The organism is Streptomyces sp. NPDC007856 (genome assembly GCF_042868225.1).
Taxonomy (GTDB): Bacteria; Actinomycetota; Actinomycetes; order Streptomycetales; family Streptomycetaceae; genus Streptomyces.
This window is the reverse complement of the sequence record NZ_JBIAEC010000016.1, coordinates 112,541-169,407: the sequence shown is the minus strand read 5'-3', so window position 1 is coordinate 169,407 and position 56,867 is coordinate 112,541. Positions and strand designations below refer to the sequence as shown.

At 72.0% G+C, this 56,867-nt stretch carries 49 protein-coding genes (2 of these 49 running past the window's edge); 18 read left to right on the top strand and 31 right to left on the bottom strand.

The features are described 5' to 3' along the window. Positions 1-640: the 5' portion of a succinate dehydrogenase gene (locus ACFYOH_RS33160; RefSeq protein ID WP_388633562.1), read on the bottom strand. 32 nt of this gene lie to the left of the window's left edge; the window shows 640 of its 672 coding nt (coding positions 1-640); its start codon is at positions 638-640; the stop codon falls past the left edge of the window. Positions 641-759: 119 nt separating this feature from the next. Here ACFYOH_RS33160 and ACFYOH_RS33155 point away from each other — a divergent pair, with 119 nt between their 5' ends. Continuing rightward, the gene (locus ACFYOH_RS33155; RefSeq protein WP_388633559.1) at positions 760-1,644 is read left to right on the top strand and encodes a LysR family transcriptional regulator; all 885 of its coding nucleotides are present in this window, start codon (positions 760-762) and stop codon (positions 1,642-1,644) included. A gap of 39 nt (positions 1,645-1,683) precedes the next feature. On the opposite strand, the gene ACFYOH_RS33150 is transcribed toward ACFYOH_RS33155, so the two are convergent. The 3 genes from ACFYOH_RS33150 to ACFYOH_RS33140 all read right to left on the bottom strand — a co-directional run bounded on the left by ACFYOH_RS33150 (position 1,684) and on the right by ACFYOH_RS33140 (position 5,886). Then, on the bottom strand, positions 1,684-3,828 hold the full coding sequence (locus ACFYOH_RS33150; protein ID WP_388633347.1) for a putative bifunctional diguanylate cyclase/phosphodiesterase: 2,145 nt from the start codon (positions 3,826-3,828) through the stop codon (positions 1,684-1,686). Continuing rightward, a complete protein-coding gene (locus tag ACFYOH_RS33145) occupies positions 3,825-4,637 on the bottom strand; it encodes an SAM-dependent methyltransferase (RefSeq protein WP_388633344.1) in 813 nt (270 codons plus the stop codon). The genes ACFYOH_RS33150 and ACFYOH_RS33145 overlap by 4 nt, the downstream gene beginning before the upstream one ends. Positions 4,638-4,929: 292 nt before the next feature. Continuing rightward, positions 4,930-5,886 carry an SCO0930 family lipoprotein gene (locus ACFYOH_RS33140; protein WP_388633341.1) on the bottom strand — a complete coding sequence of 319 codons (957 nt, stop codon included), beginning with the start codon at positions 5,884-5,886 and terminating at the stop codon, positions 4,930-4,932. Between the two features lie 735 nt (positions 5,887-6,621). On the opposite strand from ACFYOH_RS33140, the gene ACFYOH_RS33135 reads away from it, so the two are divergent. Beyond that, a complete protein-coding gene (locus ACFYOH_RS33135) occupies positions 6,622-6,750 on the top strand; it encodes a hypothetical protein (protein ID WP_365324601.1) in 129 nt (42 codons plus the stop codon). 32 nt (positions 6,751-6,782) lie between these two features. Then, entirely contained in the window at positions 6,783-7,544 is a 762-nt protein-coding gene (locus ACFYOH_RS33130) for a hypothetical protein (RefSeq protein ID WP_388633338.1), read from the top strand. A 133-nt stretch (positions 7,545-7,677) separates the two neighbouring features. Here the strand turns inward: ACFYOH_RS33130 and ACFYOH_RS33125 are convergent, their stop codons facing one another. Next, the gene (locus ACFYOH_RS33125; protein WP_388633336.1) at positions 7,678-8,529 is read right to left on the bottom strand and encodes a hypothetical protein; all 852 of its coding nucleotides are present in this window, start codon (positions 8,527-8,529) and stop codon (positions 7,678-7,680) included. A gap of 330 nt (positions 8,530-8,859) precedes the next feature. Between ACFYOH_RS33125 and ACFYOH_RS33120 the strand changes: the two genes are divergently transcribed. After that, entirely contained in the window at positions 8,860-9,552 is a 693-nt protein-coding gene (locus ACFYOH_RS33120; protein WP_388633333.1) for a class F sortase, read from the top strand. Between the two features lie 38 nt (positions 9,553-9,590). Here the strand turns inward: ACFYOH_RS33120 and ACFYOH_RS33115 are convergent, their stop codons facing one another. After that, the gene (locus tag ACFYOH_RS33115; RefSeq protein ID WP_388633330.1) at positions 9,591-10,427 is read right to left on the bottom strand and encodes a polysaccharide deacetylase family protein; all 837 of its coding nucleotides are present in this window, start codon (positions 10,425-10,427) and stop codon (positions 9,591-9,593) included. A 216-nt stretch (positions 10,428-10,643) separates the two neighbouring features. Between ACFYOH_RS33115 and ACFYOH_RS33110 the strand changes: the two genes are divergently transcribed. Further along, a complete protein-coding gene (locus ACFYOH_RS33110; protein ID WP_388633327.1) occupies positions 10,644-12,077 on the top strand; it encodes an MFS transporter in 1,434 nt (477 codons plus the stop codon). Here ACFYOH_RS33110 and lysX read toward each other — a convergent pair. Then, complete coding sequence (lysX, locus tag ACFYOH_RS33105) at positions 12,022-15,300, bottom strand: bifunctional lysylphosphatidylglycerol synthetase/lysine--tRNA ligase LysX (protein WP_388633323.1); 3,279 nt, start codon at positions 15,298-15,300, stop codon at positions 12,022-12,024. The two genes, ACFYOH_RS33110 and lysX, sit on opposite strands and share 56 nt — an antisense overlap. Positions 15,301-15,422: 122 nt before the next feature. Between lysX and ACFYOH_RS33100 the strand changes: the two genes are divergently transcribed. Continuing rightward, a complete protein-coding gene (locus tag ACFYOH_RS33100; protein ID WP_388633320.1) occupies positions 15,423-15,902 on the top strand; it encodes a universal stress protein in 480 nt (159 codons plus the stop codon). Here ACFYOH_RS33100 and ACFYOH_RS33095 read toward each other — a convergent pair. Further along, positions 15,838-17,124, bottom strand: coding sequence for an MFS transporter (locus ACFYOH_RS33095; protein WP_388633317.1), 1,287 nt, complete (start codon positions 17,122-17,124; stop codon positions 15,838-15,840). The two genes, ACFYOH_RS33100 and ACFYOH_RS33095, sit on opposite strands and share 65 nt — an antisense overlap. A gap of 82 nt (positions 17,125-17,206) precedes the next feature. On the opposite strand from ACFYOH_RS33095, the gene ACFYOH_RS33090 reads away from it, so the two are divergent. The 5 genes from ACFYOH_RS33090 to ACFYOH_RS33070 all read left to right on the top strand — a co-directional run bounded on the left by ACFYOH_RS33090 (position 17,207) and on the right by ACFYOH_RS33070 (position 21,813). Next, positions 17,207-18,154, top strand: a complete 948-nt coding sequence (locus ACFYOH_RS33090) for a LysR family transcriptional regulator (RefSeq protein WP_388633314.1) — start codon at positions 17,207-17,209, stop codon at positions 18,152-18,154. Between the two features lie 50 nt (positions 18,155-18,204). Next, positions 18,205-19,629: an amino acid permease gene (locus ACFYOH_RS33085; RefSeq protein ID WP_388633311.1), complete on the top strand. Its 1,425-nt coding sequence runs from the start codon at positions 18,205-18,207 to the stop codon at positions 19,627-19,629. A gap of 117 nt (positions 19,630-19,746) precedes the next feature. Next, the gene (locus ACFYOH_RS33080; RefSeq protein WP_388633308.1) at positions 19,747-20,316 is read left to right on the top strand and encodes a sigma-70 family RNA polymerase sigma factor; all 570 of its coding nucleotides are present in this window, start codon (positions 19,747-19,749) and stop codon (positions 20,314-20,316) included. Between the two features lie 153 nt (positions 20,317-20,469). Beyond that, on the top strand, positions 20,470-20,985 hold the full coding sequence (locus ACFYOH_RS33075; protein WP_388633306.1) for a hypothetical protein: 516 nt from the start codon (positions 20,470-20,472) through the stop codon (positions 20,983-20,985). A 174-nt stretch (positions 20,986-21,159) separates the two neighbouring features. Further along, complete coding sequence (locus ACFYOH_RS33070; protein WP_388633304.1) at positions 21,160-21,813, top strand: zf-HC2 domain-containing protein; 654 nt, start codon at positions 21,160-21,162, stop codon at positions 21,811-21,813. Between the two features lie 3 nt (positions 21,814-21,816). Here ACFYOH_RS33070 and ACFYOH_RS33065 read toward each other — a convergent pair whose 3' ends face one another. The 3 genes from ACFYOH_RS33065 to ACFYOH_RS33055 all read right to left on the bottom strand — a co-directional run bounded on the left by ACFYOH_RS33065 (position 21,817) and on the right by ACFYOH_RS33055 (position 26,230). Continuing rightward, positions 21,817-22,680, bottom strand: coding sequence for an Fpg/Nei family DNA glycosylase (locus tag ACFYOH_RS33065; RefSeq protein WP_388633302.1), 864 nt, complete (start codon positions 22,678-22,680; stop codon positions 21,817-21,819). A 45-nt stretch (positions 22,681-22,725) separates the two neighbouring features. Then, a complete protein-coding gene (locus ACFYOH_RS33060; RefSeq protein WP_388633299.1) occupies positions 22,726-24,795 on the bottom strand; it encodes a SpoIIE family protein phosphatase in 2,070 nt (689 codons plus the stop codon). An 85-nt stretch (positions 24,796-24,880) separates the two neighbouring features. Next, positions 24,881-26,230, bottom strand: a complete 1,350-nt coding sequence (locus ACFYOH_RS33055; protein ID WP_388633296.1) for a DUF6777 domain-containing protein — start codon at positions 26,228-26,230, stop codon at positions 24,881-24,883. Positions 26,231-26,360: 130 nt separating this feature from the next. Between ACFYOH_RS33055 and ACFYOH_RS33050 the strand changes: the two genes are divergently transcribed. Then, complete coding sequence (locus ACFYOH_RS33050) at positions 26,361-27,782, top strand: lipase maturation factor family protein (protein ID WP_388633293.1); 1,422 nt, start codon at positions 26,361-26,363, stop codon at positions 27,780-27,782. Between the two features lie 81 nt (positions 27,783-27,863). On the opposite strand, the gene ACFYOH_RS33045 is transcribed toward ACFYOH_RS33050, so the two are convergent. The 9 genes from ACFYOH_RS33045 to ACFYOH_RS33005 are packed head-to-tail and all read right to left on the bottom strand — an operon-like array spanning position 27,864 to position 36,267. Beyond that, entirely contained in the window at positions 27,864-28,367 is a 504-nt protein-coding gene (locus ACFYOH_RS33045) for a cupin domain-containing protein (protein WP_388633290.1), read from the bottom strand. Positions 28,368-28,419: 52 nt separating this feature from the next. Beyond that, the gene (locus tag ACFYOH_RS33040) at positions 28,420-29,253 is read right to left on the bottom strand and encodes an amidohydrolase family protein (RefSeq protein WP_388633287.1); all 834 of its coding nucleotides are present in this window, start codon (positions 29,251-29,253) and stop codon (positions 28,420-28,422) included. Beyond that, complete coding sequence (locus ACFYOH_RS33035; protein ID WP_388633285.1) at positions 29,250-29,600, bottom strand: L-rhamnose mutarotase; 351 nt, start codon at positions 29,598-29,600, stop codon at positions 29,250-29,252. The genes ACFYOH_RS33040 and ACFYOH_RS33035 overlap by 4 nt, the downstream gene beginning before the upstream one ends. Continuing rightward, entirely contained in the window at positions 29,597-30,568 is a 972-nt protein-coding gene (locus ACFYOH_RS33030) for an aldo/keto reductase (protein WP_388633282.1), read from the bottom strand. Before ACFYOH_RS33030 ends, ACFYOH_RS33035 begins: the two co-directional genes overlap by 4 nt. After that, the gene (locus ACFYOH_RS33025; protein WP_388633280.1) at positions 30,565-31,320 is read right to left on the bottom strand and encodes an SDR family NAD(P)-dependent oxidoreductase; all 756 of its coding nucleotides are present in this window, start codon (positions 31,318-31,320) and stop codon (positions 30,565-30,567) included. The genes ACFYOH_RS33030 and ACFYOH_RS33025 overlap by 4 nt, the downstream gene beginning before the upstream one ends. Continuing rightward, complete coding sequence (locus ACFYOH_RS33020) at positions 31,317-32,657, bottom strand: L-fuconate dehydratase (RefSeq protein WP_388633277.1); 1,341 nt, start codon at positions 32,655-32,657, stop codon at positions 31,317-31,319. Before ACFYOH_RS33020 ends, ACFYOH_RS33025 begins: the two co-directional genes overlap by 4 nt. 37 nt (positions 32,658-32,694) lie before the next feature. Next, on the bottom strand, positions 32,695-33,723 hold the full coding sequence (locus tag ACFYOH_RS33015) for an ABC transporter permease (protein ID WP_388633274.1): 1,029 nt from the start codon (positions 33,721-33,723) through the stop codon (positions 32,695-32,697). Beyond that, the gene (locus ACFYOH_RS33010; protein WP_388633271.1) at positions 33,716-35,206 is read right to left on the bottom strand and encodes a sugar ABC transporter ATP-binding protein; all 1,491 of its coding nucleotides are present in this window, start codon (positions 35,204-35,206) and stop codon (positions 33,716-33,718) included. Before ACFYOH_RS33010 ends, ACFYOH_RS33015 begins: the two co-directional genes overlap by 8 nt. Then, positions 35,203-36,267 carry a sugar ABC transporter substrate-binding protein gene (locus tag ACFYOH_RS33005; RefSeq protein WP_388633268.1) on the bottom strand — a complete coding sequence of 355 codons (1,065 nt, stop codon included), beginning with the start codon at positions 36,265-36,267 and terminating at the stop codon, positions 35,203-35,205. The genes ACFYOH_RS33010 and ACFYOH_RS33005 overlap by 4 nt, the downstream gene beginning before the upstream one ends. Before the next feature lie 163 nt (positions 36,268-36,430). Between ACFYOH_RS33005 and ACFYOH_RS33000 the strand changes: the two genes are divergently transcribed. Together ACFYOH_RS33000 and ACFYOH_RS32995 are read left to right on the top strand one after the other, a co-directional pair. Then, on the top strand, positions 36,431-37,162 hold the full coding sequence (locus ACFYOH_RS33000; protein ID WP_388633267.1) for a FadR/GntR family transcriptional regulator: 732 nt from the start codon (positions 36,431-36,433) through the stop codon (positions 37,160-37,162). A gap of 339 nt (positions 37,163-37,501) precedes the next feature. After that, a complete protein-coding gene (locus tag ACFYOH_RS32995) occupies positions 37,502-37,840 on the top strand; it encodes a hypothetical protein (RefSeq protein WP_388633264.1) in 339 nt (112 codons plus the stop codon). On the opposite strand, the gene ACFYOH_RS32990 is transcribed toward ACFYOH_RS32995, so the two are convergent. The 6 genes from ACFYOH_RS32990 to ACFYOH_RS32965 are packed head-to-tail and all read right to left on the bottom strand — an operon-like array spanning position 37,788 to position 47,232. Next, complete coding sequence (locus tag ACFYOH_RS32990; RefSeq protein WP_388633262.1) at positions 37,788-40,805, bottom strand: alpha-mannosidase; 3,018 nt, start codon at positions 40,803-40,805, stop codon at positions 37,788-37,790. The two genes, ACFYOH_RS32995 and ACFYOH_RS32990, sit on opposite strands and share 53 nt — an antisense overlap. Positions 40,806-40,843: 38 nt before the next feature. Continuing rightward, positions 40,844-42,871 carry an endo-beta-N-acetylglucosaminidase gene (locus ACFYOH_RS32985; RefSeq protein WP_388633259.1) on the bottom strand — a complete coding sequence of 676 codons (2,028 nt, stop codon included), beginning with the start codon at positions 42,869-42,871 and terminating at the stop codon, positions 40,844-40,846. Continuing rightward, on the bottom strand, positions 42,868-44,124 hold the full coding sequence (locus ACFYOH_RS32980) for a glycosyl hydrolase (RefSeq protein WP_388633256.1): 1,257 nt from the start codon (positions 44,122-44,124) through the stop codon (positions 42,868-42,870). The genes ACFYOH_RS32985 and ACFYOH_RS32980 overlap by 4 nt, the downstream gene beginning before the upstream one ends. A gap of 26 nt (positions 44,125-44,150) precedes the next feature. Beyond that, on the bottom strand, positions 44,151-45,056 hold the full coding sequence (locus ACFYOH_RS32975) for a carbohydrate ABC transporter permease (protein WP_388633253.1): 906 nt from the start codon (positions 45,054-45,056) through the stop codon (positions 44,151-44,153). Beyond that, complete coding sequence (locus ACFYOH_RS32970) at positions 45,053-45,940, bottom strand: carbohydrate ABC transporter permease (RefSeq protein WP_388633250.1); 888 nt, start codon at positions 45,938-45,940, stop codon at positions 45,053-45,055. Before ACFYOH_RS32970 ends, ACFYOH_RS32975 begins: the two co-directional genes overlap by 4 nt. Positions 45,941-45,945: 5 nt before the next feature. Next, entirely contained in the window at positions 45,946-47,232 is a 1,287-nt protein-coding gene (locus tag ACFYOH_RS32965) for an ABC transporter substrate-binding protein (RefSeq protein WP_388633247.1), read from the bottom strand. Positions 47,233-47,452: 220 nt separating this feature from the next. Between ACFYOH_RS32965 and ACFYOH_RS32960 the strand changes: the two genes are divergently transcribed. From ACFYOH_RS32960 to ACFYOH_RS32950, 3 genes are read left to right on the top strand one after another with little or no spacing between them, the layout of a single operon-like run. After that, positions 47,453-48,511 carry a LacI family DNA-binding transcriptional regulator gene (locus tag ACFYOH_RS32960; protein ID WP_388633245.1) on the top strand — a complete coding sequence of 353 codons (1,059 nt, stop codon included), beginning with the start codon at positions 47,453-47,455 and terminating at the stop codon, positions 48,509-48,511. Then, positions 48,508-49,161, top strand: coding sequence for a hypothetical protein (locus ACFYOH_RS32955; RefSeq protein WP_388633243.1), 654 nt, complete (start codon positions 48,508-48,510; stop codon positions 49,159-49,161). Before ACFYOH_RS32960 ends, ACFYOH_RS32955 begins: the two co-directional genes overlap by 4 nt. Positions 49,162-49,185: 24 nt before the next feature. After that, a complete protein-coding gene (locus ACFYOH_RS32950) occupies positions 49,186-50,535 on the top strand; it encodes an amidase (protein WP_388633240.1) in 1,350 nt (449 codons plus the stop codon). On the opposite strand, the gene ACFYOH_RS32945 is transcribed toward ACFYOH_RS32950, so the two are convergent. Both ACFYOH_RS32945 and ACFYOH_RS32940 read right to left on the bottom strand, forming a co-directional pair. Further along, positions 50,515-51,027, bottom strand: a complete 513-nt coding sequence (locus tag ACFYOH_RS32945) for a GNAT family N-acetyltransferase (protein WP_388633237.1) — start codon at positions 51,025-51,027, stop codon at positions 50,515-50,517. The genes ACFYOH_RS32950 and ACFYOH_RS32945 overlap by 21 nt on opposite strands. Positions 51,028-51,089: 62 nt before the next feature. Next, positions 51,090-51,263 carry a hypothetical protein gene (locus ACFYOH_RS32940; RefSeq protein WP_388633235.1) on the bottom strand — a complete coding sequence of 58 codons (174 nt, stop codon included), beginning with the start codon at positions 51,261-51,263 and terminating at the stop codon, positions 51,090-51,092. A 409-nt stretch (positions 51,264-51,672) separates the two neighbouring features. Between ACFYOH_RS32940 and ACFYOH_RS32935 the strand changes: the two genes are divergently transcribed. Beyond that, positions 51,673-52,068 (top strand): hypothetical protein, encoded by a 396-nt coding sequence (locus ACFYOH_RS32935; protein WP_388633233.1) that lies wholly within the window; start codon positions 51,673-51,675, stop codon positions 52,066-52,068. 228 nt (positions 52,069-52,296) lie between these two features. Here the strand turns inward: ACFYOH_RS32935 and ACFYOH_RS32930 are convergent, their stop codons facing one another. The 3 genes from ACFYOH_RS32930 to ACFYOH_RS32920 form a co-directional block, all read right to left on the bottom strand. Then, the gene (locus ACFYOH_RS32930) at positions 52,297-53,799 is read right to left on the bottom strand and encodes an SDR family NAD(P)-dependent oxidoreductase (RefSeq protein ID WP_388633230.1); all 1,503 of its coding nucleotides are present in this window, start codon (positions 53,797-53,799) and stop codon (positions 52,297-52,299) included. 958 nt (positions 53,800-54,757) lie between these two features. Then, positions 54,758-56,089: a wax ester/triacylglycerol synthase family O-acyltransferase gene (locus ACFYOH_RS32925; RefSeq protein ID WP_388633228.1), complete on the bottom strand. Its 1,332-nt coding sequence runs from the start codon at positions 56,087-56,089 to the stop codon at positions 54,758-54,760. A 155-nt stretch (positions 56,090-56,244) separates the two neighbouring features. Beyond that, positions 56,245-56,867, bottom strand: partial view of a GH92 family glycosyl hydrolase gene (locus ACFYOH_RS32920; protein ID WP_388633225.1) — the end only. Its footprint extends 1,699 nt past the window's final position; 623 of the gene's 2,322 nt are visible here — the last part of the coding sequence; the start codon falls outside the window, past its right edge; its stop codon occupies positions 56,245-56,247.

The window sequence follows — 56,867 nt, the reverse complement described above, 5'->3', positions numbered from 1 at the left end:
GTACGGCGATGAAACCGGCCGTGAGCAGCAGCGCGAGGACGTTGGCTACGGTCTTCAGGGCGCGGTCGCGGGCGCGGCTGCCGACGCCGAGGGTCTGCGCGGCGCTCCAGAAGCCGTGCCGGATGTGCAGGCCGAGCGCGAGCATCGCGACGATGTAGATGACGTTTCCGTACCAGGTGGAGAAGGTGTCCACCACGTTCTGGTACGGGTGGCCCTCCTGGAAGCCGCCGGAGTGCACGGTGCCGGTGGTCAGGTCCAGGATGTGCCAGACGACGAACAGGCCGAGGATGATGCCGCCCCAGCGCATGGTGCGGGTGGCGTAGCTCGCCCGGGGCTTGCTGTGCACGTACTTGCTGGGCCGCGCCCTGATGTCGCGGCGGCTGAGCTGGTACGCGGACGTGGCGTGGGCGACCACGGCGACGACGAGGACGATCCGGATGAGCCAGAGCGTCCACTCGTAGTGCATGAAGGGTTCGCCGATGGTGCGCAGCCAGTGGGCGTAGTGGTTGAACTCGCCGGCCCCGAAGTAGATCTTCAGGTTCCCGATCATGTGCGCGACCAGGTACAGCAGCATGACCAGGCCGCTGACGGCCATCACTGTCTTCTTGCCGACGGAGGAGTCCCACATCGTGCGCGCCATGGACGGCCGTCGGTCCGTCCGCGTTGCCAGAGCCATGACCAGCACGCTAGGGGCGAATGACCCGATCGGTCCAAGACATGGTCCAGCTCGTTTCCATAGGGCGAAGCTATCCTTGCATGATGCAGTTCCAGCAGCTCCAGTACTTCGTCGCCGTCGCCGAGACCCGGCACTTCACCCGCGCCGCCGAGCTGGTGCACGTCGCCCAGCCCTCTCTCTCGCAGCAGATCAAGGCGCTGGAGCGGGAGCTGGGCGCGGATCTGTTCCTGCGTGCCCGGGGCAACATCACGCTCACCGACGCCGGTGAGGCGCTGCTGCCGCTGGCCCGGCGGATCCTGGCGGACGCGGACACCGCCCGGTACGAGGTGCAGGAGCTGGTGCAGCTGCGCCGGGGCCGGGTACGGCTGGGGGCGACGCCGAGTCTGTGCACGGGTCTGCTGCCGGATGTGCTGCGCGCCTTCCACGACCGCTATCCCGGCATCCAGCTCTTGATCGAGGAGGGCGGCTCGCACGATCTGGTGCGGGAGCTGGCGCGTGGCGCGCTCGATCTCGCGCTGGTCGTCCTGCCGCTTCCGACGCCCGCGCCCGCGCTGTCGACGGTGGAGCTGCTGCGGGAGGAGTTGGTGGTGGTGTCCTCACGCGAGGCGCCGGCCCCCGGGCGGGGCGGGCGCGTCGTGCACATCGCCGATCTGGAGGGCGAGCGGCTGGTGATGTTCCGGCACGGGTACGACCTGCGGGAGCTGACCGTGGCGGCGTGTCGCTCCGCCGGGTTCGAGCCGGAGTTCGCGGTCGAAGGCGGTGAGATGGACGCGGCGTTGGGGTTCGTCCGGGCGGGGCTGGGGATCGCCGTGGTGCCGTGGATGGTTGCCACGCGCTCCGGTCAGGGGCTCAGGGTGACCCCGCTGGCCCGGCCCGGGCTGCAGCGGGCCATTGCACTGGCTCACCGCAGTGACGTGGCACCGCCGCGGGCTGCGCGGGAGCTGCAGCGGATGTTGCTCGAGCGGTGACGGTGTCGGTGGGGGGCTGCGCCCCCCACACCCCCCACATCAGCCCGTTGCGTCCACCAAGGCCAGGTCGTGGAGTCTCTCCGGTGGGCCCGGGCGCGCGTAGTACCAGCCCTGGGCCGTGTCGCAGCCCAGTATCCGGAGCTGTTCCGCCTGGGCGCCGGTTTCCACTCCCTCGACGGTGACCGCCAGGTCGAGGCTGTGGGCCAGGGAGACGATGCCCTCGACGATCTTCAGGTCGACCGGGTCGGCGGGGAACCGCTGCATGCCCTGGGTGAAGGAGCGGTCCAGCTTGAGGATGCGTACCGGGAGGCGGCGGAGGTTGGCGAGGTTGGAGTAGCCGGTGCCGAAGTCGTCCAGGGCGATGTCGACGCCCATCTCGGCGAGCCGGTGCAAGGGTTTGAGCAGGTCGTCGTCGGCGCCGATGAGGGCGGACTCGGTGACCTCCAGGCACAGGGCGTCCGGCGCGACACCCGCGCGTTCGAGGATGTCGACCGTGTCCTGGACGAGGCCTGGATGGCTGAGCTGGCACGGCGACAGGTTGACGTTGATGCGCAGGGGACCCGCGGCCGTCTCCTCGCCGTGGCGTTCCCGCCAGGCGCGCGCCTGGCGGATGGACTCCTCCAGGACCCAGCGGCCCAGCGGGACGATCAGACCGGTGTGCTCGGCGAGCGGGATGAAGCGGTCGGGGCCGAGGACTCCGTGCTGGGGGTGCAGCCAGCGGACGAGGGCCTCGGCGCCGCGCACGCTGCCGTCGCCGAGGTGGACCAGCGGCTGGTACTCGATGAAGAACTCGCCGCGTTCCAGGGCCGTGGGCAGGGCCGTTGTCAGGCCGTGGCGGGTGATCGCACGGGCGTCGGCCTCCGGGTCGGCGAGTTCGGAGCGGTTGCCGCCCGCGGACTTGGCCCGGTACATGGTGATGTCCGCGCTGCGCAGGACCTCCGCCGCCGTGCGCTCGCCCGCCGGGCCCTCGACGATGCCGAGGCTGCCGCGCACCAGCAGGTCACGGCCGTCGATGCTGACGGGGGTGACGAGGGCGTTCATGATGCGTTCGGCGAGTTCGTCGACCTTGCGGTCGGTGCCCGGGCCGGTGGTCAGGGCCACGAACTCGTCGCCGCCGAGCCGGGCGACCATCTCCCCGGGCGCGGTCGCACAGGACTGCAGCCGGTCGGCGACCTCCACCAGCAGCCGGTCGCCGGCCGCGTGCCCGAGGCTGTCGTTGACGGTCTTGAAGCCGTCCAGATCGAGGTAGCACAGGCCGAAGCGCTGGCCTTCGGCCGCGTTGAGGGCCTTCTCCAGGCGCTCGAAGAACAGGCTGCGGTTGGGCAGGCCGGTGAGCGCGTCGTGGGTAGCCTCGTAGCGCAGCCGGAGGTTGAGCAGCCGGCGCTCGGTGGTGTCCTCCATGAGGGCCAGCTGGTACTGCGGATCGCCGTCTGCGTCGCGCAGCAGGGAGACCGTCAGGTTGGTCCACAGCACCGTGCCGTCGGGGCGGTTGAAGGCCTTTTCGAGGTGGTAGTGCTCGCGCTCGCCGCGGACGAGTTCGTCGTAGAGCTTCCAGGTCTGCGGCGCGTCCTCGGGGTGCACCCAGTCCTGGACGCGGCGGCCGCGCAGGGCCTGGTCGGACTGCCCGAACATGCGCAGCAGCGCCTCGTTGACCTGCAGGACGTTGCCGTCGAGGTCGGCGATCCCGATCCCTATGGCCGCGCCCTCGAAGACTGCGCGGAAGCGGGCCTCGCTGGCGTGCAGCGCCTGCGCGACCACGCCCTGGGCCCTGAGCGCGGCCTGCGCGATGGACTCCTGCTCGGCGAGGGTGCGTTCGCGCAGCGCGTCGGCGAATCCGGCGGCCATCGCGTGCTGCAACCGCGAGCAGCGCAGCCGTGGTTCGTCCTGGGGGCCGTCCTCGGCGCAGTACAGCACCAGATAGGCGTCCACGCAGTCCAGGGTCCGGGTGAGCGCCTCGGGGTCGGTGCAGTGCGCGCCGACCAGGGCGGCGCCGACCGCCTTCGCGCCGTCCGCGTCGAAGCCGCGCGCCCGGAGCAGCTCGCTCAACCGGCGGGCGAGCGGCAGCAGTTGTTTCTCGAACTCGGCCCGGGTCAGCGACGTGGAGGTCACCGCGTAGACCGCCCGGCTCCAGATCGTCGTGAACCGGCGCAGTCTGTCCTCCGGCCCGTCCGGCTCGGCGCTCACGCCGTACGCCCCACGCCGGCGAACCCGGAGAAGGCGAACGGATCCTCGTCCTCCGGCGGCGACTCCGGCCGCCAGTGCGGCATCGGCACCAGTCCCGGTTCCACCATGTCGTACCCCTCGAAGAACCGCGCGATCTCGTCGCGCGAGCGCATGATGAGCGGATTGCGAATGTCCTTGTATACGTCCACCGCGCCCTCGGCCCGCTCGGCGGGCAGCGGGATTCCCTCGTACGAGGCATGCGTGAGGATCAGCAGGCTGCCGGGCGCGAGCGCGTCGCGCAGCTCGGCAACCGCACCGTAAGGGTCGTCCGCGTCTTCCACGAAGTGCAGTATGGCAACGAGGAGGAGGGCGACTGGCCGGTTCCGCTCGATCAGCCGCTCCACCTGGGGGCTGGAGAGGATCTCCCGCGGCTTGCGCAGGTCCGCCGCGACCACGTCCGCGTCGTCGTTTCCGGCCAGCACCGCCTGGCTGTGCGCGACGGCGACCGGGTCGTGGTCGACGTAGACCACGCGGGCGCCCGGTGCGGCCGCCTGGGCCACCTCGTGGACGTTGCCGAAGGTCGGGATGCCGGAGCCGATGTCGAGGAACTGGGTGATGCCCTCCCCGGCCGCGAACCGCACGGCACGGCGCATGAACGCCCGGTTGGCCTGCATGATCTTCGGCAGGCCCGGCATGAACTCCATCGCCTTGCGGGCCGCTTCCCGGTCCACCTCGAAGTTGTGCGAGCCGCCCAGGTAGAAGTCGTAGATCCGCGAGACGCTCGGCACCGTGATGTCGATGCTCCGTGGGGCCCAGGCGGGGCGCTCCATGTATCTCTCCAAGGGTAGGGGACAGGGACAGGCGATCCGGTGTTCGAGCTGAGGCTACTGATCGCCCGGCAAAGGAGCGACCCGAACCGGAAATTGACCGTCCGTTCCCCGCCACTGCCTGCGGCAAGTGCCCGGATGGACCCGCTGTGTGACGGCTGTGCCCACTTGGCGGGCCCGTCCCCGCACACGCGGCCTCCACGCACAACGGTCCGCCCCCTCCGTGCGGTGCGGAGGGGGCGGACCTTCGGTGGCGCTCCGGGCCGGGCGGGGCGATCGACCCTGGGGAGGTGATCTAGTTGCCCGGTGCGCCGACCGGCTTGCCGTCGGGCGAGACGGCGTACCAGGTGCCGCCCACGCCCTCACCGTTGGTGTCGCCGGGGGCCTTGTCCCCGGAGAAGGTGTAGATCGGCCAGCAGTTGACCGTCATCTGCTGCACACCGTCGGGGCGGGTGAAGCCCATCAGACCCTTCTTCTTGACACCCTGGGTGTCCTCGGGCTTGACGATGCCGACGGCCGGCCACTTCTGCAGGCAGGCCCCGGTGCAGTTGGAGATGACCTTGGGCCAGGCCTTGTCCTTGAGGAAGCGGTAGACCGTCATGCCGTTCTTGTCGACGATGATGTCGCCGAGCCTGGGGTCCTTGCGGACGGACAGACCGGGCAGTGCGGCCAGGGAGGCCTTCTTGCCGTTCGGGGCCAGCGCGAACCACTTGCCGCCCACGCCCTGGCCGTTGGTGTCTCCGGCCTTGGCGTCCTTGGCGTAGCGGTAGGCGGGCCAGCCGCCGATGGTGAGCTGCTTGGTGCCGTCGGCCCGGGTGACCTCGCCGAGCAGCGACTTGTCGACGCCGGCGCCGGCCGTGGCGTCATTGGCGGGCACGGGCGGCCAGGTGGTGGCGCAGTCGCCGTCGCAGTTCGACTTGGGCGGGTTGGCGGTGTCGTTGTCGAACCGGTAGAGGGTGAGGCCGGAGCCGTCGGTCAGCACCTTGCCCAGGTTGGGGTCGGCGGCCACGGTGAGCTTGCCCGCGGGGGCGGCCGGGGCCGGGGAGCTGGAGCTCTGGTTGCCGTCGGCGCCGTAACCGTTTCCGGATCCGGTGCCGGCACCGCTGGTCGGGCTGCCCGCGGGCGCGGTGGCCCCGACGTTCTGGGCGGCCGATGCCGGGCTGGTGCCGTTGTCCTGACCGCACGCCGTCGTCAGCGCCAGCACCGCAGCGGCTGTGGCCACCAATGAGGCGGTCCGCCAGGAGGTCTTCATTTCCAACTCCCCATATTCGCCTGGTTGTTGCAGCGCCCTGCCGCGCCGCCGCACGGTCATGGGTACGCACCGAGGGGGCTGGAGCGTTCAACGGGGCGGGGAAGTTCTTCGGGAAAATCTTTCCGCCCCCTGTGACCTGCGCCGTCCTGCATGCCGGCGCGCGGGGTTCGTACGGGCGCGCATATCGCACCAACTACGCTCTTTCTTCGCGTCAAACCACTGATCACGCCATGTCCTCCCTTCGGATCAATACAGGCGCCCGACGGCGTACGACCGGTTTTCGCAGCCCATGATCTCCGCGTGCATGAACCCGAAGTGACCCGATGCGCGCCCGCCGCACGGGTGTTGGCCCTGGTGGCGCTGACCTGGACCCTGGTGGGCTGCCCGGCCGGCACGGCGTCGGCCGACGCCTGCGCCTACGCCTCCACGGGCCCGGACGGCACGGTGGCGGTGGCCTACGCCGGCGACCACTGGCCGACCCCGCCGCCCTGTCCGACGCCCACGCCGCCCCCGCCCCCGCCCCCGCCCACACCGACGCCCTCGCCACCGCCACCGCCACCGCCACCGCCGAAACCGAAGCCGAAGCCGACTCCGCGCCCGGCCCCGAAGCCCACCCCGAGACCGCGGCCGCCGGCCCCGCCTGCCCCGGCTCCGCCGGCACCACGGCCGACACCGCCGCCCACCCCTCCCCCCACGCCGAAGCCGAAGCCCGCTCCGCGGCCCTCGGTGACGCCGGTGAGCTACCCGGCGTACCACCCGCACCGCACCGCACATGTCGCGCCGGGCCACACCACGCCGGTCACCTACGTCCTGCTCATCACCGTTCCCGCGATCGTCGCCGTCGCGGCGCTGCGTCCGCGCTGACGCGCCGGCCGCTCACCTTCTGGAGGTATCCGTTGCCGGATTGGCTTGTTCTCGTCCTCGCGATGCTGGCGGCCTGTGCTGTGGTGGTGGTCGTCACCGTCGTACGGCACAAGCGTGCCCCCGCGGACGAGGATCCCAGCGAGACCCCGGACGTCATCGAGTACATGACGATGTGGATCGGTGTCGTGTACGCTATCGTCCTGGGCCTGGCCATCGCGGGTGTGTGGGAGGCCCGCAGCTCCGCCCAGGACCATGTGCAGTCCGAGGCCCAGGCGCTGCACGAGATCTCGGAACGGGTCCGGGTCTATCCGCCGGACGTCCGTGACCGGATCCGCATGGATGTCAACACCTATGTCGCCTATGTCGTCCACCACGAGTGGCGGACGATGTCCCACGACGAGCGCGTCACCGACCGCGGCGGACAGCTGCTGCGGAAGGTCCGCCAGGACGTCACCGACTACAAGCCGAAGAACGACTTCGAGGCGCAGGCCTACCAGCCGCTCCTGGACCAGATGACCGCGGCCGACCAGGCGCGCAACGCCCGCGCCGACTCCACCGGGGCCACGATGCCGTCGGTGGTGTGGTGGGGCCTGCTCACCGGGGCGCTGGTCACCATCGGCATGGTGTTCGCGCTGCAGATCCGGCGCACCAGACGCGAACTGGTCCTGGCGGGGCTGTTCTCCGCGACCATCGCCTTCATGCTGTTCCTCATCTGGGACTTCGACGCCCCGTTCAGCCGGGGCATCGCGGTGACCGCGGAACCGTTCATGAACCTGTTCCCGGGCGTCACCTGACAGTCCCCCGACCAGGGGGCGTCTCCCCCTGAACGACCGCACGCCCGTGCCCGGTTCGCGCTTCTGCGCCGGCGCGGGGTGCGGTCGTTCCTGGTGTTCCGGTGCGGCCGTGGCAGGCCGGGCGGCGGGGGCCTCAGCTCCGCTGCTCGCGCCGGCGGCGCACGCAGAACGCGCCGCCCCCGACGACCGCAAGGGTCACCAGTCCGGCGCCGACGGCCATGTCGGCCGGCGTGGCGCCGGTGGATCTGCTGCCGCCGAAACCGCCCTGGACGCCGCCGAGCACGGTGAAAGCGGCCGGGCGGACCAGGGTCCTGCCGTCGCAGTGGACCGTGACGTCGTACCGGCCGGGAGGCGCGTCGCGGTCGATGTGGATGGTGCCGCGCGAGCTGTCGTCGCTCCGCCGGTCGAGCTGGGTGGTGGTGAAGGCGGGGGAGGACATGGTGCCCTCGCGGCAGCTGTCCACAGTAACGGCGAGCCGGCCGCCGGCCGGGAGCACGCCCGGCCTGGTGACGATGTTCCGCGGGCCGTCGTCGCGACGTCCGCCGAAGTCGTCATTGTTGTCGGCGAGGTCGCCATCCCGACGGGATTCGTCGCCGCGGCCGGATTCGTCGCCACGGCCGGATTCGTCACCGCGGCCGAATTCGTCGCCGCGTCCGCCGAAGTCGTCACCCCGGCCACCGTAGTTGTGGTCGTCGCCGCCCCGGTCGCCCTCCCAGTTGTGGTCGTCGCCCCGGCCGCCGCCGTCCCCGCGGCCCGCGTCGCGGCTGTGCTCCCCGTTGTCGTTGAAGTGATCGTTGTCGTTGGAATGCCCGTTGTCGTCGAGCAGCCCGTTGTCGTCGAAGTGCCGGTGGTCGTCGAAGCTGCCACTGATGCCGCTGTCCGTGCCGCCGCCGTTTCCCGTGCCGTCCGCGACGGCCACAGGGGCGGCGAAGCCGAGCACCGCGACCGCGGCGCACGCGGCCGCCAGGGCGCGTTGGTTTCGCATCTGAATCCTCCGCGGGAGGCGCCCGGGAACCGTCCCCGGTTGATCGGCGAGAAAACACCTCCCGGAAAGACCCTCGGGCGCGCGGAACACGCCCGCATGTCGAGAATGGTCCGTCCTGGTGAGCCGGCATACCGCACGAAAAGCACACAATCGGATATTGCCGCAGGTCACGGCCCGTCAGAAGTCCTCCGGAAATGGCAACTCGGATGGCGCACCGCACAGGCCGTGGGTCACCCGTTCGCCACTCGCCCCGTCGTCCGCCGCCCGCGCCGGATTTAGCGTTTCCCCATGCGCGATGGACGTTGAGGCCGCGTCGAGAGGGGATGGCGAATGTCTGCGTCCGAGCTTTCCGAGCTTGCCGAAGAGGAGGAGCGGCGGAGGAAGCGGGCCCCGTGGGGTGTGATAGCGCTTGTCCTGCTGACCGGTCTGGCGCTCATTCGGAATGGCTCGGGGGAGTTGGACACCGGTCCGCCGCAGCCTGCCGCGGCGGCGGCCCCGGACAGCCGTGTCGGCGTGGCGGACAGCCGTGTCGGCGTGGGCACCCACTCCACGGCCCCGACCCCGCTCGGGTTCTCCGCCGCCGACCGGGTCCGCATCCCCGCGATCCGGGTGAACGCGCCGGTCATGCCGGTCGGTCTGGACGCGGCCGGCTGGGTCGCCGCGCCGCCGCCGGACGACCCGAATCTGGCGGGCTGGTTCACCGGTGCGGTCTCCCCGGGCGAGAAGGGCACCGCCGTCGTCGTGGGGCACGTCGACAACAAGCGGGGCCCCGCCGTGTTCTACGGACTCGGGGCACTGAGGAAGGGCAACCGGATCGAGGTCCTGCGCAAGGACGGAAAGACCGCGGTGTTCGAGACCTATGGCGTCGAGGTCTTCCCCAAGAGCGGTTTTCCGGGCGACCGCGTGTACAGCTCGAAGGGAACGCCGGAACTGCGGGTCATCACCTGCGGCGGCGGCTTTTCCAAGCAGAACGGTTACGACGGGAACGTCGTCGTCTTCGCCCGTCTGGTCGCGGTGAACTGAAGCCACCGCGGCCGGGCGGGCGAAGTCCCGGGAAACGGTTACACGCGCCGGAGCGGCACGGTCATGTGATATCCGGAATCAAGGAGATGGGGCAGCCATTCACGGATCGCATGGACGGTCTGGGACCGGTCGCCCCCGGCGTCGTGGGAGAGCACCACCACACCGGGGGCGGCACCGCTCTCCACCCGGTCGACGATGGCGGCGGTGCCCGGCTCCATCCAGTCGGTGGTGTCGACGGTCCAGCCCATCGGCTCCATGCCCATCTCGGCGCCCAGTTGGAACGCGGCCCGGTTCCAGGCGCCGTAGGGCGCGCGGAACCACTGCGGGCGCTCGCCGTAGGCGTCCTCGATGACGTCGCTCGTGCGCTTCATCTCGGAGCGGATCTGCTTGCGGTCGAGGGTCGTCAGCAGCGGATGGGTCCAGGTGTGGTTGCCGACGACATGGCCTTCGTCGGCCATCCGGGCCACCAGTTCCCTGTTGTCGACGACGCACTCGCCGCACAGGAAGAACATGGCCCGCACGCCGTACTTGGCGAGGGTGTCCAGGATGTGCGGCGTGAACTGGGGGTTGGGGCCGTCGTCGAAGGTCAGCATCATGCGCCGGCCGCGGCCGGAGATCTGAAGGATGGGCTCGTTGCGGACCTTCAGCCCGCGCGGCGCGGCACGCGGCGGTCCGTCACCGGTGAGCGGCTGGAGCCGGAAGGCGGAGGGTCTCGGTGCCTGACGGGCCTGCGGTCCGGGGGCGGGGGCGGCGGCCGTCCCGGCGCCGTCCTCGGCGCCGCCGGCCACGATGGCTCCGGCGGTACTGGCGGCTCCCAGCGCCGCGGCGCCCGCCAGGAGCATCCGGCGCCGTGTGGGCAAGTGATCCTTCTGCATGATCCATCAGTCGCCCCACCGGACTCCGACGCTCCACAGCGACACCGGTGCGCCAGCGGGAATACACCCGGACGGACCAGTGCCGGGGCCGGCGCGGAACCCGTCATGGGCTTTTGACGGTCATTCAGTCCGCAGACAGCGGTCCGACAACAGATAGGGGGGCGAGTCGAGTTGGCGCACGGGGGAGAGAGCGGGCCGCGGCGCAGGGGGCCGGCGGTGGTGCTGCTGGCGGCGGCCCAGGTGCTGGTCGTCTTCGACACCACCGTCTTCACGGTGGGGCTGCCGTGGATCGCGGTCCGGTCACAGCTGTCCTTCCAGGGGCTGACCTGGCTGCTGAGCGTGTACAGCGTGTGCTTCGCCGCGCTGCCGGTGCTCGCGGGAGCGCTGGGTGAAGCGCTCGGGCGGCGACGCGTACTGATGGGCGGCCTCGCCCTGTCGAGCCTCGCCGCCGTGGCTGCGGCCGTGACGGAGGACTCCGGGGTGCTGCTCGCCTCGCGGGCGGTGCAGGGCGTCGCGGCGGCGGTGATCACAGCCGGTGCGCTGGCGCTGATCGACTCCACGCATCAGCAGGGTCCCGGCCGGGACCGGGCGCTGAGCGTGCACTTCGCTGTCGTCGCCTGCGCCGGACCGGCGATGCTGCTGCCCACCGCCCTGCTGCTGGACGCCTCGGTGCGGGGCGAGACGGTGTTCTGGGTGCAGACCGTCGCCGGGGCGGTGCTGCTGGTGCTGACCCCGGTGGTGCTCACCGAGTCCGCGCCCCTGCCCGCGGCGGGGGCCCGGGTGGGCCGTGCGGCGCTGGGCGTCGTCCCGCTGGCTTTCCTGGCGTGGTTCGCCGACTGGCTCGGTGACCACAGCGTGTCCGCGACGACGGTGGTCGTCATCGCGGTGGCGGGCGCGCTGGTGCCGTCCGCGCTGGGCCTGCTCGGCCGGCGCGAGCGGATGCCGGAGCTGTTCGCCCGGCTGCACAGGGAGCGGGCCGCGTTCGGTGGGTACACGGTGGTGGCGCTGCTGGCAGCCGGCCTGGCCGGTGTCCTGTACGCCCTCACGCTCGCCCTGCAGGTGATCGGCGGGCTGTCCGTGATGCAGGTCGGCTGGGCCCTGCTGTCCGCCGTCGCCGGGGTGCTGCTGGGCTGCCCGGCCCTGCCCCGGCTGGCCGCGCGCATCGGGCTCGGTGCGGCGGTGGCCGGGGCCTGCGCGGTGGCGGCCGTCGGCTTCGTCCTGCTGAGCCGGGAGGACGCCTTCCGCTTCGCCGATGTGCTGCTGCCGCTGCTGCTGGTCGCCTTCGGCTGCGCGGTGCTGGCCCTGCCCGCCGGTTTCGCCCGCTCCGGGAGCGGTGCGCTGCCCCAGGGCCTGAACTCCTCCCGGCAACTGGGCGCCGGCCTGGGCGTGTCACTGTTCGCCGGGGTCGTCTCCGTTGCGATGCGCGCACCGGCGTCCGCCCCCTACGGGAGCCACTTCGACTACCGGGCCTTCGTGGCCGGCGCGGTCCGGGACTGCTTCGAGCTGGGCGTGGCGCTGTGTGCGACCGGCGCCGTGATCGCGCTGCTGACCCTGCCCCGGCACCGCTTCCCGGCCCCCGCCGGGGACCCGGCGCTCAGCGGCGGCGCACCAGCGGGAACGGCAGGCTCTCCCGGATCGTCAGGCCGGTGAGGAACATCACGAGCCGGTCGACGCCGAGGCCGAGGCCGCCGGTCGGGGGCATCGCGTACTCGAGGGCCTCCAGGAAGTCCTCGTCGAGTTCCATGGCCTCCGGATCGCCGCCGGCGGCCAGCAGCGACTGCTGGGTGAGCCGCCGGCGCTGCTCGACGGGGTCGGTCAACTCCGAGTAGGCGGTGCCGAGTTCGGTGCCGAAGGCGACGAGGTCCCAGCGCTCGGCGAGCCGCGGGTCGGCGCGGTGCTGCCGGGTCAGCGGGGAGACGTCGGTCGGGAAGTCCTTGTAGAAGGTGGGGAGTTCGGTGTACTGCTCGACCAGCCGCTCGTACATCTCCAGCACGATGTCCCCGGGCCCGTCGTCGGCGGTGTACGGCACTCCGGCCCGGTCGCACAGCCGGTGCAGCCGCAGCAGCTCGGTGCCGGGCCCGATCTCCTCGCCCAGCGCCTCGGAGATCGCGCCGTACACCGTCCTGACCGGCCATCGCCCGGAGATGTCGTACTCCTGCCCGTCCTTGCGGGCCACCGGGCAGCCGAAGGCGGCGGTCGCGGCGCCCTGGATCAGCTCGCGGGTGAGGTCCAGCATGACGCCGTAGTCGGCGTACGCCTGGTAGGCCTCCAACATCGTGAACTCGGGGTTGTGCTTGTAGGAGACGCCCTCGTTGCGGAAGGTGCGGCCCAGTTCGAAGACCTTCTCCAGGCCGCCCACGCACAGCCGTTTCAGATACAGCTCGGGGGCGATGCGCAGATACAGGTCGAGGTCGTAGGCGTTGATGTGGGTGGTGAAGGGGCGGGCGTTGGCGCCGCCGTGGATCTGCTGCAGCATCGGGGTCTCGACCTCGACGAAGCCGCGGTCCAGCAGGCCCTGGCGCAGAGCCTGTACGGCGCAGGAGCGGGCCCGGATCACGGCGCGGGCGGCGGGGCTGGTGGCGAGGTCGAGATAGCGGCGGCGGACTTTCGCCTCGGGGTCGGTGAGGCCGCGGCGTTTGTCGGGCAGCGGGCGCAGGCACTTGCCGGTGAGCTGCCAGGAGGTGACGAAGACGGTGGGTTCGCCCTTGTCGCTGAGGCCGGTGCGGCCGGTGACGGTGATGTGGTCGCCGATGTCGGTGGCGGCGGTGAAGCGGTCGAGGGCGGCGCCGGAGCCGCTGCGGGTGAGGGCGATCTGGTGGTCGCCGGACCAGTCGCGCAGCACGGCGAAGACGATGCCGCCGAAGTCGCGGACCAGCATGAGCCGTCCGGCCACCGTGACGTCCTCGCCGGGGGGCACGTCGGCGAGGGCGTGGGTGCGGACGGGGACGCCGACCGGGTAGGGGTCGGTGCCGTCGGCGCGCAGCCGGTCGAGTTTGCGGTGCCGTACGCGGACCTGATCGGGCAGGCCCGCCTCCGGAGCCGCGGGTCCGGCCCGCTCCCCTCCGCCGAGGCCGAGCGCCGTCAGGGGCGGCAGCCCGTGGGTGGTGGCGGGCCGCTGCCCGGCCTTCGGGTGCCCCTTCCCCCAGAGCTTGCGCAGAGACGGTACGGAGACGAAGCCCTCGGCGATGCCGGAGGCGAGGCCGATGCGGGCGAGGGAGGCGGTGTCGCCGTAGCAGATGAAGCGCGGGTACCACTCCGGGTGGTACTTGGCGTTGGAGCGGTACAGGGCCTCCAGTTGCCACCAGCGGGAGAAGAACAGCAGCAGTCGGCGCCAGAGCCTGAGGACGGGTCCGGCGCCGATGCGGGCCCCCTCCTCGAAGACCGACCGGAAGACCGCGAAGTTCAGCGAGATCCTGCGGATGCCCAGCTTGAGGGCGGTGGCGCACAGTTCGGCCACCATGAACTCCATGACCCCGTTGGGCGCGGTGCGGTCCCGGCGCATCAGGTCCAGGGAGACGCCGTCCCGGCCCCAGGGCACGAAGGACAGCAGGGCGAGGAGCCGGCCGTCCTCGCCGAGGGCCTCCACCAGCAGGCAGTCGCCGTCGGCAGGGTCGCCGAGCCGGTCCAGGGCCATGGAGAAGCCGCGCTCGGTCTCGGTGTCGCGCCAGGCGTCGGCCTTGTCGACGATCTCCTCCATCTCGTGTTCGGTGAGGGTGGCGTGCCGGCGGATGCGGCAGGTGGCGCCGGAGCGGCGGACGCGGTGCACGGCCTGCCGGGTCACCCGCATGTCCCGGCCGCCCAGGTCGAAGGAGGCCACGTGCACGATCGCCTCGTCGCCGAGCTGGAGGGCGCCCAGTCCGGCCCGGGCGTAGGCGCGGGCGCCGTCCTCGGAGGCGCCCATCACGGCGGGCGCCCAGGCGTAGCGGCGGGCCACGTCCAGCCAGGCGGCGATGGCGTGCGGCCAGGCCTCGGGGTCGCCGACGGGGTCGCCGCTGGCGAGGCAGACGCCGGCCTCGACGCGGTAGGTGACGGCGGCCTTGCCGCTGGGCGAGAAGACGACGGCCTTGTCGCGGCGGGTGGCGAAGTAGCCGAGGGAGTCCCGTTCGCCGTAGACGGCCAGGAGGGCGCGGATGCGGGCCTCCTCGTCGCCGTGCAGGGCGGCTTCCAGGCGCTGGGAACGGAACAGAGTGGCGGCGGCGTTGAGCAGGGCGAGGGCGCCGAGCAGGCCGAGCACGAAGGTGACCTTGCGGGGCGGGCGGCCGGAGAAGGAGCGGCCCGAGACCAGTCCGCCGCACACCCGGTCGGCCGCCCAGGCCAGGTGCTCGTTCGCCGGGAGCGTGCCCGGGAACAGCATGACGAGCGCCCAGCCCAGCAGAATGGCCACCACGAGACCGCCCAGCAGCACGGCGAGCGCCCGCCAGACGGCGCCGTGGCGGGAGGCGGCGTAGAACTCCCCGCGGGCCGCCACGAGCAGGAGCAGGAGCAGGCCGCACAGCACCAGGGACGGCAGCGACTCGGCGTACATGCCGAGGCCCACGCCGAGCGCGTCGGTGAGGACCACCAGGCCGAGATAGACGACGACCAGCCACCAGGCGACCTTCTTGCGCGCGGCGGTGGCGCCGGCCAGCAGGAACAGGAAGACGGCGTAGGCGAGGTTGGCGCTGATGGGCAGGAGCAGCAGGTCGAGGACGTGCACGACCGGCTGGAGCAGGTCGCGCAGCGGTTCGATGAGCGCGAGCAGGGCGCACAGCAGGCCGAGCGCGGCGAAGAGTGTCGCGAAGGCCTCGGGCACCCAGCCGAGGCGCCCGCCGGCGGGCGGGGGTATCGGGGCCGTGGGGTCCCTCCGTGCGGCGGGCTCCGCGCTGGCGGTCATGGTTCCGACTGTAGGAAGGGGTCGCGCGGCTCGCCCGTCGAGGCGCCGGCCCGCTGCGCTGCCCCGCAGGTCGCACGGCCCCGCACCGGCGCGGGAAACCGCGCTTCCGATAGCCTCGAGCCGTGGCGGAACAGCATGCGCACTCACCCTCGGACTCACACCGGTTCGAGCGCGGTACGGACGGGCCGAAGGTCATCATGGTCGGGGTCGACGGCTCCGACTCCTCGCTGCGTGCCGCGGCGTACGCGGGCGGGCTCGCCCGGCGGCAGCACGCGCTGCTGGCCGTGGTGTACGTGCAGCCGGTGCTGGCCGCCGGGGCGGCGCTCGGGGCGCCGGTGGCGGAGACGACCGACGAGATCGCCGAGGACCTGGTCAGCTACATCCGGGAGGCGACCGAGCGGGTCAAGGGGATATTCGAGGTGCGCTGGGAGTTCCACACCTTCCGCGGCGACCCCTACGGCGGGCTGGTGAAGGCGGCCGACGAGCTCAAGGCGGACGCGGTGGTCGTGGGCGCCTCGGAGCAGGCCGGCCACCGGATCATCGGTTCGGTGGCGATCCGGCTGGTGAAGGCGGGGCGCTGGCCGGTGACGGTCGTGCCGTAGCCTCCCGGGATTCTCGCAGCAGCAGCGTCGGGGTCGCGAGCAGCAGGACGCCGGCGAGGGCGATGGCGGTGCGCGGGCCGGTGAGGCTCGCCAGCAGGCCCCACAGGGCGGTCAGGGCGGCCGTGGTGGCCTTGCCGGTGATCGACCAGGCGGACAGGGTGCGGGCGACCCGGTCGTTCGGGGTGCACTCCAGGCGGCGGGTGGCGTACACGGGGTTGTAGACGCCCGAGCTGGTGATCACCCCGAACTCCACGGCCATCACCAGCAGCAGCCCGGGCAGCCCGGGCTGGACGAAGGCCAGTCCGAGCGGCCAGACGGCGCGCAGGGTGCCCGCGGTGCGCAGTACCCGCCGCTGACCGTAGCGGGCGACCAGGGGTCGGGCCAGCCGGGAGCCGAGGAGGCCGCCGAGGCAGGGCACGGCGAAGGCGAGGCCGTACTGCCAGGGGGCGAAGCCGAGCCGGCCGAGCATGAGGACGGCCAGTGGGGGCACGGCGACCATGATCAGGGCGTTGCCCGCGAGGTTGTTGAAGAAGAGGGGCCGCAGGGCCGGGCTGGTGAGGATGTGCCGCCAGCCGTCGAGCAGGTCGGCCGGTCGCAGGCGTTCGGCTCCGGTGCGCCCAGGGCGCGGCTCGCCGCCGCCGACGGCCCGGATGCCCAGGGCCGAGAGCAGAAAGCTGACCGCGTTCGCCAGGACGGTCGTCACGGGACCGAACAGGCCGATCGCGGCGCCGCCGAGGGGCGGTCCGAGGACCAGGGCGGTCCAGTTCGTGGACTCGAACCGGGCATTCGCGCTGAGCAGGCCGTCGGCCGGTACGAGCGTCTTGAGAAAGGCGCCGGATGCCGCGTTGAAGGTGATGTCGGCCGCCGCGACGAGCATGGACACGAGCAGCAGCTGGCCGAGGCCGAGGCCGCCGAGGGCGTAGGCGAGGGGGATGGTGAGCAGCGCGGCGCACCGGATCAGGTCCATCGTCATCATCACCGGCCGCTTGCGCCGGAACTCCACCCACGGCCCGAGCGGCACCGCCAGCACGGCACCCACCGCGGGCCCGGTCGCGGCGAGCAGCGCCACCTCGGCCGGCCCGGCGTGCAGGGCGATCACAGCGATCACCGAGAACGCGTCGAAGGCGAGATAGGTGCCGAGCGCGCTCACCGAGTACGCCGCCCACAGCCATCCGAACTGCCGACCCAGCTTCACGCACAACCTCCCGTTGACCCCGGACATGAAAACCAGCAGGCCGGGCCGGAAGCAAACAACCAGCAGGACAGCAGCCACAACCATCGGTTGTACGCGTACGCTGTGCCGCGTGGATCTCAAAGCGGTACGCACCTTCGTCACCGTGGTGGACACCGGGCAGTTCCAGGAGGCGTCGGCTCTCCTCGGCATCACCCAGCAGGCCGTCTCCAAGCGCATCGCGGCGCTGGAGAAGGAGCTCGGTGTACGGCTGTTCGCCCGGGCCGCGCGCGGGGCGCGGCCGACCATCGACGGGCAGGCGTTCCTGCCGCACGCCCAGGAGCTGCTGCTGGCCGAGGAGCGGGCCCTGGCCTCGGTGCGGCCGGGAGGGCGGGCGCTGCGCGTCGACGTGCTCGGGGCCCGGCTGGCCCCCGCGGCCCTGCTGCGGGAGTTCCATGAGGCGCAGCCCGGCACGGCCCTCGACATGGTGACGCTCTTCGACGCGAGCACGGCCGTCGCCGCCGTACGCGCGGGCAGCATCGACGCGACCATCCGCGCGGTCACCACGCGGCTTCCCGAGGGGCTGCGGTCCGTCCGGGTGCTGGACGAGCCGGTGCAGCTGCTCACCGGGGCGCGGCACCCGCTCGCCGGGGCCCGGTCGGTGACGCCGGCGCAGCTGGCCGGGTACCGGATCTGGATGCCGGGCCTCGTGGACGGCACCGAGTGGGCCGCGTACTACACGACCCTCGCCGCCGAGTTCGGGCTGACCATCAACTCGGTCGTCCCCGACTCCGGCGGGGAGCCGCTGCTCGATGCGGTCGCCGGCTCCGACTCGCTCGCCACCTTCGTCGGCGAGCTGGCCCGGTTCTCCCGGCCCGCCGGGCACGACCTGCGGCGCATCCCGCTCGTCGACCCGACGCCGGTGTACCCGCACTCCCTGGTCTGGGCCGCGGCCAACGCACACCCGGGGCTCGCCGCGCTGCGCGACCATCTCACCGCCCGCCTGCCGGCCCGGCTCGCGGCCCGCACCTGGACGCCCGCCTGGGCCGTGCGTGGCGTCTTCCCTGTGCGGGGCACCTGAGCCATCATGATCCGCCGTCAGCCGTTGCCGTCGGCGAAGAGGTGAGACGCATGGCCGGGCTCCGCGCGGGCGAGGGGATTCTCCGCCGCAAACCCATCGAACACATCGAGGAGACCGAGGTCGGCGAGGGCACCCGGCTGGACCGCTCCCTCGGCCTGTGGCAGCTCACCGCGATCGGGGTGGGCGGCATCATCGGCGCGGGCATCTTCACGCTCGCGGGCACGGTGGCCAACGGCACGGCGGGTCCGGCGGTGGTGGTGTCGTTCCTCGTCGCCGGTGTGGCGAGCGCCTGTGCGGCGCTGTCGTACGCCGAGTTCGCCGGACTGATCCCGAAGGCGGGATCGGCGTACACCTACGGCTATGCGGTGCTCGGCGAGTTCGCGGGCTGGTTCATCGGCTGGGACCTGCTGCTGGAGTACACCGCGATCGTGGCGGTGGTGGCGATCGGCATCTCGGGCTACTTCGGATTTCTCGTCGAGGCGATGGGCGCGAAGCTGCCGCACTGGATGCTGGGGGCGCCGGGCACCGGGGCCGGGCACCGGGTGGACCTGTTCGCGGCGCTCCTGTGCCTGCTGATCGCCTGGCTGCTCAACCTGGGCATGCGCAGCGCGGCCCGCTTCGAGACGTTCGTCGTCGCCCTGAAGGTGCTGGTGGTGCTGCTGGTGATCGGGGTGGGCGTGTTCCACATCGACTCGGCGAACTACCACCCGTTCTTCCCGTTCGGCATCGGCGGTGCCTTCACCGGCGCGGCAACCGTCTTCTTCGCGGTGTTCGGCTACGACGCCATGTCGACGGCCGCCGAGGAGTCCAGGGACGCCCAGCGGCACATGCCGAAGGCGATCATCTACTCACTGGTGATCTCGATGGTGCTGTACGTGGCGGCCTGCCTGGTGCTGACGGGGATGCAGGACTACAAGCACATCGACCCGGAGAGCGGGTTCTCCAGCGCGTTCAAGTCGGTGGGCCTGGACGCGCTGGCGGACGTGATCGCGGTGGGCGCGATCATCGGCATCCTCACCGTGATGTTCACGTTCATGCTGGGCGTGACCCGGGTCTGGTTCTCCATGTCCCGGGACGGTCTGCTGCCCCCATGGTTCGCCAAGACGCACCCGACGCGGCATGTGCCGACCCGGGTGACCTGGATCGTCGGGGTGACCTCGGCCGCCATCGCCGGATTCGTGCCGATCGGCTCGGCCGCCGAGCTGACCAACATCGGCATCCTGCTGGCCTTCGTGGTGGTGTGCGCGGCGGTGATCGTGCTGCGCTACCGGCGCCCGGAGCTGCCGCGCACCTTCCGTACGCCGTGGATGCCGGTCGTGCCCGCGCTGGGCTGCGTGTTCTCGATCTGGCTGATCACGTTCCTGCACTGGCAGACCTGGGTGCGGTTCGCGGCGTGGTTCGTGATCGGGTGCGTGATCTACTTCGGCTACTCCTACCGGCGCTCGGTGCTGGCCGAGGCGCGGCCCGCCGAATGAACCCCCGACTGAGTGGCCGGACCGTTCGTCCGACCGTTCGCCGACGCGATCGACCGTCCGTCGCAGAGCCATGCGCACGCCCTGTCCCCCGGCCGTGCCCTGCGCTGCCATACGGCCATGACGGCCGGAACCTCACTGATCCACCAGGCGGCGGCACGGACCCGCGGGACGACGACCGCCGAACACGAACTGGCCGCGCTCCAGCGCGAGCACGGCCGACCGCTCTTCGCCCTGCTGCTCAGGCTCTGCGACGGCGACCGGCAGCGCGCCGAGGACCTCGTCCAGGAGACCCTGCTGCGCGCCTGGCAGCATCCCGAGGCCCTGCACGCCGAGGACTTCGACTCCGTACGGCCCTGGCTGCTGACGGTCGCCCGGCGGCTCGCGATCGACGCCCGGCGGGCCCGGCAGGCCCGGCCCCCGGAGACCGGCGCCGACATCCCGGAGAGCGCACGGGTGACCGCCGATCACGCCGAACGGGCCGCCGCGATGCTCGATGTCCGGGAGGCTGTGAAGACACTCACGCCGGAGCACCGTGACGTGCTGGTACTCGTGTATTTCCTCGGGGCCAGTGTGGCGGATGCGGCGCAGACCCTGGGGGTGCCACCCGGTACCGTGAAGTCCCGCGCGTATTACGCGCTGCGTGCGCTGCGCCGGGTCCTTCCGGATTATGCGGCCGACCTGCACTGAAACCGGAGGCCGGGTCAAACCTCGGTAAAGCGCCTTGCTGTGGCCCCCGTTCGGGCAATGGGCTGTCCTCATCCGCGTTCCGGGCAGCGGTCGGGGCCGCGACCCCGACGAGGCTCGGGCGACGCGCACGTACCGGAGGAAGGGCAGGAAGGGATGCAGCACAGAGGGCACGAGAGCACGGACGGCACCGACGGCGGAGAACTGGCCGTCCCCATGGCCTGGTTGTACGCCGAGTACATCGCCGACGAGCTGCTGCGCACCGGCGATCTGATGCCGCCGACCTCCTTCGAGTTCCGGGCCGGCCGGGACGCGCTGGCGCTCACCGTCTTCCTGTCCGACACCGACGGGGAGCTGTCCGGCATCCGGGTGATCTCCCAGCTGGAGAACTGGCTCTCCCTGACCGCCTACGACCAGCCGTGGCGGGACTGGGTGGGCGAGCGCATGGCCGAGCTGGCCGAACGGGCCGAGCGGTCCGGCACCCGCTCGCCCGACCTGGCCCTCGCCGCCGACGCCTGGCGCTGGCTGGAGGAGACCGAGCTGCTCGCGCCGGACCTGGACGCGGTGCCGGGCGGTGGCGGGCCGGCCGGCGAGGACGACGGGCCGAAGGTGTGGACACCGGCGTGGCGGCTCGGGCTGCCCCTCGGGCACCTCGCGATCCATCTGTTCTGAGCCGTCGCTCCGGGGCGTTCTGAAGTTTTCCGGAATCGGACCAATCCGCGGGCCGCGCGGCTCCGAATCTCTCGTCCGGGATTCTGCGGGTGGCTTGAGTGATTCGGCTGTCGGCTGCGTACGGGTGGGTGCACGGAGTAACCCCACCCGCACCCATCGGCACGAGGATTCGGCATGAGGTCCCTGGAAAGGCATCGCGACGTCGGCGCGTACGCGCTCGGCGTGCTGGACGAGGCGGAGGCCTTCCGCTTCGAGGACCACCTCATGGAGTGCCCCCAATGCGCGGCACAGGTGACCGAATTCGGTCCCGCCACACGGCAGTTGATGCTGTACCGCCGGGCCACGCCGCGCTTTGTGCACCCCATGGCACAGCCCGGTCCCCGGCTGCTGGACCGGCTGCTCGGCGAGGTCGCGCTCCGGCATCGGGCGCGCCGCCGGCGCTTTCTGTACGGCCTGGCCGCCTCCGTGGTGCTGGCCGTGGCCGGTCCGGGGATCGTGGCCTTCGCCGGCCATGCGGAGCCGGTCGCGCAGGTCGCCGCCGCGACCGATCCGAAGACCGGGGTGTGGGCCGAGGTCACCGCCGACGACGGGGATACGGGCAGCCGGCTGCTGCTGAAGGTGAAGGACGGCACCGGCCCGCATGCCTGCCGGCTCGTCATCGTGGGCCGCGACGGCTCCGAGGAGGTCGCCGGCACCTGGATGGAACCGGGTCACACCACCAGAACCTTCACCGCGCTCGGATCCTCCACGATGCACGCCGACGACATCGCCCGCTACGACGTACGCACCATGGACGGACAGCACCTGGTGTCCGTCGACGCGCCGTAGCCCCTACTTCAGCAGCCGGGACAGTCTGCGGTCGGCCAGGGGCTTGCCGCCCGTCTGGCAGGTGGGGCAGTACTGCAGCGAGGAGTCGCTGAAGGAGACCTCCCGGATGGTGTCGCCGCACACCGGGCAGGGCTCGCCGGTCCGGCCGTGGACGCGCAGGCCGCTCTTCTTCTCCGCCTTCAGCCGCCCGGCGGCCAGGCCCCGGGAGCGGTCGACCGCCTCGGTGAGCGTCGAGCGCAGCGCCGCGTGGAGCCGATGGGTCTCCTGGGGGGTCAGGGAGGCGGCGAGCTTGAACGGGGACATCTTCGCGGCGTGCAGGATCTCGTCGCTGTAGGCGTTGCCGACCCCCGCGATCAGGGACTGGTCGCGCAGGGCGCCCTTCAGCTGACGTCTCTCGTCCTTGAGCAGGGCGGCGAGGCGGTCCTCGTCGAAGTCGGCGGCCAGCGGGTCCGGGCCGAGCCGGGCGATGCCCTCGATCTGCCGCGGATCGCGCACGACGTACACCGCGAGGCGTTTCTGGGTGCCGGCCTCGGTGAGGTCGAAGCCCTCGCCGGTCTCCAGGGCCACGCGCAATGCGAGCGGTCCCTTGCCCGGCTTGGGCGGGCCGGACGGCAGCCGGTCCTTCCACTGCAGCCAGCCGGCCCGGGCCAGGTGGGTCACCAGGTGCAGCCCGCTGTCCGCCGCCAGGTCCAGGAACTTGCCGTGCCGGTGCACGGCCGTCACCTCGCCGCCCTCGAAGGCGGTGACCGGAGGGTCGTACGTCTTCAGGACGCTGACGGCGACCGGCAGCACCCGCGCCACCCGGCGGCCGACCAGGTGCTCGGTGAGGAAGTCCTTCAGCGCTTCTACCTCGGGCAGTTCCGGCATGGCTCCAGAGTGCCATCCGGCACTGACAAAGCCGGGTCAGCCGCGTCAGCCGCCGCGGCGGAACTCGCACCACACCGCCTTGCCGCCGCCCCGCGCCTCCACGCCCCACGCGTCGGTGAGCATCTCCACGAGCAGCAGGCCGCGGCCGGAGACGCCGTCCTCGCCCGCCTCACGGCGGCGCGGCAGGGCGCTGGAGGAGTCCTCGACCTCGATCCGCAGTCTGCGGTGGCCGCCGTCGAGGGCCCGCAGGGTCACGATCGCGGCGCCCTCGGTGTGCATCAGCGCGTTGGTGATCAGCTCGTCGGCGACCAGCTCGATCTCGTCGGCGCGGTCACGGTGGCCCCAGGAGCGGACCGCGGCGCGGATCAGGTGCCGGGCCTGGCTGAGGGCGTCCGGGTCGCCGGGTGCCACGTGCTGCTGGAGCCGGCCGCCGGCGGGCGGGGCCTCAGGGGTGCGCCGGCGCAGCAGGAGCAGCGCCACGTCGTCTTCGCCGCCCCGCTCCTCGGCCATCTGGATCAGCCGGTCGGCGAGCGAGCCCACGTCCTCGGGGCCGGCCGCGACGAGCGCCGAGAGGCGGCGCATGCCGTCGTCGAGGTCGGCGCCGGGCTGTTCGACGAGCCCGTCGGTGCACAGCAGCAGGGTGTGGCCGGGGTCGAGTTCGAGGGTGGAGACGGGGTAATCCAGCCGGCCGAACTCGGCGGACAGACCCAGCGGCAGCCCGCCCTCGACCGGCGCCCGGCGGCAGCTGCCGTCGCCGTGCCGGATCAGCGGGTCGATGTGCCCGGCCCGGACCGCCTGCACGACTCCGGTGGACAGGTCGGCATCGGCGTACAGGCAGGTGGCGAAGCGGTCGGTGTCGAGTTCGTGCAGGAAGACGGAGGCACGGGCCATCACCGCGGCCGGGGTGTGTCCCTCGGCGGCATAGGCGCGCAGCACGATCCGCAGCTGGCCCATGACGGCCGCCGCGTGGGTGTCGTGGCCCTGGACGTCGCCGATGACCGCGCCGACCCGCCCGCCGGGCAGCGGGATCAGGTCGTACCAGTCGCCGCCGATGTTCCGGCCGAGGGCGGCCGACCGGTAGCGGACGGCGATGTCGGCGCCGCGGACGCTGGGGATGGTGCGGGGCAGCATGGCCTGCTGCAGGCCCTGGGCGAGGTCCTTGTCCTGCTCGTAGAGCATGGCCCGCTGCAGGCTCTGCGCGATGCTGCTGCCGAGCGCGACCAGGACGGCGCGCTCCTCGGCGGAGAAGCCGCGCCGGTCGCTGTAGAGCAGCCCCATCGCGCCGATCGGGCGGGCCTGGGCGATCAGCGGCAGATAGGCCGCGGAGGTGACGTGCAGGTCGGTGAGGTGCGGCCAGAGGATCGGATAGTGCTCGGCGAACTCCTCCGGGGACTCGATGAACCGGGGCGCGAGCGTGCGGACGACCTCGCTCATCGGGTACGGCTCGTCGATCCGGGTGATCTGGGTGCCGGGGACCGAGGCGTCGATGGGTCCCTCGGCCACCAGGCGGATGCGGCCGGCCTCCACCAGCCCCATCACCAGGCTGGCCGCGCCGAGATGGCGGATGCCACGGGTGTCCTTGAGGGCGTCGATGACGTCCTGGACGCTGCGGGCGTGGGCGAGGGAGGCGGAGACGGCCTGCACGACGTTGGTCTGCTGGCGGAACGCCTCGTCCTGGGCGGCCCGCAGGCTGCGCACCTCGCTCTCGGCGAGTTCCTCGGTGGCGTCGCGGACGATGCCGACGACCCGGCGCGGGCGGCCGGTGGCGTCCCGGCGGATGTAGCCCTGGGTGTGGGTCCAGCGCTGGGTGCCGTCGCGGCAGCGGATGCGGAAGTAGGCCCCGTAGTTCTCGCTGCCGTCCTTGATCGCCCGGGCCACCAGCTCGTCCAGCCGGGCCGTCTCCGATCGCGAGACCCTGAGGGCCAGCGACTCGAGCCGTCCGTCGTACTCCTCGGGCGGCAGGTCGAGCACCTCGTGTGCCTGGGCGTCCATATGGAACAGACCCGTGTCCAGGTCCCAGTCGAAGGTGCCCATGCGGTTGAGCGCCAGGATCGGATCCGGGTGGGCGGGCCAGTCCTCCGGGAGTGACACGGCACTCGCTCCCCGAACTGCCATGCGCCCACCTTGCCAGGATTTGTCCGTTTCTTCGACCTCTTGCCGCGGTCGACTCCCCAGCGGGAGCGTCCGGCTCCGGACGGGCTCAGCCACCGGAGAGGTCCGCGGCGGCGGCACCGCCCGCGGCATCGCCGTCCGTGGCGTCGGGGACCGGGCTCGACCGGACGTCCGCCGTGGCGGCCGGGACCGGTCCGACGGGGTCGGGCAGGCCCGGAGCGTCCGGCAGGCCGGATGGGCCGATCCCGTCCGGAGGGCCGATCCCGTCCGGAGGGCCGATCCCGTCCGGAGGGCCGATCCCGTCCTGCGGTCCGATCGCGTACGGCGGGTCCGGGGTGCCGGGCGCCTGCGGAACGGGACCGAGGGACGGCCGGATCCATGGGGCGGCCGGGTCCGGCGCCGGGGTGCTCCGCCCGGCGGGCGTGTCCGGAGCCCTCGGGGTGGCGGCCGCGGGCGGCTCCTTGCCGGTCGTGCCCGCGGACGTCCCCGGTCGGCTCCGCCGCGGACCGGGCTGGGTGGGGTACGGCGGTGCGGTGCCCGGGGTGGCGGCACCCGGTGGGTCGGGGTCGCCCTCGGGTGCGGCGGTGGCCCAGGCGGGCGCGGGGACGACCTGGTCGTCGCGTACGTCGTGACCGAGCCGGCGTTCGATCCAGGTGCGCGTCTCGGCGTTGACGATCGTGATGCTGGTGACCGCCCGGGGTGCCGGGGTCACCGCGATCACCTGACCCGAACGGTAGCCGGGCCAGGCACCGCCACGGGCGCCGAAGCCGACGCGGGTCGGCGTCGGCGGCCCCAGCGGGTTGCCGCAGGCACAGCGCACCCGGGGCAGTCCACGGTTGTCGATCAGGACCGCGGTGCCGGCCTGGAGGACGGCCTGGTGGGCGACCGCCTGTCCGTCGCGGTAGCCGTGGTCGGTGACCCGGGTGTCGGCGCGCAGCACGACGGGGGTCAGGCCGCGCAGAAAGCCGCGCAGGCCGCTCGCGGAGACACCGGTCGCCCGGGCGAAGGCGTCCCCCTTGGCGCGGTCCGCGGTCAGATACCCGGTCTGCCGTCCGACGTCACAGCCGGCGACGCGTGCGGTGCCGCCGTACAGGCCGGGAGTCGCGCCGGACAGGATGCGCAGGGCGCGCGGGTGTACGCCGACCAGCCCGGCGGGCACCGCCGGCGGCGAGGACCCGGCGACGGGCGGCCGTGTGGCGCTGGGGTCGGCCGTGCCCGGATGAGGCGGCGCGGTGGGATCGGCGCTCCCCGCGCCGGCTCTCACCGGCGCGGTGACCGTGGAAGCGGTGAAGGGGTCTGGTCCTTGGGCCGCGGCGGGCAGGAGATAGACCTCCTCGCCCATCCGGGCCTCCTTGACCCCGGGGCGGCCGCAGCCGGCGACGAGCAGCGCCACCGAGAGCGCGCAGGCCGTGACGATGGATCCGGTGGGTATCCGCACCGTACACTTCCCATCACTTTGGGTGATTTCTCCCTATTGTTTGCATCGTGCCCGTTTGGCTGGCAACTCGAGGGAGGCGATGATGAGGACGACACCGGCGGTTTAGCCGCGACGAAGGGCGCGCACAGCCGTGAACTGGTTCACCGCTCCCGACTACTGGCTGACCAGGCTGGTCTTCCAGCGGGCTCTGGCCGCCGTGTACCTGGTGGCGTTCCTGACGGCGGCGATGCAGTTCCGGGCGCTGCTGGGCGAGCGCGGCATGCTGCCGATCCCCCGGTTCGTGGCGCTGGTCCCCTTCAAACGGGCGCCGAGCCTGTTCCATCTGCATTACTCCGACCGCTTCTTCGCGGGCTGCGCGTGGGCCGGCTGCGCGGTGTCGGCGGCGCTGCTCGCCGGCGCGGACTCCCTGCTGCCGCTGTGGGCCGGGATCCTGCTGTGGCTGGTGCCGTGGGCGCTGTATCTGTCGGTCGTCAACGTGGGCCAGACGTGGTACGCGTTCGGCTGGGAGTCGCTGCTGCTGGAGACGGGCTTCCTGGCCGCGTTCCTCGGCAACGAGAAGGTGGCGCCGCCCATCGTCGTGCTGTTCCTGCTGCGCTGGATCCTGTTCCGGGTGGAGTTCGGCGCCGGGCTGATCAAGATGCGGGGCGACGCGTGCTGGCGGAAGCTGACCTGCCTCGACTACCACCATGAGACACAGCCCATGCCGGGCCCGCTGAGCTGGTTCTTCCACCATCTGCCGAAGCCGCTGCACCGGGTGGAGGTGGCCGCCAACCATATGACCCAACTGGTCGTGCCGGTGCTGCTGTTCACGCCGCAGCCCATCGCCTCGGCCGCCGCCGCCCTGATGATCGTCACCCAGCTGTGGCTGGTGCTGTCCGGTAACTTCTCCTGGCTGAACTGGATCACCATCGTGCTGGCCCTGTCCGCGCTGCGGATTCCCGGGTCCGCGCCGTCCGTGCCGGCGGCACCGCTGTGGTACGAGGTCCTGGTGCTCGCGGTGGCCGCGCTGCTGCTCTTCCTGAGCTACCGCCCGGTGGCCAACATGGTCTCCCGCCGGCAGATCATGAACCGCTCCTTCGACCCGCTGCACCTGGTGAACACCTACGGCGCGTTCGGCAGCGTCAGCCGGGTCCGCTACGAGGTGGTGGTCGAGGGCACGCTGGACGACGTGCCGCGCGAGGACTCGGACTGGCGCGAGTACGAGTTCCGCGGCAAGCCCGGTGACACCCGGCACTGGCCGCGCCAGTTCGCCCCCTACCATCTGCGCCTGGACTGGTTGATGTGGTTCGCGGCTCTGTCCCCGGGCTATGCGGGGGAATGGTTCGGCGGTCTGGTGGAACGCCTGCTGGAGAACGACCGCGACACCCTGCGCCTGCTGCGCCGCTCCCCCTTCCCACCGGACACCCCGCCCAGGTATGTCCGCGCGCGCCTCTTCCGTTACCGCTACACCACCTGGCGGGAGCTGCGGGACAGCGGGGCGTGCTGGGAGCGGACGTTCGTCCGGGAGTACATGCCACCGACGCGGCTGGCCGCGGTGGCCGGGCGGTCGTGAGCGGCCGGGCCCTCCGACATGCGGCACCGGCCCGCGGGCCGACATGCGACATCGGCCCGCGGGATCGACCTGCCGGCCCGGCTACGGCTCCTGTCGGCTGTCCGAGGGAACCCGGAACGACCGGGTCCGATAACGGCTGCGGAACTCGGCCAGCAGCTCGTCGGTCGCCTCGGCCCCGGCGCTCACGGCCGCGTGCACGTCGCGGAAGTAGTTCTCGTAGCCGGCCGGAGTGTAGAGGCACAGAGCGCGTGCCGGGACCTGGCCGCCGTTGCGGAAACCGTGCGGGGTGCCACGGGGGGCGGCGAGCAGGTGTCCGGGGCCGGCCGTCACCTCGCCGTCGCCGGTGTGGAGCGTCAGCTCCCCCTCGAGGACGTAGAAGTACTCGTCGTGTCCGTCGTGCACATGCGGCCTGGCCCCGATGGTGCCGGGGGCGAGGCTGAACTCCTCGAAGGTGAAACGCCCGTCCGTGTGCTCTGCGGTGAGCCGGAAGAAGTGGGCGACGCCGGCGACGTCGATCAGTTCACCGTCCCCGGGAGCACGCAGCAACGGAGCGGAGGGAGTGCGCGGCTGATGATGATCAGTCACGTCGGCATTGTGCGGTACGGGGTGGGGAGGTGCACGCCGGCCACGCCGTGGGTCACAGGCCGTAGACGGCCGTGGCGGTGCCCTCGAAGAGGGCCCGGCGGTCGGCCTCGTCGAGGTCTGCGGTCAACTCGGTTATGACGGTGTGCACGTCGGCGTAGGAGGCCGCCGTCGTGCACACCGGCCAGTCCGAGCCGAACATCAGCCGGCCGGGGCCGAAGGCCTCCAGGGCCACGTCCGTGTACGGCCGCAGGTCGGCCGTCGTCCAGGAGCCGGGGTCGGCCTCGGTGACCAGGCCGGAGAGTTTGGCGACCGTGTTGGGGAGGGCGGCGAGCGCACGCAGGGCGGAGGCCCAGGGCTCGTGTTCTCCGGTTGCGATCGGCGGCTTGCCCAAGTGGTCGAGTACGAAGGTGACTTGGGGCAGGCTCGCGGCGGCCTCGGCGCAGGCCGGAAGCTGGTGGGGCAGGACGACCAGATCGTGGACGAGGCCCGCCCCGGCCACGGCCGCGAGTCCGCGCCGTACGTCCTTCCGCAGCAGCCACCGCGGGTCCGACTCACCCTGGACCTGGTGCCGGATGCCCTTCAGGAAGGAACCGCCGGGGAGTTCGCGCAGTCGGGACAGTTCCTCCGCGATGTCGGGGCGGGTGAGGTCGGTCCAGCCCACGACGCCCGCGATCAGGTCGTGCTCGGCCGCCAGGGCCAGGAACTCGGGTGTCTCCTCCGCGACGGTGACCGTCTGGACGAGGACGGTGTGGGTGACTCCGGCCGCCCTCGCCTCGGGTTCGAGGTCGGCCAAGGTGAAGTCGCGCCTGAGCGGACTGCCTTCGGGGATCCAGTCCTGGTCGCGGACGGACAGGTCCCAGACGTGGTGGTGGGCGTCGACGGTCACGGCAGCTCCCAGACGACGGGAAGCCCGGCGGCGGCGCCCTCGCGGGAGTAGTCGTGCACCACGTCGAGCAGCTCGGCCATGCGGGCCTGCCAGGCCACATTGACCGGCAGCTGCTCCAGTTCGGCGAGCAGGCGGGCGTAGTCCGCGCACTCCAGCAGGTGGAACAGGTCGGTACCTCCCCCACGCTCGGCTTCGCTCGCGCGGGGGGACCCCCACCGCCAGATGGTCCAGGAGGTGGCACCGGCGGCGCGGATGGCCCGGGTCAGTTCCTCCGGGACCTCCCGGTGGGCCGCCTCGTACTCGGCGATCCGGTCGGCGCGGACCTTGGTGTTCAGGGCCACTCTCATGACGGGTCTTCCTCTCGGGGCAGCAGACCGCACTCCCGCAGCTCCTGCCAGAACTCCGCCGGAACCACGGAGGCGAACTGGGCGGCGCAGTCGTGGACTTCGGACGCGGAGCGGGGCCCGGGCAGGACACTGGCGACGGCCGGGTGGGCGAAGGCGAAGGCCAGCGCGGCGGCGCGCAGGGTGGTGCCGTACCGCTCCGAGACCGCCTTCATGCGCAGGACCCGGTCCAGCAACTCCGGTGGGACACGGCTGTAGTCGTACGTCGACTCGGGTGTCGGGTCCGCCAGCAGGCCCGAGTTGAACACGCCGCCGAGGACGACCGACACGCCGTACTCGGCGGCCGCTGGCAGCAGTTCGGCCCCCGCGCTCTGGTCGAGCAGGGTGTAGCGGCCGGCGCACAGGACCACGTCCACGTCGGTGTCGCGGACGAACCGGGTGAGCATCGCGGTCTGGTTCATGCCGGCGCCGATCGCGCCGACGACGCCCTCGGAGCGCAGCTTCTCCAGGGCCGGGTAGCCCTCCCGAAAGGCCTGCTCGGCGTGGTCGTCGGGATCGTGCAGATAGACGACGTCGACGCGGTGCAGGCCGAGGCGCTCCAGGCTCGCCTCCAGGGTGCGGCGGACGCCGTCCGCGCTGAAGTCCCACACCCGGCGGTGGGTGGCGGGTACGGCGAAGCCGTGGGCCAGGTCGTCGGCGGTACCGTCGATGGGTTCGAGGCGGCGGCCGACCTTGGTGGAGACGGTGAAGTGCGCGCGGTCGTACGCGCGCAGGGCGGCGCCGAGCCGGCGTTCGGACAGGCCGAGGCCGTAGTGCGGGGCGGTGTCGAAGTACCGGATGCCGCGCTGCCAGGCGGCCCGTACGGCCTCCCGCGCCTGCTCGTCGTCCACCGGGCGGTAGAGGTTGCCGAGCGTCGCGGCGCCGAAGCCGAGCGGGGTGACCTCGACTCCGCTGCGGCCGAGCCTCGTCACCGGCCCACCGGGCGCAGCCTGAGGCCCTGCATGCCGCCGTCGACTGCGAGGGCGGTGCCGGTGGTGGCGCCGGACAGCGGGCTGGCCAAGTAGGCGATGGCGCCTGCGACTTCGGCGGCGGACACCAGTCGGCCGGTGGGCTGGCGGGCCGCCAGGGCGGCGCGTTCGGCGGTCGGGTCGGGGGCCGCTTCCAGCAGCCGGCCGACCCACGGGGTGTCGGCCGTGCCGGGGTTGACGCAGTTGACCCGGATGCCCTCGCGGACGTGGTCGGCGGCCATGGCGAGGGTCAGGGAGTACACGGCGCCCTTGGTGGCGCTGTACAGGGCGCGCTGGGGCAGTCCGGCGGTGGCGGCGACGGAGCAGGTGTTGACGATCGCGGCGTGGTCCGAGCGGCGCAGGTGCGGGAGGGCGGCGCGGGCGGTGCGGACCATGCCGAGGACGTTGACGTCGAAGACGCGCTGCCACTCGGCGTCGTCGTTGTCCTCCACCGTGCCCAGCGCGCCGATCCCGGCGTTGTTGACCAGGACGTCCAGCCCGCCGAGGTCCTCGGCGGCCCGCTCGACGGCCGTGCGGACCGAGGCGTCGTCGGTGACGTCGGCGCGGTAGGCGAGGAGCGGCTTGTCGACGTCCGCCGGGTCCCGGTCGAGGACGGCGACCCGGGCGCCACGGGCGGCGAGGAGGTCGGCGGTGGCCCGGCCGATGCCGGAGGCGCCACCGGTGACCAGGGCCTTCAGGCCCTCGAAGTCACTCATGCGGTCTGTCCCTTCTGGGTCTCGGGGTCGGCGGCCCAGTAGGTGCCGCCGGGGAAGGTGTACCGCGCGATGGACTCCGGGTGCAGGGCGGCGGAGAAGCCGGGCGCGGTGGGTGCGGTGTAGTGGCCGTCGCGGATGACGACGGGGGTGACGAAGTGTTCGTGGAGGTGGTCGACGTACTCGATGACCCGGTCCTCGGTGGTGCCGGAGAGGGCCAGGTAGTCGAACATCGAGAGGTGCTGGACGAGTTCGCACAGACCGACGCCGCCCGCGTGCGGGCAGACCGGGACGCCGAACTTGGCGGCGAGCAGCAGGACGGCGAGGTTCTCGTTGACGCCCGCGACGCGGGCCGCGTCGATCTGGACGATGTCGAGGGCGCCCGCCTGGAGGAGCTGCTTGAACATGATCCGGTTGTGCACGTGCTCGCCGGTGGCGACCTTCACCGGGGCCACGGCCCGGCGGATGACGGCGTGGCCGAGGACGTCGTCGGGGCTGGTGGGCTCCTCGATCCAGTACGGGTCGAACTCGGCGAGCGCCTTGGTCCAGCGGATCGCCTCGTCCACGTTCCAGCGCTGGTTGGCGTCGACGGCGAGCCGGATGTCCGGTCCGACGACCGCGCGGGCGACCCGGCAGCGCCGGATGTCGTCGTCGAGGTCGGCGCCGACCTTCAGCTTGATCTGGGTGAAGCCGTCGGCGACGGCCTGCGCGGCGAGCCGTCCGAGCTTGGCGTCGTCGTAGCCGAGCCAGCCCGGTGAGGTGGTGTAGGCGGGGTAGCCGCGCTCCAGCAGCCGCGCCCGGCGCTCCCCCGCTCCCACCCTGCCCCGCCTCAGCAGGTCGAGGGCCTCGGCGGGGGTGAGCGCGTCCGCGATGTACCGGAAGTCGATCTGCCCGACCAGCCACGCGGGTTCGGCATCGGCGAGCAGCTGCCACAGCGGCTTGCCGGCCCTGCGGGCGGCGAGGTCCCAGACGGCGTTGACGACGGCCCCGACCGCCATGTGCATCACGCCCTTCTCGGGGCCGAGCCAGCGCAGCTGGCTGTCGCCGATCAGGTCCCGGAAGAGCGAGCCCGGGTCGCCGCACAGCTCGGCCGCGTCACGGCCGAGCACATGGTCCCGCAGCGCGTCGATCGCGGCGACCTGGACGTCGTTGCCCCGCCCGATGGTGAAGACGAACCCGTGCCCCTCGTGCCCGTCGGCGGCGTCGGTACGCAGCACGACATAGGCCGCCGAGTAGTCGGGGTCCGGGTTCATCGCGTCTGAGCCGTCGAGCTCGCGCGAGGTGGGGAAACGGATGTCGTGGGTGTCGACCGCGATGACGCGGGCGGGGGCCTGGGACACTGAAGTCCTTTCGGTCGTCCGACACTTGACGGCTGGATCAGTCCTGGGCGCGGCCCGTCGTCACACGCGCGATCACGAGGGCGACGAGGATGATCCCGCCGTAGATGGCCTGGATCCAGAACGACGGGACCTGGGCGAGGGTGAGCAGGTTCTGTACGACGCCGAGGAGGAGGACGCCGCTCAGGGCGCCGAACATGGTGCCCTTGCCGCCGTCCAGGCTGATGCCGCCGATCACCGCGGCCGCGAACACCGTGAAGATCATGTTCTGGCCCTGGTTGGCGCTGATCGCGCCGACGTACCCCGTCTGCAGCAGCCCGCCGAGCGAGGCGAGCACGCCCGCGACGACGTACACCCCGAGCATGACCCGGTCCACGCGCACACCGGCCGCGCGGGCGGCGTCCGCGTTGCCGCCGATCGCGTACAGGGCGCGACCGGCGCGGTGGTACTTCAGCACGAACCCGGCGACCGCGAAGGCGACGGCGGCGAGCCACACCGACAGCGGCACGGTGAGGAAGGTGGTGGTGGCCAGGGAGTAGAAGCTGTCGGGCATGCCGAACAGGGTCTTGCCCTTGGTGGCGCCGACCAGCAGGCCGCGCAGCACGATGAGCATCGCGAGCGTGACGATGAACGCGTTGAGCCGGAACTTCACGACGAGGACGCCGTTGAAGGCGCCGATCACCGCACCGACCACGGGGATCGAGAGCAGGGCGAGCCCGGCCGGGAATTCCGTGCCCCAGCCGGACTGGCTCGCGGGCAGCACCAGCAGGGCCCCGACGGCCGGCGCGATGCCGACCACCGACTCCAGGGACAGGTCGAACTTGCCGGTGATCAGCACGAGCGACTCGGCGAGCACGACCATCGCCAGCGCGGCGGAGGCACCGAGGATCGAGATCAGGTTCCGCTCGGTCAGGAACGAGTCGTTGACCATCGTGCCGAGCACCATGAGCAGCAACAGTGCGGGGACGAGGGCGAGTTCGCGGGCTCGGCGGAGCAGGACGGTCCTGGCCGACCGGGCGTCCGGGGACTTCGGGGGCGCGAGCGGCGGGGCGGCCCGGGTGTCAGCCATGGTCAACTCCTTCGATGGAGGCGATCAGCTCGTGGTCGCGCCAGCCGGCCGGGTGCTCGGCGACGACGCGGCCGTGGAAGAGGACGAGGACGCGGTCGCAGCGGCGCAGGTCGTCGAGTTCGTCGGAGACGACGAGGACGGCGGTGCCGTCGTCGCGCGCGCTGTCCATGCGCGCGAGCAGCGACTCCTTGGACTTCACGTCGACGCCGGCGGTGGGGTTGATCAGCACCAGCAGGCGCGGGTCGGAGGCGAGGGCCCGGGCCATGACGACCTTCTGGGCGTTGCCGCCGGAGAGGTCGGACACCGGCTGGTCGGGGCCCTCGGCGTGGATGTCGAGGCGGTCGATCAACTCGGCCGCGAAACGGCGCCGTGTGTCGGTGGCGACGAATCCGACCCGGCCGAGCCGGTCCAGTACGCTCAGCGTGGCGTTGTCGCCGATGCTCAGGCCGGACACCAGTCCCTGCTCGTGCCGGTCGCGCGGCACACAGCCGACCCCGGCCCGCAGGGCGGCCCGTACGTCCCCGAACGGCAGCCGCTCACCGTCGAGTTCGGCGGTGCCGCCGGTCGGCGTGTGCAGTCCGGCGAAGGACTCGGCGAGCTCGGTCTTGCCGCTGCCGCTGGAACCGGCGAGTCCGACGACCTCACCGCGGCGGACGGTGAGGTCGACGTTCTCGTACGCCGGCGAGGTGAGCCCTTGTGCCTCCAGCAGGACGGGGGCGCCGTCCTCCACTCCCCTGCCCGGTGCGGCCCGTTCGGCGACCGACTCCCCCGCCATGGCCTCCACCAGCGCCGCCTTGGGCAGATCGGCGACGCGTGCGGTGGTGATCCAGCGGGCGTCGCGCAGCACGGTGACCGTCTGGCAGACCTCGTACACCTCCTGGAGGTGGTGCGAGATGAACAGGAAGGTGACGCCGGAGTCCTGCAGGGAGCGCATGCGGGTGAAGAGCCGCTCGATCTCGCGGTTGTCGAGCTGGGCGGTGGGCTCGTCCAGCACGATGAACCGGGCGCCGAAGCTCAACGCCCGGGCGATCTCCATCATTTGGCGGTCCTCGACCCTGAGGTCGGCGGTGCGCGCCTCGGGGTCGACGCGCACGTCCCAGGCGTCGAGGAGTTCGGCGGCCTGCCGGCGCAGCCGGCGCCAGCTGATGACGCCGCGGCCGGTCGGCTGCCGGTTGAGGAAGAGGTTCTCGGCGACCGTCAGCTCCGGGACGACCGTGGGCTTCTGGTAGACGCAGGCGACCTTGCGGCGCCAGGCGTCCCGGTCGGCGAGCGGGGGCGCGGGCTCGCCGTCGAAGCGGACGGTGCCCGCGTCCGGGGCCTGGAGGCCGGTGAGGACGTTGACCAGAGTGGACTTGCCGGCGCCGTTGCGGCCGACCAGGGCGTGGGACTCGCCGGGCAGGACGGTGAGCCGGCCGTCTGCGAGGGCGACGGTGGGGCCGTACCGTTTGACGATCCCCTCGGCTTCAACAAGCGGTGTGCTCATTTGACCGTGTTGCCCCACAGCTTGGGGTCGTCGACGTTGGCCTTGGTGACCAGCGGTGCGGGCAGCTGGTCCTCCAGGATCCCGCTGGGCAGTTCGACGATCACGGAGCCGTGGTCGGTGGGCCCGGGCTTGAACGTCTTCCCGGCCATCGCCGCCTTGATGTAGTACAGGCCGTACTTGGCGTAGGCGTCGGCGGGCTGGGAGACCGTGGCGTCGATCTGGCCCTTGCGGATGGCGTCGTACTCCTGGGGGATGCCGTCGTTGGAGACGATCGCGATGTGGCCCTGCTGCCCGGCCGGTTTCAGCATGCCCTTGGACTTCAGGGTCTGCAGGGTCGGCGCGAGGTAGACACCGCCCGCCTGCAGGTAGATGCCCTTGATGTCCGGGTTGGCGCCCAGCAGCGTGTCCAGCTTGGCGGCGGCGGTGTCGGACTCCCACTTGGCGGGGATCTCCAGCACAGTGAGCTTCGGGTACTTCTTCTTCACGCAGGACCGGAACGCCGCTGAGCGGTCGCGGCCGTTGACCGAGGCGAGATCGCCCATGATCTGCACGACCTTGCCGCTGCTCACGTGCTGTCCGAGGTAGTCGCAGGCCTTCTCGCCGTAGGCCACGTTGTCGGCGCGCACCACCATGGCGACCTTGCCCTTGTCGGGCGCGACGTCCACGGCGACCACGGGCACGCCCTTGCGTTCGGCCTGGTCGAGTCCGGCCTGGATGGCGGCGCTGTCCAGCGGGGCGACCACCAGTCCCTTGACGCCCTGGGTGAGTTCGTTGTCGATGTCGGTGATCTGCTGCGAGGGGTCACTGTTGGAGTTGACCGTCTTCAGCACCTGGACGCCCTCGGACTTGGCCATCTTGGGCACGTAGTCGTTGTACGACTGCCAGAACGGCGAGGTGAGCAGCGGCAGGATCACGCCGACCTTGCCGGTGCCGCCGCTGCCCGCGTTCGCGGTGTCCTTGGTGCTGCCGCAGGCGGCGAGCATGAGTGAGGCACCGGCGGCCAGAGCCACCGCGCCGATGATCCGGGACCTGCTGCGCTTCCTGACAGTGCTGGCGGGCATCTCGCGGCTCCTCGTCGAGGGTTTTCGAGCAGACGCCGCATACTTATCAGACCAATAAGCCGAGTCAACACCCTCGTGCACGGAAAATTCGCGGATCCTAGGCGTAGTGGTCAGACCACTCGGCTGGCTAGACTGCGGCGCACCGGGGGGAAGGAGGAGTGGCGTGGACGAGGAAGAGGTGCCGCAGAAGGGCACGGTGACCCAGCGCGCCATCGAGGAGATCAAGGCGATGATCGCCGAGGGCCGGCTGGAGCCCGGCCAGCGGCTGCCCACCGAGCGGGATCTCGCGGCCCGGCTGGGCATCTCCCGCAGCTCGATGCGGGAGGCGATCCGCGCCCTGACCGTGATGGGCGTCCTGGAGGCCCGGCACGGTTCCGGGATCTACGTCACCGCACTGGAGGCCGGCGACCTGCTGGAGACTTTCGGGGTGGTCGCGGACCTGTCCCGGGGTCCGCGCCTGGTGGAACTCCTCGAAGTCCGCAGGATCCTGGAGTCGACGGCGACGGCGCTGGCCGCCGCACGCATCACCGACGACCAACTCGCCGCGGTCGAGAAGCACTTGGCGGCGATGAACGCCACCGACGACCCGGAGGAGATCCTCGCCCACGACCTCGCCTTCCACCGCGAGATCGCCGCGGCCGCCGGGAACGAGACCATGGCCGCCATCCTGGAGGGCCTGTCCTCCCGCACCTTCCGCGCCCGCGTCTGGCGCGGCTACCAGGAGGAGGGCGCCTTCGCCCGCACCCGCCGCGAGCACGCCGCCATCCACCGCGCCCTCACCGCCCGCGACCCGGAGGCAGCGCGGGCGGCGGCAGCGGCCCACGTGGGCGAGGTGGAGGAGTGGCTGCGGGGGCGGCTCGTGGAGCAGAGCGGGGACGGGCAGCCCGGCGCGTAGGCGGCAGCGGCACGGACGAGTCGAGGACCAGGACGGATGCCGGCCCGGCGGCACCGCCGGGCCGGCATCGCGGCCGGGACTGTGACCTGACCCGGACTGGCCCACGCAGGCGCGGGCACGGTCGGCCTGGTCGGGCCCGAGCCGGACCAGGCGGAGGCCGCGCACAGTACTACGTCTGCACGGATGCGGAGTGCGCGGAATCGCAGATCCGGCTGTTCGGCGACGGCCGGCCGCCGCCGTGTCCGCACGGGCACGGCCGCATGGTGGAGGAGGAGTGATGCGACCGTCCGAGCACCGTCCGGGGCGCCCGGTCCGGACGGCGGGGAAGGAGCACCGCCGGTGAACCTGTCCGCGCTCGCCGGACCGGCCGGACCGTCGTTCGGCGGAAGGTTCTTCCTGGTCTCGACGCCGCCCACCACCCTCGCCGGCATCCATCTGCTCGGCGCGCTGCACCTGCCGCTTCCCACCGACCGGGAGCAGGAGCAGCGGGCGAACGAGACGCTCGGAATGCTGTGGCGGCAGGGGCTGCCAGGGAGACTACCGCTGCGCTACGAGCATCCGTCCGGCGAGCCGGCGGCGCCGCGTCAACCCCGGGGGACTGACGCGGGCGGCACCCGTCCCCGGGTCAGCGCCGCAGCCGCAAGGTCACCAGCTCGAACGGCCTCAGCCGTACGGTGATCCGCTCACCGTCGCGCACCGGCGGCTCGGTGTCGCCGGCCGGCCGTTCCAGCAGGTCCGTCGCCGTGACGTCCGCGATCTCGAAACCGGCCGTGAGCGTCGCCCGGGCCCGGCCGCCGTGGGCCTCGTGGAAGCGGACGACGACGTCACCGCTGCCGTCGTCGGCGAGTTTGACCGCGGTGATCACGACTGCGTCGTTGTCCACCGTGACCAGCGGCGCGACCTCGTGGGCCCCGGTCAGGTGCCGTTCCGGCAGGTTGATCCGCCAGCCCTCGCGGACCGCATCGGCGATCGAGGCGCCCGGGATCAGGGCGTGCCGGAAGCGGTGGACGCCCTGGTCGGTCTCGGGGTCGGGGAAGCGCGGAGCGCGCAGGAGGGAGACGCGCACCGTGGTCGTCGTACCTCGGTCGGCGTCGGTGCGCATCGCGCGGGTCACGTCGTGGCCGTACGTCGAGTCGTTGACGACCGCCACGCCCCAGCCGGGCTCCTCCAGATGGACGAAGCGGTGGTTGCACGCCTCGAACTTGGCGGCCTCCCAGGAGGTGTTGGTGTGCGTGGGGCGGAAGACATGCCCGAACTGGGTCTCGGACGCGTAGCGTTCGGCGTGCAGGTCGAGCGGGAAGGCCAGTTTGAGGAACTTCTCCGTCTCGTGCCAGTCGACCTCGGTGTCGATGAGCAGCCTCCGCTCGCCGGGCGGCAGCGTCAGCACCTGGGTGACCCGGGAGGCGCCGAAGCTCCGTACGATCCGCACCGAAGCGCCGTCCTCGCCGGCCTCCACCGACTCGGCGTCGGTGAGGTCGGTGACGGTGTTGCGGTAGAAGGAGTCGACGTCCCAGGCGTCCCACATGTTCGGGAAGTCCGGGTGGAGTTGCAGCAGGTTGGCGGCCCGGCCGGGGGCGACGGTCTCGCGGTCGGCGTCGAGGTCGTACGCGGAGACGACGAGGCCTTGGGCGTCGATCCCGACGCGGAGCAGGCCGTTGTCCAGGACGCGCCCGCCCGCGGCGCGGGGTGACACCTGCGTTCCCCGCGCCGACCGCGGCGCCCCGGCTCCTCCGGCGGGAACGCCGTGACGGCTGTGCGGTGCCGGGTTGAAGACCACATGCCGGGTCCCCTCCCCCGCCAGGGCCCGCTGCGCCGCCCCGATGATCTCCTCCAGCTCCCCGGCGATCCGCTCGTACGTCGCCCGGGCCTCCCGGTGCACCCAGGCGATGGACGAGCCGGGCAGGATGTCGTGGAACTGGTGCAGCAGGACCGTCTTCCAGATCCGGTCCAACTCCGCGTAGCGGTAGGGGAATCCGGTGCGTACGGCCGCGGTGGCCGCCCACAGCTCGGCCTCCCGCAGCAGGTGCTCGCTGCGCCGGTTGCCCTGCTTGGTCCTCGCCTGGCTGGTGAGGGTGGCGCGGTGCAGTTCGAGGTACAGCTCGCCGACCCAGACGGGCGGTTCGGGGTACTCGGCCTCGGCCTTCTCGAAGAAGGCGCGGGGTGTCTCCCAGACGACGGTGGCCGAGCCTTCGAGGTCGCGCAGCCGGGCCGCCTTGGCGACCATCTCGCGGGTGGTGCCGCCGCCTCCGTCGCCCCAGCCGGTGGGCGCGAGGGAGTGCCGGGCCCGGCCCTTGTCCTTGAAGTTCCTGGCCGCGTGGGCGATCTCGCTGCCCTTCATGGAGCAGTTGTAGGTGTCGACGGGCGGGAAGTGGGTGAAGATCCGGGTGCCGTCGATGCCCTCCCACTGGAAGGTGTGGTGCGGGAACCTGTTCGTCTGGGACCAGGAGATCTTCTGGGTCAGCAGCCACTTGGACCCGGCCGCCTTGATGATCTGCGGGAGTCCGGCGGCGAAGCCGAAGGTGTCGGGCAGCCAGGCCTCCTCGTTCTCGATGCCGAACTCGTCGAGGAAGAACCGCTTGCCGTGCACGAACTGCCGGGCCATCGCCTCCGAACCGGGCATGTTGGTGTCCGACTCCACCCACATCCCGCCGGCCGGCACGAACCGCCCTTCCGCCACGGCCTTCTTCACCCGCGCCCACACCTCGGGCCGGTGCTCCTTCACCCAGGCCCACTGCTGAGCCTGGGACATGGCGAAGACGAACTCCGGTTCGTCCTCGATCAACGCGGTCATGTTGGCGGTCGTACGGGCCACCTTGCGGACCGTCTCCCGCAGCGGCCACAGCCAGGCCGAGTCGATGTGCGCGTGCCCGACCGCGCTGATCCGGTGCGCGGACGGTACGGCCGGGGCCGCCAGCACGCCGGTGAGCTCGGCGCGGGCCCGCTCGGCGGTGCCGTTCACGTCCTGGAGGTCGACGGCGTCCAGGGCCCGCTCGACCGCGCGCAGGATGTCGTGCCGGCGCGCGGAGTCCACGGGCAGCTCGGCCATCAGCTCGCCCAGCACCTCCAGGTCCATGACCAGCTGCCACACCGGCTCGTCGAAGACGGCGAGGTCCATGCGGGTGAGGGTGTACTGCGGCTCGTGCCCGGCGGTGTCCTTGTCGCCTAGCCGGGTGGGCCGGAAGGGGTGGTAGTCGAGGATGACGGGGTTGGAGGCGGCCTCGATGCGCAGGACCACCTCCTCGCCGCCCGCCACCGGGGCGCCGACGCGCACCCACTGGTTGCGCGGGTTGAGGCCCTTCACCGGGGTGCCGTCGGGCCGGTAGACCAGGCCCTCGCACTGGAAGCCGGGCATGTTCTCGTCGAAGCCCAGGTCGAGCAGGGCCTCGACGGTCCTCCCCGCCCACGCCTCGGGCACGGTCCCGGTCACCCGGAACCAGCTGGTGCCCCAGGGAGCACCCCAGCGTGCGCCGACCTCGATCGGCTGGGCCTCGGCCGCGAGTGCCTCCTCGACGGGCACGGGCTCGCCGGGCGCGTGCCACACCGCGACCCGCAGCGGCACGGACTCGGGGTACACAGCGGGGCGGATGCGTTCGTCGAGGACGCGCCTGAGGCGGGCTTCCACCAGAGTGCGGTCGTCATGCATGCGGGGTGCTCCCTGCGGGTTCCGGGTGATGGCGGTGGTTACCAGGGGTGGGTGACGGTGACGGGGGCCGAGGCGTTGTAGAGCTCCCCCACGGCACGCAGTTCGAATCGTGCGGCGGTCTCCCCCTGCTCGGGCTGCAGTCCGGCGAGGAAGTAGGCGCGCTGGCAGGTGCCGCCGAGGAAGCGGCGGGTGCCGTCGGGCAGGAGGCGGTGGAGTTCGTAGTGGCGGACGGCGCCGGTGGCGGCGTTCCAGGCGAGCCGGAGGTCGCCGCCGGTCGCGGCGGTGACGCGGGCGCCCGTGGGAGCCGCGGGGGCAGTGCCGGTGTCCCGGACGGCGAGGCCGCCGAGGCGCCAGCGCACCGGGCCCTCGGCGGCGGTGAGTCGGACGCCGAGGGCGTGTACGGTGCCGGAGAACCCGGCGAGCGGCAGGGCCAAAGTCTGCCAGCCGTTGACCGACTTCACGCGCGTGATGCTGTTGACCTGGCTCACAGCCAGATAGGTGTAGGGCGGGGGCGCCCCCGCCCCACTCGGCTCGGCCGTCGCCACGGCCAGCTCGACGTTCACGGCGCCGGCGTCGGTGCGATGCGTGAGCTCGACAACCGTGTTCACACCGACCGGCAGCCGGGTCGCGTACAGATCCACCACGACCGGTTGATCGAGTTCACCCTCCACCAGCACACTGCTCCCGCCACGCCAGGCATCGGCGAAGTCGAAGGAGACCGCCGGCCGCTCCCCCGCCGTGCGCACCACCCACCGCCGCGCCGGCAGCCGGTCCTGGAGCCCGAGGTGGTTCCAGGCGGCGTCCGAGGTGACGGCCCCGTCCTCGTACCAGCGCAGCCCGTGCCCCGTGTTGAACACGGTCGCGAACGGCAGCGAGGTCACCGTCGACCGGTCGGCGGCCGACACCGCCGGTGCCCGCCACGGATCGCTCGCATCCGGCCGGGACGGGTCCAGCGACCGCCCGGTCCAGAACCGGTCGTCGGCGGCGTGGAAGTCCTCCGGGGCGCGCTGGTCGGCGGGCAGGTGGTCGCGGGTCCACTCCGGCCGGTAGAAGCCGATCGAGGTGATGTGCGGCCTGCCGGTCGGCACGATCGCGTCCCAGTCCACCGACGTGTCGGACCCGTTCGACTCGACGTCGATCCCGGCCCACAACTCGTAGCGTCTTCGCCCCAGTTGTTCCGCCCTCGTGCCCGAGGACGCGAGCGTGGCCGCGTTCCACCGGAAGTCCACGAACATGTCGTCGGCGGTCTGGAAGAAGGCCTGGTTCTGGCTGTTCAGCGCGCCCTGCCAGCTGACCGTACCGTTCACGGTCATCGCGTCGTACCAGGTCACCCGCTGTCCGCGTGCGGCCGCGACCCCCTTCAGCTCCTTGACGAATCCGAGCATGGCCCGGCCGAGCGCGGTGTTTCCGCCGCCCGTCTCGGCGTTCACGAACCAGCCGTCGAAGCCGTGGGCCGCCGCGACCGCCACGAGCTGCGCGGCGAGCGGATAGTGCCCCGTGGCGTCCTTCTGTGCGAGGTCCCGGGTCCACTGGAGCTGTCCGCCGTACGCCACCGGCGGCAGGAAGATGTTCCCGAGCACCGGGACGCCGTGCCGGTGGGCCGCGTCAACGATCGGCGCGTTGGGCGCGAGGATCAGGCCCTCGCCGGCCGAGCCGCCCCAGAAGACCAGCTCGTCCAGGTAGGCCCAGTGGGTGAGGGCGTAGTAGTCGGCGGTGGCCGAGCCCTGGGAGGGGTTGCTCGACGTCGGCCCGAAGGAGACCAGGGCCTGGATGCGGGCCTGGCCGGAGCGGGCGGTGGTGTTCGCCGGGGTCGAGGTGAAGCGCGCGGCGAGCGGCACGGACGCGGCGTTGAAGGCGAGGTCGGGGTCGTCGGCCGGGCGCCAGCTCTTCAGGCTGCGCCAGGTGATGCCGGGGCCGGGGCTGCCAGAGGGGAGCGAGTCCGGGTACCAGTACGAGGCGTACGGCGCGGTCGCCCCGGCTTTGGGACGGCCGGCCGCGAAGGCGGGCAGCGGGAGCAGACCGGCGGCAGCGCCGGCGATCAGGACGGTACGTCTGCTGGGGTTCACGAGCGGGTGCCTCCGTGTGGGGTGGGGAGTACCTGATCGGGAGTGACGACCTCGGTGATGCCGCGCGCGCCGAGGTGGTCCTCGTCGTCCGCGCGGGTGTCGAGGACGGTGGTGGGTCGGGCGCCGTCGGCGACGAGCCGGAAGAAGGCGTCGAAGACGGGCCCGCCGGGGGCACAGCGGGAGCGGCGGCCCGGATCGGCGGCTACGACGAGGGCCGTGGTGCGCGGTGCGGGGGTCGCGCGCGATCGGCGCGCCGCCTCGGCCAGAACGCGGGCGATGCCCTTGGGCTTGCGGTCGTCGGTGAACAGGCCGAGGCCGTATTCGAGTTGGGGGAAGTCGGCGAGGTCGGGTGAGACGTCGTAGGAGCACCACCAGGTGATGCCCCACAGGTCCGGGCAGTCCAGGGCGTTCTTGACGGTCGCCTCGGCGAACGCGGCGGCGTGTTCGGCGGGCACGAGCGGAGCGGGCGCGCCGACCTCCTGGAGCCAGACGGGCCGGTGCGGCTCCTCGGCCCAGGCCTTGCTCAGCTCCACCAGATACGCGGCGTGGTGCTCGGCCGGCACGGAGGTACGGCCGTGGCGCTGGGCGGTGCCGTTGAACACCCAGGAGTGCACGGCGGTGAGGTCGCCGAGCCGGGCGGAGTGGCCGGGGGTGAAGGGCTGGTCGTCCTGGTACCAGGCGGCGTCGTAGGAGGCGTGCAGATGGAGCCGGTCGGGGGCACCCTCGGCGCAGGCGGCCAGCATCCGTACGAGCCATCGCTCGGCCTCGTCCACCGTGACGCGGTCGGGATCGGGATGCGGGCCGGCGGCGAACTGGTTGACCTCGTTGCCGACGGTCATGCCGAGGAAGTTCGGCCGGTCGGCGAGGGCGGCGGCCAGGGTGCGCAGATAGGCCGCCTGGCCCTCGACCACGTCCGGGTCGGTGAAGATGTTGCGCCGGTGCCAGGTGCGCGTCCACGCGGGCAGGAAGTCGAAGCTGCTCAGGTGCCCTTGCAGGCCGTCGACGTTGACGTCCAGGCCGCGTTCGGCGGCGGCGTCGGCGAGGGCCATGAGCTGCTCGACGGCGCGGGGGCGGATCAGGGTGCGGTTGGGCTGGAAGTAGGGCCACAGCGGGAAGACGCGGACGTGGTCGAGGCCGAGCGCGGCGATCGCGTCGAGGTCGGCGCGCACGGAGTCGAGGTCGAAGTCGAGCCAGTGGTGGAACCACCCTTCGCTCGGGGTGTAGTTGACGCCGAAGCGCACGGCAGAGGGCATGGAGTGTCCTTGTGACATACGGGTGTTCAGCCCTTGACGGCGCCCTCGCCCACCCCGCGGAAGAAGTACCGCTGCAGGCAGGCGAACAGCGCGATGAGCGGGGCCACGGCGATCACGGTGCCGGCGGCGACGAGGCGTTCGTCGTTGGCGAAGGTGCCGTGCAGATAGTTCAGGCCGATGGTGAGGGTGAACTTGGACGGGTCGCTGAGCACGATCAGGGGCCACAGGAAGTCGTCCCAGGCGCCCATGAAGGCGAAGATCGCCACGACGGCCACCGTCCCCTTCACCGAGGGCAGCGCGACGCGCAGGAACCGCTGCCAGACATCGGCGCCGTCGACGTAGGCCGCCTCCTCGATCTCGTAGGGCAGGTTGCGGAAGGCGCCCCGCATCAGCAGCACGTTCATCGCACCGATCGCGCCGGGCAGCACGACCCCGATCAGCGTGTTGTTCAGGCCGAGTTCGCGCATGGTGGTGAACTGGGCGATGACGATGCCCTCGACGGGCACGAGCATCGCCAGCACGAACACCAGCGTGGTCACCTTCCGGCCGCGGAAGCGCAGCCGGGACAGGGCGTACCCGGCGAGCGCCGAGCCGACGCAGTTGGTGACGACGTTGGCGGTGGCGACCTTCAGGGAGTTCAGCGCGTAGTCCCAGACGGGGATGGTGTCGGCGACCCGCGTGTAGTTGTGCAGGGTGGGATGCGCGGGCAGGAAGCTCGGCGGTGAGCTGTAGATGTCCTCGGTGGGACCCTTGAGGGAGGTGGACAGCTGCCAGAGGAACGGGCCGACTGTCAGGGCGAGGACGGCGAGCAGCAGCAGATAGCGCCAGACGAGCTCGCCGACGCGGATACGGCGGCCGTGTTCGTCGGTGACGCGCGGCTCCTTGCGCACGGTGACCGGCGGCTCGGGCCGCACCTTCTCCAGGACGCTCATGACTCCTCCCGGCGGTCGGCGCGCAGCACCAGCAGCATGAGCGCGACGGTGACGACGAACACGACGACCGACAGCGCGGAGGCGTAGCCGACGCGGCCGGTCAGGCCGGTGCCGGTGCGCTGGACCAGCATGACGAGGGTGGTGTCCTCGCCGGCCGGGCCGCCGCTCGGGCCCGCCATCAGATACACCTCCGAGAACACCTTGAAGGCGGCGACCGAGGAGAGCGCGGCGACCAGCACCATGGTGGAGCGGACGGCGGGGACGGTGACCGAGAGGAAGCGGCGCACCGGGCCCGCGCCGTCCACGGCGGCGGCCTCGTGCAGCTCGCGCGGCACGTTCGCGAGCGCCGCCAGATAGATGATCATGTAGTAGCCGAGGCCCTTCCACACCGTGACGGCCATCGCGCTCAGCAGGAGCAGCCACTGGTCGCTGAGGAACCCGATCCGGCCGATCCCGACGGCCTCCAGCAGCGAGTTGACCAGGCCGCGTTCATCCAGCAGCCACACCCAGATCAGCCCGACCACCACGATCGAGGCGACGACCGGGGTGTAGAAGGCGGAGCGGAAGAAGGTGATACCGGGGATGTTCCTCTGCACCAGCAGCGCGAGCAGCAACGGCAGGACGACCAGGGCGGGTACGACCCCGAGGATGTACAGGGTGCTGTTGCGCAGGCCGGTCCAGAACATGTCGTCGTGGAGCAACTCGCGGAAGTTGGCGAGGCCCACGAAGTGGCCCGGCAGCAGGGTCCGGCGGTCGGTGAAGGAGTTCACCAGGGTGGAGACGAACGGGTAGAGCACGAAGGTGCCGGTGACGAGCAGCCCCGGTGCGGCGAACAGCCAGGGACTGAAGGGTAGTTGGCGCCTGATGCGGACCGGGGTCGCCATGGCCGTCAGCCCTGCTGGAGTAGTCGGTTGGCGGCGCTGACAGCGTTGTCAAGAGCCTGCTTGGGGCTCTCCTTGCCCTGGAGTGCCTTGGCCACCTCGTTGCGCAGCGCGGTCTTCATCTGGTCGCTGAACAGCACGGGCGTGTAATTGACCGCGTTCTTCAGGGACTTGGCGGCGGCGATGCGCACTCGGGTCTCGTCGGTTCCGTCCTCCTTGTTGAAGTAGGGGTCGTTGAGGGAGCCGGCGGTGCTGGGGAAGATGGCGACCTTCTTGGCGAAGGACATCTGGTTCTGGGCGTCGGTGACGAAGTGGGCGAAGGCGACGGCGGCCGGGGTGTGCCTGGTGTGGGAGTTGACCATCACGCCCATCACGTACATGTTGACGTGCCCGGTGCTGGTGATCTGGTCGGTGATGCCGATGTTCCGGTAGAGGCTGGGCGCGTTCTCCTTGAAGTTGTCCAGGTCGAGGGCGCTGCCGGGGTTCATGGCGACGGCGCCGGTGAGGAACTTCTTGCCGGAGGACTCCGGGGTCGCGGTCAGGGCCTGCGGGTCCAGGGCCTTGGCGTCGTACAACTCCTTGTACTTGGTGAGGAGTTCGACTCCCTTGGCGTCGTTGAAGGCGAACGCGGTGCCCTGCTTGTTCATCAGGGTGACGCCATAGCGGCCGAAGTCCTCGATGGTGGGCACGTTGGCGAGGGTGGCGACCTTGCCACCGCTCCTCTTCGCCATCTGAAGGGCGTCGGCGAAGAGTTCGCCGTACGTCTTCGGCGGCTGGCCGGGGTCGAGCCCGGCCTTGATGAACAGGGACTTGTTGTAGAAGAGGGGGCCGGTGTTCAGATACCAGGGGAAGGCGTATGTGCCGCTCATGCCCGGCACCTGGTGGCTGGCCCAGGCACCGTCCAGGTACTCGGACTTGTACTTTCCGGCCGCCTTGTCGAGGTCGAGCGCGAGGCCCGCCCTGGCGAGCGGGGCGACCAGGTCCGGGGAGACGTTGACGACGTCGGGCAGGGTGCCGCCGCCGGCGTCGGCGCTGAGTTTGTCGGGGTAGCCCTCGGCGGGCTGGTCGATCCACTTCACATGCGTACCGGGGTACTTCTTCTCGAAGTCGGCCACGAGGCCCTCGAAGTACGACTTGAAGTTCGCGCGCAGATTCCAGGTCTGGAAGGTGATGTCGCCCTCGATCTTGCCGGAGGCGTCGGTCGAGCCGCCGTCGTCGCCACCCGAGCCGCAGGCGCTCAGTGGCAGGACGAAGGCGACGGCAGCGGCGGCGAGGGCTCTGCGGGGCATGGGCACGGTGACACGGCTCCCTTGCTGTGGCGGGGGTCGGGTGGCGCCAGAGACCTTGCCCGCGCCGTTCGGAGAAAGTCAATGCATTCCGCCCAACTAAAGAATTGGGCCGTTCATTAGTGCAGGTCAAACACGTTTGGCCGAGACCTTGCGGTCAATTGCTAATGCGCTTTAGGGTCTTGACACTCAAGCGCATTATCGAGCACTGTCAGGAAGGGGGAGAAGCATGGCGACCAAGCGGTCCCCCGCACGCCGGCCCACGATGAAGGACATCGCGCGGCGGGCCGGAGTCTCCGAGAGCGCCGTCTCCTTCGCGCTCAACGGCCGCCCGGGCGTCTCCGAGGCCACCCGGGCACGCGTCCGCCGGGTCGCCGAGCAGCTCGGCTGGCGTCCCAGCACGGCCGCCCGCGCCCTGTCCGGCGAGGGCGTGGCCACGGTCGGTTTCGTCCTGGCTCGCCCCGCGCACACCCTGGGCGTCGACTCCTTCTTCCTCCAGCTCGTCTCCGGCATCCAGGAGGTGCTGGCCGAGCGGCACTTGGGCCTGCTCTTCCAGGTCGCGGAGGATGTCACCGAGGAGTGCGCGGTGTACCGGCGCTGGTGGGCCGAGCACCGGGTCGACGGCGTCCTGGTGGCCGACCCGCGCGCCGACGACCCGCGCCCCGGCCTGCTGGACGAACTCGGGCTGCCCGCCGTCGTGATCGGCGGCGCACCCGACGTACGGCACCCCGGCCTGTCCACCGTCTGGGCGGACGACGCGGGCGCGATGGCCTCGGTGGTGGACGAGCTGACGGCGCTCGGCCATCGCCGGATCGTGCACATCGCCGGACTGCCCGAGCTGGCCCACACCCAGCGCCGTATCGCCACGCTGCGCGCGGAGGCGGAACGGCGCGGGCTCACCGAGGTCCGCTCGCTCACCACCGACTACTCCGACGCCCAGGGCGCCGCCGTCACCCGCCGCGTCCTCGGCGACTCGCCCGTACCGACGGCGATCGTCTACGACAACGACGTGATGGCCGTGGCCGGCCTGGCCACCACCGCCGAACTGGGCTTTCGCGTTCCGCAGGACGTGTCGGTGGTCTCCTGGGAGGACTCGGCCCTGTGCCGCATGGTCACCCCCCGGCTATCCGCGCTCTCCCGGGACAGCGCGGAGTTCGGCCGCACGGCCGCACGCGAGCTGCTGGCCCTGCTGGACGGGGACCCGGCCCGCTCGGTGGGGGTGCCGGTGCCCCGGCTGACGGGGAGGGGCAGTACGGGGGCGGCGGCCGACGAGGGGGATTCGCGATGAAGTGGCTGCGCAGGAACCAGGACGGACACACCGGTGTCGCCAAGTCCCCCGAGCCGCCGACGCCGTTCACCAAGCCCGTGCTCCCTTCGCTCGCCCCCGTCCTGCACCGCGCGGCAGGCCACGGCACCCAGGTGGTACGCCTGCCCGCGCAGCCCGGGCCGGTCGTCCTCATGCTCACCCATCAGGCGCCCGGCCACTTCGTGGTGGACGCGCTGGACGACCGTCTGCACTCCGTCAGCCAACTCGTGTACACCGGCGGCCCGTTCGTCGGCCGTTTCCTCCTCGGCGGCTCCGACGCCCGGGCTCGCGCGCTGCGGGTCCGGGCGGACGGCCCCTGGACCGCCGAGTCGACACCGCTCGCCGCGGCCCCCGTGCTCACGGCCGAGGAACACCGTCCCGCCTCCGACGTGCTCCACCACACCGGCAGCCCCGCCACGGCCCTCCTGCGGTACGAGGGAGACGCCGGCAGCGACGACGGCGGCCACTTCCTCGTGGACACGTTCTCCCCCGACGGCACCCGCTTCCTGGGCGAACTGGCCAACCAGGTGGGCGGTCGATCAGCATCCGTCCGCTGTGTGTGCCGCCCTCTCGACGTACCGCGCCCGACCAGGCACAGTTCTCCCTGCGCCGTGATGCGTACCAGCGAGTAGCCGACCACCGAGCGAGGAGTGCCCGTGGGTGACTGGGCCGGGCGGAGTGCCGCCGAGATTGCCGCCGCCGTGCGCGAGAAGCGGGTGACACCCCGGGAGGTGGCGGCCGAGCACCTCGCGCGGATCGAGCGGCTCGACGGCCGGATCGGGGCGTTCCGGAAGGTGCGGGCCGAGGCGGCGCTCGCCGAGGCCGACGAGGTGGCCTCCCGCACCGATCTGGCCGAACTGCCGCTCGCGGGCGTGCCCGTGGCCGTGAAGGACAACCTGGCGGTGCGCGGCGAGTCCCACCGGGACGGCTCCGCCGCCACCTCCGACACCCCGGCCGCCGAGGATCATGTGACGGTGGCCCGGCTGCGGGCGGCCGGCGCGGTGGTCGTGGGCCTGACGAACGTGCCGGAGCTGTGTGTCTTCGGCACCACGGAGGGCGTGTTCGGCACCGCCCGCAATCCATGGGACACCTCCCGCACGGCGGGCGGTTCCTCCGGCGGCAGCGCGGCGGCGGTCGCGGCGGGCCTGGTCCCGATCGCGCTCGGCAACGACGGGATGGGCTCGCTGCGCATCCCGGCCGCGAACTGCGGCCTGGTCACGCTGAAGCCGGGGCACGGGGTGGTGCCGGCGGGGATCGGCAACGGCGACTGGTTCGGCATGTCGGAGAACGGTCCGCTGGCCACGACGGTCGAGGATCTGCGGCTGATGCTGGGCGTGCTGGCGGGCACCGGCGTTCCCCGCGCGGAGGAGCCCGAGCGCCGGCGGATCGCCGCGGCCGTACGCAGCCCGCTCGCCGGGGTGAGCGTGAGCAGACCGTATACGACCGCGGTCCGGGAGGCGGCCGGAGTGCTCGCGCGGGCCGGACACCGCGTGCGGCGGGCCGAGCCGCCGTATCCCCTCTCGCTGGGCGTGACCGCGCTGCGGCACTGGACGGCCGGGACCGCGGTGGATGCCGAGGGCCTGGACCGGGCGCTGCTGGCCCGGCGGACCCGGGTGCACGCGGCGGTCGGACGGCGCTTCGTCCGCTCGGTGCGCACCGGGGACGAACGCGAGCGCCTGCGGGCCCGGCTGACCCCCTTCTTCACCGAGTACGACGTCCTGCTCACCCCGGCCCTGGCCCGGCGCTCCCCCGAGGCGGGCCCTTGGCACGAACGCGGCTGGCTGCGCAATGTGCTGGTCAACACCGCGTACTCCCCGTTCACGCCGCCCTGGAACCTGACCGGCTGGCCCGCGATGTCGGTCCCGTTCGGCAGCCTTCCCTCGGGCGCCCCCTGCGCCGTACAGCTCGTGGGCCGCCCTGGCTCGGAGTCCGTGCTGCTGGGGCTGGCGGAGGAACTGGAGACGCTGCGTCCGTGGCGGCGGACGTCACCGGTGGCCGGCTCCTGAGCCCGCCTGGTCGAGCGACCGGTACATGATGTGCAGCCCGACCCTGCCGTGCCGGGGATGGTCGAAGGCTTCCGGGACCGTGCCGAGGACGGTGAAGCCGAGGGAGGTCCACAGGGCGACGGCGGGATTGGTCTCGACCACGGCGTTGAAGACCATCGCCCGGTAGCCGTGCGCCCTGGCCTCGGCCAGGACGTGTTCGGCGAGGGCGCGGCCGATGCCCTCGCCGGTGCGATGCGGGTCGACCATGAAACCGGCGTTGGCGACGCGGGCCGCGGGCCCGCCGTAGTTGGGGGTGAGGTAGGCCGAGCCGACCACGGTCCCGGTCGCGTCCTCGGCGACGTAGACGCGCTTGGCGGGGCTCATCCAAAGCGCGCGGGCGTCGTCCTCGGAGGTCTCCGGATCCCAGGCGTAGGTTTCGGCGGCGGCGACGATCCGGTGCCAGAAAGGCCAGATCCGCGGCCAGTCGTCGGCCACGGCTTCTCTGATCAGCATGGGCGTGAGTCTGACAGGTCACGCCCATGCGTACGGCGATCGCGAAGAGTACGACCCGGGGCTCAGTCCACGCTGGGCAGGATATGCGGTTCGGCCAGGTCCTCCTCGTAGCCCGCCAGGCGGATCGGGGCGGACCGGGCCCACACGTCGAGGCTGCCGAGTTCTCCGGGCTGCCGGCCCGTGCGCTCCGTGCGTTCCTTGGGGCTCTGATCGCGATTCGTCTTCTCCGGTGTCACCGCGCACTCCTTATGTGTCGGTCACCCTCGGGGTCCTGCCGGACAGCCTGCGCTCCGGCTCTCGGCGCCCGCTCGGGTCTGGATGGAAGGCCAGCTCGGACGCGGTGGCGCCGGTACGGACGTCTGGGTCTGGGTGGGACCCGGTCCTGCTGTCCGTCCCCACCAGAGTACCCAAATGAGCGGACTCGCGCTCGATCGGGAGTGCAAACAAGGTGTAACTATCAGAAGTCGTTTGACCCCTCAATGTCTCTCAATATGCGGCTATTTGCCGTGGAGCGCATCCTCCGGCTGCCTGAGCGAATCACCCCCTCGGCCGCCATGTGGCGCAGTTCAAGTGCCGTTGGCCGAGGCGCAAGCTCGTCATGATCTGCTGATGAACGGCACGGCTGTCTCGCGGAAGGACTGACGCATGGAGCTGCGCAGCGTCGAGGAGCTGATGGATCTGCTGTACGCCGGCCGGCACCAGCACGCGCTGAGAACCGCCGCGCTGCTGCGCCGCCGCCGCCCCGCCGACAAGGAGCTCCAGGTGGCGGGGTTGGTGCACGGCATCGGGCCGGTGCTGTGCCCGGGCGACGACACGGGCGGGGCGCTCAGCGCGGCCGAGGCGGTGCGCTCCCTGCTCGGGGAGCGGGTGTTCCGGCTGGTGCGCGGGGACGCGGGGCCGGTCGACGACGATGTGCTGCGGCTGCGCCAGGCCGACGAGGAGAGCCGTACGGCGGGGTTCGACGCGGGCGTCCTGGAGGACTGGCGGACCGTGCTGGAGCTGGTGGCGGCGCGGCATTCCCGGCTCGGCGCCGTCGACTGACGCCGGAGGCGCAGGATCTCAGCCGACTGACGCGCCGTCACACAAGCAGCCGCGCCGAGTGCCCGAGATCCGGACGGCCACGCGTCGGCCCCGAAGGGCCCGCAGTCCCGCTGGGGTCTGCTGATGGATCACAACCATGAAGAACGCGTCACCTGCGCATCAGGCACTCCGGCACGACCGTCAGCGTAGGGCGGGGGCGGTCGCGCCGGCCACCGGATTGCGTGCCGGTCACCACTTGCCGGGCGCGTAGTCCTTCATGAAGACGCCGTACAGGTCCTCGCCCGCCTCGCCGCGCACGATCGGGTCGTAGACCCGGGCGGCGCCGTCGACCAGGTCGAGGGGCGCGTGGAAGCCGGCCTCGGCGAGGCGCAGCTTGTCGTAGTGCGGGCGCTCGTCGGTGATCCAGCCGGTGTCGACGGAGGTCATGAGGATGCCGTCGGTGTCGAACATCTCCTGGGCGCTGGTCCGCGTGACCATGTTCATGGCGGCCTTCGCGGCGTTGGTGTTGGGGTGCCCGGCGCCCTTGTAGCCGCGGCCGAAGACGCCTTCCATGGCGGAGACGTTGACGACGTACGCGCGTCCGCTGGCCGCCTTCTTCGCGGCGTCGGCCATGGCCGGGCGCAGCTTGCTGATGAGGATGAACGGCGCCGTGTAGTTGCACAGCTGGGTCTCCAGCAGCTCCACCGGGGAGATCTGCTCGATGGTCTGCACCCAGGTGTTGGTGTCGACGACGTCCGGGACCAGGCCGCCGGCGTCGATGGCGGTGCCCTCCAGGTGCCGGGCGACACTGGCGTTGCCCGCGACGAGGGCGAGGTCGGCGACCTTCTGGGCGTCCAGGCCGCTGGTGCCGACGGGGAGCGCGGCGATGCCGTCGACGGCGCCGGAGTTGAAGGCGCCGATGACGTGGTGGGCGGGGAGTTCACCGGCGGGCAACGGGGCGGTCTCGCCGTCGACCAGGGCCGCGTACGCGGAGGGCAGGCGGCGTACGGTCTGTGTCGCGTTGTTGATCAGGATGTCGAGCGGACCCGCCTCGGCGAGCTGCTCGGCCAGGGCGACGGCCTGCGCGGGGTCGCGCAGATCGATGCCGACGACCTCAAGCCGATGGATCCAGTCCGCCGAGTCCTCCATCGCCTTGAAGCGGCGGATGGCGTCCTTGGGGAAGCGCGTGGTGATGGTGGTGTGCGCGCCGTCGCGCAGCAGCCGCAGCGCGATGTACATGCCGATCTTGGCGCGACCGCCGGTGAGCAGGGCGCGCTTGCCGGTGAGGTCGGCGCGGGCGTCCCGCTTCGTCCGGTTCGTGCGGGCGCAGTCCGGACACAGCTGGTGGTAGAAGTAGTCGACCTCGACGTATCGGGTCTTGCAGGTGTAGCAGGAACGCGGGCGCTGGAGTATGCCCGCGATCTTGCCCTCCTCGATCTTGGAGGTGGGCAGGATGCCCTCGGTCTCGTCGTCGATGCGCTCGGCGGAGCCGGTGGCGGTGGCCTCGGTGACGGCGCGGTCGTGCGCGGTCTTGGCTGCGCGGCGCTCCTGGCGGCGGCGCTGCTTGACCGTACGGTAGATGTGCGAGGTGGCCCGGCGGACCTTGATCGCGTCCGGGTGGTCGACCTCCAGCTGGTCGAGTTCCTCCAGCACGCTGAGGCAGACGGCCAGCCGCTCCGGGTCGATACCGGGGCCGTAGACCACTTCCTCCGTGGCCATGCAGGCCATGGAGCCGTCCTCTGTCACCGTCATCGCGCTGCCGCTTCCCTGATCACCCGCGCAGCGCTCCGACTCGCGCCCGCTTTCGAACGGGGAATTTTACGGAGCGCACGGGCCTCCCGCCAAACCCGCACCAGCACCGAAGCCACGACGCGCCGACACCGGCACCGGCACCCCGAACCCGGCCGCCCCGCGCCCACGGGGCCACCCACCCCCAACGACAAAACCATCACGGGCGCTGCGGAGTGGGAACCCCCGACCAGACCGAACGCCGAACCACCCGCCCACCGACGGCGAACCCGCCGCACCGAGGGCCACCCGCACCCGACGACCAAAACCGCACGGCCGGCACGGGTGGGGACCCCAGGACCAGGCCGAAGGGCGGACCGCACCGCCTCACAGCCCCACCCACCGACGGCGAACCCGCCGCACCGAGGGCCACCCCCACCGGCGGCGAAAGCCGCACGGCCGACACAGGCGGAATCCCCGACCAGACCGAAGCCCGGACCATCCCGCCCCACGGCCTCCCACCCACCGACGGCGGACCCGCCCCGCGGGGGGCCACCGCAGGACGACGTAGACCGCACGGCAAGTACGGGTGGAAACCCCGGACCAGGCCGAACGCCGGACCCCCCACCCCCACGCCCCCACCACCGACGGCGAACCCTCCCCCACAGGGCCCACCCGCACCGGCGGCGAAAGCCGCACGGCCGACACAGGCGGAATCCCCGACCACACAGGAGCCCGGACCACCCCGCCCCACAGCCCCCACCCACCGACGGCGAACCCGCCCCGCGGGGGGCCCACCCGCTCCCGACGGCCAAAACCGCACGGCCGGCACGGGTGGGAACCCCCGGACCGGGGCGAAGGGCGGACGACCCCGCGCCACGGCCCCGCACACGCCGATGGCGAACCCGCCCCACAGGGGGCCACCCGCACCGGGCGGCGAGCGGCGAAGACGCACGGCGGTGCGGGTGGGAGCCCTGGGGCGTCAGGCGTCGCAGGCCGCCAGCAGTGTGGACACCTCGGTCGACACCGCGTGAGCGAACCGGTCCAGGTCCGGCACGGCCTGCGCGTCGGCGACCAGCCCGTAGTGCACACGGCCGCGATACGTCGAGATGGCCACCGCCAGCGACTGCCCCGGTGCGAGCGGGGCCAGCGGATACACCTCGCTCAGCTCGTGACCGCCGAGCCGCAGCCCCAGACCCGGCAGCGGCACGCTGGTCACCAGGATGTCGAACCACAGCCGGGCCGCCTGCCCGACGAGCGGCCCACCGAGCCGGTGGCCGAGGGCCGGGACATGATCGGCGAGCAGCGCCACGGCACCAGCGCCCCGGTTCGGCCCCGCGTCCTTGTTGCGGACCATCGCGGTGCGCACGGTGTCCAGCCGGCCGAGCGGATCCGGCTCGTACACGGGGAGCCGTATCAGATAGCCGGAGAGCCGGTTGCCCTGTGGGTGCGCGGTGCGCGGACGGCGCCGGGAGACGGGGATGAGGGCACGGGGCGCCACCCCCTTGCTGCCGTCGCCGCGCTCGTCCAGCCAACTGCGCAGGGCCCCGGCGACGACGGCGATGAGCACGTCGTTGACGGTGCCGCCGGCGGTCTTGCGCACGCGGTGCACGTCGTCGATGTCGAAGACCACCCCGGCGGTACGGCGGGTGCCGCTCGGGGCGGAGGTGAGCGCGGAGACGGGCCGCATGCCGAGGGTGGACCGGGCGAGGGAGGCGCCGATGTCCAGCGCCCGGCCCACGTCGGACAACGCGCCCTTGACCAGCCCCGGGACGAGCCCCGGCAGCTTGCGCACGTCCGGCAGCAGCCCGCGCGGCGGCTCGATGGCCCGGGGCGCCCGCTCGGGCAGGTCCACCGGGTCGAGGACGCCGGCGGCGAGCTTCAGCGCCCGCAGCCCGTCGGCGAGGGCATGGTGGAACTTGAACAGCACGGCGAAGGACATCCCGTCCTCGCCGGGCAGCACATGCGCCTCCCACGGCGGCCGGCCGCGCTCCAGCGGCCGCTCCATGAGCCGGCCGGCGACCTCGTGGAAGTCGGAGGTCGGAGCGTGCAGCCGGACATGGTTCAACGGGTCGAACTCCGGGTCGGGTTCCCGGGCGGCGCCGCCGAAGGCCAGCGGCTGCCACACGTCGCGGATGCGCAGGCGCAGCCCCGGTACGGCGGCGGCCCGGGCGGCGAGCAAGTCGGCGGCATGGGCGCCCGCGGTGGGCGAGTGCGCACCGAAGACGCCGAGCGCGCCGAGATGCATCGGATGCCGGTCGGACTCGATGTTCCAGAACGCCAGGTCGAGTGGAGCGAGCAGGTCGGAAGTCAAGGGCTTGCCTCACGCGTCGACGACGGGTGGATCTGCAGTCACTCGCAGTCAATCTCTGTCAACCGATTACGGTCAAGTACGATCAGGCTACGCTCAGTTAACAGAAGATTAAGTCCCGCCCCTCCAACAGGGGCGGGACCTAGGGATACGCGAGATCACTTCAGGACCGGTTGCGCCGCCCCGCGTGACGTACCCCACTCAGACGGGCGCGGGCCGACCGTGAACGCGAGCGTGCGCAGGGAGCGCAGCGCGCCCGTCGTCAGATAGGTCTTCCCGTGCGGTCTCCCGTCGGTGCGGACGGTCTGGATGTAGCGGTCGGTGGCCGAGGTGCCCGGCGCGGCGATCGTGAGCCTGCCGCCCGGCCAGTACCGGCGGTCCAGGGTGAGGTCGATCCGGTCGAAGACGGGCGTGGACAGGCCCCAGGTGCCGTAGCCCGGCTGGATCGGGAACAGCCCGATGGACGACAGCACGTTCCAGGCGGACATCGTGCCCAGGTCGTCGTTGCCGGTGATGCCGCCGGGACCGTCGGTGAAGAGGGTCAGGGCGGCGTGCACCACGTCGGTGGTCTTCCACGGCTGACCAGTGGCCAGGTAGGTGTACGGCGCGATGAGGTCGGGCTCGTTCATCGGGTTGTACTTGTCGGCGTTGTAGTACGCGTACGCGTCGCCGTGCACCCACACCTCGCGGGCGGTGCTCGCGGGGTCGGCCAACAGCCGGTCGTAGGCGAAGAAGGAGTCCAGCCGGTCGTTGGCCGCGCGCTCGCCGCCGATGAGCCGCA

Coding starts and splice junctions, on each gene's coding strand:
- ACFYOH_RS33155 (WP_388633559.1), top strand. CDS start 760: ATGCAGTTCCAGCAGCTCCAGTACTTCGTCGCCGTCGCCGAGACCCGG.
- ACFYOH_RS33145 (WP_388633344.1), bottom strand. CDS start 4,637: ATGGAGCGCCCCGCCTGGGCCCCACGGAGCATCGACATCACGGTGCCG.
- ACFYOH_RS33140 (WP_388633341.1), bottom strand. CDS start 5,886: ATGAAGACCTCCTGGCGGACCGCCTCATTGGTGGCCACAGCCGCTGCG.
- ACFYOH_RS33125 (WP_388633336.1), bottom strand. CDS start 8,529: ATGCGAAACCAACGCGCCCTGGCGGCCGCGTGCGCCGCGGTCGCGGTG.
- ACFYOH_RS33120 (WP_388633333.1), top strand. CDS start 8,860: ATGTCTGCGTCCGAGCTTTCCGAGCTTGCCGAAGAGGAGGAGCGGCGG.
- ACFYOH_RS33115 (WP_388633330.1), bottom strand. CDS start 10,427: ATGCAGAAGGATCACTTGCCCACACGGCGCCGGATGCTCCTGGCGGGC.
- lysX (WP_388633323.1), bottom strand. CDS start 15,300: ATGACCGCCAGCGCGGAGCCCGCCGCACGGAGGGACCCCACGGCCCCG.
- ACFYOH_RS33095 (WP_388633317.1), bottom strand. CDS start 17,124: ATGTCCGGGGTCAACGGGAGGTTGTGCGTGAAGCTGGGTCGGCAGTTC.
- ACFYOH_RS33085 (WP_388633311.1), top strand. CDS start 18,205: ATGGCCGGGCTCCGCGCGGGCGAGGGGATTCTCCGCCGCAAACCCATC.
- ACFYOH_RS33080 (WP_388633308.1), top strand. CDS start 19,747: ATGACGGCCGGAACCTCACTGATCCACCAGGCGGCGGCACGGACCCGC.
- ACFYOH_RS33075 (WP_388633306.1), top strand. CDS start 20,470: ATGCAGCACAGAGGGCACGAGAGCACGGACGGCACCGACGGCGGAGAA.
- ACFYOH_RS33070 (WP_388633304.1), top strand. CDS start 21,160: ATGAGGTCCCTGGAAAGGCATCGCGACGTCGGCGCGTACGCGCTCGGC.
- ACFYOH_RS33065 (WP_388633302.1), bottom strand. CDS start 22,680: ATGCCGGAACTGCCCGAGGTAGAAGCGCTGAAGGACTTCCTCACCGAG.
- ACFYOH_RS33060 (WP_388633299.1), bottom strand. CDS start 24,795: ATGGCAGTTCGGGGAGCGAGTGCCGTGTCACTCCCGGAGGACTGGCCC.
- ACFYOH_RS33035 (WP_388633285.1), bottom strand. CDS start 29,600: ATGAGAGTGGCCCTGAACACCAAGGTCCGCGCCGACCGGATCGCCGAG.
- ACFYOH_RS33025 (WP_388633280.1), bottom strand. CDS start 31,320: ATGAGTGACTTCGAGGGCCTGAAGGCCCTGGTCACCGGTGGCGCCTCC.
- ACFYOH_RS33015 (WP_388633274.1), bottom strand. CDS start 33,723: ATGGCTGACACCCGGGCCGCCCCGCCGCTCGCGCCCCCGAAGTCCCCG.
- ACFYOH_RS33010 (WP_388633271.1), bottom strand. CDS start 35,206: ATGAGCACACCGCTTGTTGAAGCCGAGGGGATCGTCAAACGGTACGGC.
- ACFYOH_RS33005 (WP_388633268.1), bottom strand. CDS start 36,267: ATGCCCGCCAGCACTGTCAGGAAGCGCAGCAGGTCCCGGATCATCGGC.
- ACFYOH_RS32990 (WP_388633262.1), bottom strand. CDS start 40,805: ATGCATGACGACCGCACTCTGGTGGAAGCCCGCCTCAGGCGCGTCCTC.
- ACFYOH_RS32980 (WP_388633256.1), bottom strand. CDS start 44,124: ATGCCCTCTGCCGTGCGCTTCGGCGTCAACTACACCCCGAGCGAAGGG.
- ACFYOH_RS32975 (WP_388633253.1), bottom strand. CDS start 45,056: ATGAGCGTCCTGGAGAAGGTGCGGCCCGAGCCGCCGGTCACCGTGCGC.
- ACFYOH_RS32970 (WP_388633250.1), bottom strand. CDS start 45,940: ATGGCGACCCCGGTCCGCATCAGGCGCCAACTACCCTTCAGTCCCTGG.
- ACFYOH_RS32960 (WP_388633245.1), top strand. CDS start 47,453: ATGGCGACCAAGCGGTCCCCCGCACGCCGGCCCACGATGAAGGACATC.
- ACFYOH_RS32955 (WP_388633243.1), top strand. CDS start 48,508: ATGAAGTGGCTGCGCAGGAACCAGGACGGACACACCGGTGTCGCCAAG.
- ACFYOH_RS32945 (WP_388633237.1), bottom strand. CDS start 51,027: ATGCTGATCAGAGAAGCCGTGGCCGACGACTGGCCGCGGATCTGGCCT.
- ACFYOH_RS32935 (WP_388633233.1), top strand. CDS start 51,673: ATGGAGCTGCGCAGCGTCGAGGAGCTGATGGATCTGCTGTACGCCGGC.
- ACFYOH_RS32930 (WP_388633230.1), bottom strand. CDS start 53,799: ATGACGGTGACAGAGGACGGCTCCATGGCCTGCATGGCCACGGAGGAA.